The organism is candidate division WOR-3 bacterium (genome assembly GCA_039803925.1).
Lineage (GTDB): Bacteria > Hydrothermota > Hydrothermia > Hydrothermales > JAJRUZ01 > JBCNVI01.
The window spans coordinates 1-57,671 of the sequence record JBDRZL010000007.1; the positions used below are offsets into that span (position 1 = coordinate 1).

Sequence of the window (57,671 nt, forward strand, 5' to 3'; positions counted from 1 at the left end):
GAAATAATAGGGAAAAATGAAAAATTCTTAAAAGCTCTTGAACTTGCTAAAAAAGTTGCTGGAGAAGATGTAGCAGTTCTTTTAACAGGTGAGTCAGGAACAGGTAAAGAGGTTTTTGCAAGATTCATCCATTTAAACTCTAAAAGAAAAGAAGGACCCTTTATACCAATCAATTGTGCTGCAATTCCCAAGGAACTTCTTGAAAATGAGCTTTTTGGTTCTGAAAAAGGAGCATTTACTGGTTCATATAAAACAAAAATAGGAAAATTTGAACTTGCTGATGGAGGAACCTTATTTCTTGATGAAATTGCTGAAATGCCTCTTGAACTTCAACCAAAACTTTTAAGGGCAATTGAATATAAAGAAATTGAAAGACTCGGTGGATTAAAACCAATTAAAGTTAACACAAGAATAATTGCAGCAACTAACAGGAATCTAAAAGAACTTGTTGAAAAGGGTTTATTTAGAGAAGACCTTTATTATAGATTATCCGTATTTCCAATTCATCTTCCACCTTTAAGAGAAAGAAAAGAAGATATACTTTTAATATCTGAAAATTTCTTGAAAAAAATGGAAAGAAAATATGGAAAAAAACTAAAGCTAAATGAGGAAAGTAAAAAAATTTTAATTACCTATGATTTTCCTGGTAACATAAGAGAACTTGAAAATATACTGGAAAGAGCAGCAATTTTAACTGAAGATGGCATAATAAAAAAAGAACATTTGATGATTGAAAAAATTGAAGATAAAGAAAAAGAAATAAAAATTCAAAATTTAAAAGATATAATTGAAAAGGAAATTGAAAAAAAGGAAAAAGAAATAATTGAAAATACATTGAAAATTACAAAAGGGAATATTTCAAAGACAGCAGAAATTCTTGGTATTTCAAGAAAATCACTTTATGAAAAATTAAAGAAATATAAAATAAATTACTAATTAAAAAGAATCAGAGTAAAAAAAATAAAAGAAATAATTAAGAAAAAGAGTGTATAAGGAACCAATTCCTGCACTTTTACCCTTGTTATTCCCAAAATAGGTAAAGCCCAGAAGGGTTGAACCATATTTGTCCATTCATCACCATAAGCAATTGCCATTATAACCTTTGAAAAGGGAACACCAAGAATTTTTGCTGCCTCTATCATCACAGGACCCTGAACAGCCCACTGTCCTCCTCCTGAAGGAATAAATAAATTAACAATACCAGCTGAAATAAAGGTATAAAAAGGAAAATTTTCAGGAACAGAAAATGAAACAAAGAAAATGGAAAAAACATTTATAAGACCTGAATACTTCATCATACCCATAATTCCAGCATAAAAGGGGAACTGGATTATTATTCCTGTTGATGCTTTTACAGAATTAAAAGTGGCTTTTAAATAAGAATGGGGTGAAAAATGTAAAAAGAGTCCAGCAAAAAGAAATATAAAATTCAAAGTATTTAAATTTAAGGAAAATTCACCCTTTTTTATAATGTAAAAGATGTTAATTAAAAAGATTAAAAAGAAAAGTGCAGGGAAAATAAAAGAATTCTCAAGAATATTCAAAAAGAATGAAAAAGGCTTTTTCTCCTCTTCTTTTTCTTCAAGTTCAGGAATTTCGCATTCAATTTTAATTTTGGATAAAAGAAATATAAAAAGAGGTAAAAAAATAACAAAAAGGAACCAGAGCAAAATATTTTTTATGGAAAAGATAGTTTCAGAAATATTTATAACTCCTATTTTACTTTCAAGGAAGTGTCCCTTTGTAGCACAGGTTAATGGAGCACTGCCTGATAATCCTCCGTGCCAGACTAAAAGTCCTGTATAAGCAGAAGCACATAAAAGAGGATAATTTATATACTTATTTTTTTCTTTAAAGGATTTTCCTATTTCCTTTACAAGAAGTGCTGAAGCAATAAGGGATAAACCCCAGTTGAAAAAAGCAAGAATCATTGAAAAAATTGAAGTAAAAACAATAAAAAATTCTTGACTTAAATTTAAAGAGCTAATTTTTTTAATAATTCTTTTTAAAGGCGGTGATTCTGCTAAAGCACCCCCTGTAACAAGAATTAAAACCATTTGCATTGAAAAGGATAAAAGATCCCAAAAGGAATTCCCCCAGTAATAAACCATATCAATAATAGAATTCTCTGTAAGGAAAGACCCTAAAAGAATTGTAATAATTGTCAGAATCAAAACAAAAATGAAGGGGTCAGGGTAAAATTTTTCAAAAAATAAAAAATAATATTTAAAAAACTTCTTCATTTTTTTATAGCAATAAATCTTGTTTCAAATGGATAAAACCTGAAAATTTTTAAAATTTTTTTCAATATCAATTTTTTTGAAGGTATCATTTCTTCTTCAAAAATGAAATTTTTTTTATAAATCTTAAAACCTATTTTTTTTATTAATTTTTCAAGTTCAAAAAATTTAATAAAATTCAATTCTAAAAGAAAGCTTTCAAGAAAAGGAATATCTTCCCATCTCTTTTTTATTCTTTTTAAACCCCTTCTATAAAAAAAATTTTTTATTAAAAACTTTGATAAATTTTTAGGTAAAAAAGGTATTAAAGGAACTTTAAAATGGGGCTCAAAGGGGAAAAAATAGTTGGGAATTGAAAGATATAAAATACCACCCTTTTTCATTACTCTATTTACCTCTTTTAAAAAAATAAAATTATCTTTAATATGTTCAAGTGTATGGGTTAAGATAACGATATCAAATACTTCACTTTTGAAAGGAAGATTAAAACCGTTACCTACAAGAGGTTTTATATTACTTTCTGAAAGTTTCTTTTTTAAATTAACAACATAAACAAAATCATTTTCAATATCAAGGGAAAAAACCTTTGCTCCTTTTTCTTCAAGTAAAAAAGAATTGTGTCCAAAACCGCATCCTAAATCAAGAATTTTTTTATTTTTTAAAGAAAATTCCCTATCTAAAAAGTTAACAAAAAAAGTATAATCTATTCTCAAATCAGATTTTGATTTTAGATATTTCTCCTTTTCACCTTTTTCCCAGTTAGGTATTGAGAGTTTCATCCAGTCCTCATTTCTTTCAGTAATCTCTTTAATTTTCTGATAAATTTTTTCTTTTAGATAATCATTATTCATAAAGGAGCTCTGTAGAGGGGAAAGAAAAACTCATCTTTTATAGGTCCCATTTTTTTTCTTTCTTCAACAAGTTCATTATAAACTTTTTCATTATGAATTAAACCGTAAACATAGTATGGAAGATGCCAGTTTGAAAATCCTGATTTGAATAAAAAAAGTTCATCCTCTCCTTTCATTCCTCCACCAAGATGCATTATTTCAAAACCTTTTTCTTTCGCAAATTTAATTGCTTCATAAATAATAAGATGTGTTCCACCTAAATTTCTATAGTTATGATTAGAACCGGAAAGGAAATAGTGGAAAAATTTACCATAACCCAAAAATATTGAGGATGCTATAGGAATCCCTTTAAAAAAAGAAATAAATACAAAAGAATATTTAAAATTTTCTACTAATTCTCTTACAACCCACAAAGGGAAAAAATAAAAATCTCTTGCTTTCTTTCTTTTCATTGTTTCAATATAAAGAGTATGAAAAATTTTTATATCTCTTTCCTCTTTTGATATCTTTAATTCTACTTTTTCCCTGATTGCTTTTTTAATAATTGCCCTGTGCCCTTTTCTTATTCTCTTTTCCATTTCTTCAAACCTTTTTTTTAAATCAATAAAAACACTGAAAGTAACAAAATGGGTAATAAAATTCTCCTGAATCAATGATTTATCGAAAAAATAAGGGTGAAGTCTTCCAAATTCAGCCACAATTTTATTATCCAAAAGAAAAACTTTTAATTCCTTATAAAATTCTTTTGTAAGTAAATGCTTATCTTCTGATTCTACAAGCAAACCTCCACAACCATAGGGAGTTGATATATCAAAAAAATTTTTAGATTTTATTTTTCGCTTAATAAAAGGAGAAAAAACTTTTCCTTTATCATTTTCATAATAAAAAAACAAGGGCTCACCATCTTCGTATTTTGAGAAAATTTCAATATATTTTGGAGTGTAAAATATATCAGGCAAAGAAATGTTATGAAAATAATTTCCTTCAAAGATTTGAAGCATGTTAAGATTTTAACAGAAATTAATTTTTCTTATCAATTTTTAATTATATATCCCTATACTGAGGAAAGAGTGTGGGCATATCTTTAATATCCTTATATTTTATAAATTCAAATGTAAGTTCTTTGTAAATATCATGGAAATAAATTTTTTTTGAAATTATATAATCTTTTTCTTTTTTAGAAAAACCCCTTTTGAAATCCAATAAAGAGTCCGGCTTTCCTCTTCCTCCTCCAAGGGAAAAATATCTAAACTTTTTAAAATTTTCCTTTATAAAACACCAGAAAAGAAAGTGAGTAGAGCCTTTAGTTTTATAGCCTTCTTCACTTAACCCACCTAAAAAATAATGGGAAAAAATGTTATATTTTAAAAATAAACCAGAGGATAAAATATTTTTATCTTTAAAAATGAAATAAAAAGAAGAAAAATCTTTTGTGCTAATTTCTTTAAAAAATTCAAAAGGGAAAAAATGCCTTCTTTCTCCCTGTTTTACTTTTAAAGTATTTATATAAACATCATAAAAAATTTTTATATCTTCAATTTTATTTGATATTAAAAATTCAAAATTATTTTTTTCAGCAAACCTTATATTTCTTCTTACATTTTCATTAAAACTTTTAAAAATACTTTCAGTATCATTAAATTCAGAGAAATCCATGTATACTAAAGGAGATATTACTAAGAGATCATAATAATCACTTAAAGGAATATGATTTTCAATTAAAGGATGAAATCTAACAAATTCTGAAACAGTTTTTGTATCAGTAAAATAATCCCTTAGCTTCTTAAAAATTTTTCTAACATCACCTTTAAAAAGAGGACCACAAGCACCGTAAGGGGAAGTTATATCAGAATAATCCCTGTATTTATCAGGAACATAAGGTAAATTATTGAAAGGTCTTCTAATATAGGGGTAAAAAAATCTTAAAGATTCATCTTCATAATATATTGCCTCAACTCTTCCAGGTTCTATTATTGTATTTATCTCCAAAAAGTCATAAGTAAAAAAAATATCAGTATTTTCAAAATTTTTAAGAATATTCTCCCATTCCTCTTTTGTGTTAATTATCTTCATTCAATATTAAGTTTTTTGTTAAAAATTTCCTCTTTTGCGTAATTTTTAAAAAAATTTATTATAACCTTTTTAATTATCAAATCACCCCTTATTCTCTTAAAGGGTGAAGGAATAAATTTAGGTAATTTACCCTTTAAAATCTTTTCTATTGAGTCTTCAATTTCCTCTGATTTTAAAGCATTATAAATGTAACCTCCCCTTTCCCTTAATTCTGTTCTTCTCCCTACAGTAATAACAGGAATTTTAAATAGACATGCTTCATAAAGGGCACTTGATGAGTTTCCTATCATGAATTTTGCATTTTTCATTAAAGAAATAAATTCTCTATAGGGTAAATTATCAATTAAAATAAAATTTCCTCTCTGAGCTTCACTAAAAAGAAAATTTCTCATTTCTCTTCCTCCTGGATCATTGTTTGGAGAAATAGCTACAAAGGGTAAGCTAAATTTAAAAAGGGCTTTAAGGATAATCTCAAGTTCCTCTAAGGATTTTTCCTTTTCAAAAGGAAAGGGATGATGGATTAAAAGAGCATATTCTTTTTCTTTAAATAAATTATATTTATTTTTTAAAATTTTATAATCAGGAATCTCTTTAAAATCAAGAGAATAAATTCCAAGATTTCCCACTACGAAAATTCTTCTTTTATCCTCCCCCATTTTAATTAGATTTTTTTTACTATTTTTAGTAGCAGGAAAATGAATGTGAGCAAGTTTTGAAATACAGTGTCTTATATATGTATCAGGCAACATAAAAGAAGTATTATCTCCACCATGGATATGGGCAAGGGGAATCATTAAAAAATTTGCCGAAAGAGCAGCAGAAAGAACTTCAATCCTATCTCCTAAAACAAAAACTATGTCAGGTTTTAAAATTTTAAATACATGAGTAAACTGGATAATTCCGTTTCCAAGAGAGATAGGAAAAGCCTCATCAAGATCAGAATCCAAATGGAAGGGAACCTCATAATCTATATTAAAACCATCATTAATTATATCATTTTTTGTTAAACCAAAAAAAGGAGAAAGATGAGAACCTGTAATTACAAGTTTAAAATCAAACTCCGGCGAAATTTTAAAAGTTTTTAAAACAGGGTATAAAAGTCCGTATTCAGCCCTTGAACCTGTTATAAAAACTGTTTTTATTTTTTTCATCTTTTTTATTATAATTAAAACTTAAAAAATTATTAAAAACAATTTTATAACATAAGGAGGAAAAAATGGAAAAACTTTCCACAAAAGAATACCAGACAGTCTCTTATATATCAGGTCCTCTCTTATTTCTTGAAGGGGCGAAAGATTTTTCCTATGCAGCACTTGTAGAAATAATAATGCCAGATGGAACTAAAAGAAAGGGACAGGTTCTTGAAGTATCCGAAAAATATGCTGTAATTCAGGTTCTTGAAGGGACACTTGGACTTGATGTGGCTTCAACTAAGGTAAGATTTCTGGAAGATCAGGTTCATATAGGTGTCTCAAAAGAACTTATAGGAAGGATTTTTAATGGAAGAGGTGAACCCATAGATGGACTTCCTGCACCAACTCCTGAGAAGAGATTACCAATAGTAGGTGCTGCTATAAACCCAATTGCAAGGGATAAACCTTCTGACTTTATTCAGACTGGAATTTCTGCAATTGATGGATTCAATACTTTAGTGAGAGGACAAAAATTACCAATCTTTTCAGGAGCAGGACTCCCTGCAAATGAAATAGCTGCAATGATAATGAAGTATGCTAAAGTAAGAGGAGAAGGTGAGGAATTCTTAATAATTTTTGCAGCAATGGGTTTAACTTCAAGGGAGTATGCTTACTTTATGAAGGAATTTAAGGAAAGTGGAGCACTTGGTAGAATAGTTGCTTTTGTCAATCTTGCTGATGACCCTGCTGTAGAAAGACTTTTAACTCCAAGATTTGCTCTTACAGTTGCAGAATACTTTGCCTTTGAACTTGATTATCATGTTCTTGTAATTCTATCTGATATGACAAATTACTGCGAAGCTTTAAGAGAAATTGGAGCAGCAAGAGAAGAAGTACCGGGAAGAAGAGGTTACCCAGGCTATATGTATACAGACCTTGCAACCATGTATGAAAGAACAGGAAGAATAAGGGGTAAAAAGGGTTCAATAACTCAGATACCAATTTTAACAATGCCAGATGATGATATCACTCATCCAATTCCAGACCTTACAGGTTATATTACAGAAGGTCAGATTGTGTTGTCAAGGGAGCTTCACAGAAAGGGAATATTCCCTCCAATTGATATTTTAATGAGTTTATCAAGGCTTATGAACTTGGGTATTGGTGAAGGAAAAACTAAAAGCTATCACAGGGAGTGGAAAGACCAGCTTTATGCCTGTTATGCAAGGGGAAGAGATTTAAGAAGGCTTGTTGCTATTATTGGAGAGGATGCTTTAAGTGACATTGATAAAAAATATTTAAAACTTGCTGATGAATTTGAAAATGTTATGTTGAATCAAAGAGATAAAGAAAGGTCAATTGAGGAAACTTTTGAAATAGGATGGAATTTAATGGGAATGTTACCCAAAACAGAACTCTCTAAAATTAAAAGAAAATATCTTGAGGAATTTTATAAACAATGGATACCACAACAGGCAAAAGAAGCCTATTAAAAGGTATTGAAAAAGATGAAATCTGGGGACCAGTTTTTAAAATGGTCGCCCAGCAGGTAGAAAAAGCTTTTCATATTGGTAATTTGAACGAAAAATATTTTGAAACAATTCTTGAACCTGAAAGAGTTTTAAGAGTCTCTATACCTGTTGTAATGGATAACGGAGAAATTAAATGTTTTGCAGGCTACAGAGTCCAGCATTCAACAGCAAGGGGACCTGCAAAGGGTGGTATAAGGTATCATCCTGATGTGACCCTTGATGAAATAGCAGCTCTTTCAGCCTGGATGAGTTTTAAAAATGCACTTGTTAATATACCCTTCGGGGGTGGTAAAGGAGGAATAAAAGTTAACCCTTCAAAACTTTCTCATGGAGAATTAATAAGATTAACAAGGAGATACACATCAGGAATTTTACCATTAATAGGACCATATAGAGATGTCCCTGCCCCTGATGTTAATACAAATGATATGATAATGGATGTTATTATGGATACTTATTCTATGTTTCAGGGTTTTACAACACCAAGTATAGTAACAGGAAAATCTGTTTCTCTTGGAGGTTCTGTTGGAAGAAGGGAAGCTACAGGTAAAGGAGTTTTTTTTGTTACAAGGGAATTTTTGAAAATAAAAAATAAGGATTTGGAAAAACAAAAAATTGCTGTTCAGGGTTTTGGAAATGTAGGTTCTGTTTTAGCTTTATCCTTTTATGATGCTGGTGCAAAGGTTTGTGCTGTAACTGATGTTTCAGGAGGTCTTTTTAATAAAAATGGATTAAACATTCCAAAAATTTTGAAATTAATACAAGAAAAAAAATTCTTAAAGGAAATAAAAGGTGAAGGTGATTTTATAGAAAACAAAGATCTCTTTGAGCTGGATGTAGATATACTTGTTCCTGCTGCTCTTGAAAGACAGATAACTGAAAAAAATGCTGAAAAAATAAAAGCTTTTTTAATAGTTGAGGGTGCAAATGGACCTACTACTCCTGAGGCAGAGAAAATTTTACTTGATAAAGGAATTTATATAATTCCTGATATTCTCGCTAATGCAGGTGGTGTTATTGTTTCCTATTTTGAATGGGTTCAGGATTTACAGTATTATTTCTGGAAAGAAAAAGAAATTTTTGAAAAACTTGAAGAAATTTTAATAAATGCTTTAAAAGAGGTTATCAATAAATCTGAAGAATTAAAAACTGATTTAAGAACTTCAGCTCTTATAATAGGTTTATCAAGAATAATAGATGCAATAGAAAGGAGGGGAATTTTCCCATAAAAAAAGTAAGTGTCTTAATACCAGGTTATAACGAAGCAGAAAATATTGATGATTTAATAAAAGAGATTGATGATTTTATAAATAAATTTAACTTAAAAGACTGGGAGTTTATATATATAGATGATGGATCTACTGATAACACAAGAGAAAAAATAAAACCTTACCTAAAGGAAAAAAATTATCTAAAATTTGTTTCCTATAGAAGAAATATGGGGAAAACTTATGCTTTGCAGAAAGGAATGGAGGTGGCAGAAGGTGAAATATTTATAATTTTTGATGCTGACCTTCAGTTTACTTTTGAAGATGCTAAAAGGCTCCTTGATAAAATTGAAGAAGGATTTGATATAGTTTGTGGTAAAAAAACAGGAAAATATAATAAAAAAATTGTTTCTTTTTTCTATAATAATTTAACGAGACTTCTTTTCAATGTTCCTGCCACTGATATGAACTCTATTAAAGCAATAAGAAGAAAAGTCTTAGAAGAAGTTCCTTTAAGAAAGGACTGGCACCGTTATATTGTAGTCTGGGGATGGGAATATGGATTTTCTGTTACTGAAATTCAAGTCACTTTAAGACCAAGAAGGTACGGAAAGAGTAAATACAGGGGTTTAAAGAGAATTTTAATAGGCTTTCTTGATCTTATTGCTGTAAAAATTCAAATTTCCTTTATGAGAAAACCAATGTTACTTTTTGGTACTCTTGGAATTTTTTCTTTTATTACAGGACTAATAGGTGCTATAATTGGAATTTATTTTAAATATTATCTTCATAAAAAAGTAAGACTTATTTCAGTAATTTTCCTTTTAGCCCTTTTCACACTTTTAAGTCTTTCCCTTTTTGTAGTAGGTTTCTTAGGTGAAGCTATTGCAGGAATTTATGATAGGCTTGATAAGTTAGAAAGAAAAAAATGAGAATTCTTATAACAGGTGCAGGAGGTTTTATAGGAAGTCATCTTGTCGAACACTTAAGCAACAGATTTAAAATTATTGCCTTTTTAAGATATAATTCTCAGGGTGATATTCAAAATCTTAAGTTTTTAAATAAGGAAAATTTTAAAAATATAGAAATTGTTTTTGGTGATTTAAGGGCAAGGGAGGAAATTGAAAAATTTATTAAAAAAGTAAACCTTTTGATAAATCTTGCAGCAAATATATCTGTTAAAAGGTCCTTTGAAAATCCTGAGGAAGTTTTTTTTAACAATACTTTAATAACTTTTAATATTTTAAATGCTTTGAAAAAAAATAAAATTCCCCTGATTCATTTTTCCACCTCAGAAGTATACGGAAATCCAGAAAAGTTACCAGTTAAAGAAAAAGATAGTAAAAATGCCTTATCACCTTATGCTGCCTCAAAAATTGCCTGTGATGAGCTTGTAAAGTCAATATGTAATTATGAAAATATTCCCTTTTTAATTTTAAGACCTTTTAATAGTTATGGACCAAGACAATCAATAAGATCCCTTATTCCATGGATAATATATGAAATACTAAATTCAAAAGTAATAAAAATTGGAAATTTAAACACAAAAAGGGATTTTCTTTATGTTAAGGATCTTGCTAAAATAATTGAAAAATTGATTGAAAAGGAATATTTTAAAGGTGAAGAAGTAAATATATGTTCAGGAAAATCTTATTCTGTCAGGGAAATAATTAAGCTTTTGTTTGAAATATCAGGAGTAGAAAAGAAAATAAAAGAATTAGATATAAGAAAAAGACCTTTTAAAAATGAAATTCTGGAATTGAGAGGGGATAATAGTAAAATAAGTAAAATACTGGGTGAAATTAAATTGACAAATTTCAAGGAAGGGCTTAAGGAGACTTTTGAATTTTATAAAAAAACTGGATTTGAATCTCCTTCAAATTTCAGTTTACTTTGAAAATTTTAATATTAAGATTTTCCTCAGGTGGAGATTTAATCCTTTTAACAGGAATTATAGATAAACTTTTAAAGAAAAACATTGAGGTTTTTTTAGTAATAAAGAAAAAGTTTAAAAATATTTTTGATGGCTTTGAAAATTTAAAAATTTTAGAACTGGAAAAGGAAAAAGAAATTTTAAAGCAAAGTTTCGACTATGCTGTTGATTTACAGAAGAACTTAAAGAGTTTCTTTTTAATGAAAAAAATAAAAGCGAAAAAAAAATTATATGCAAATAAAAGAAGTTTAAGAAGAAGATTATATTTATTTTTCAGGTTTCCTTTAAAAGAAAAATCCTTTATAAAAATATTCTCTGAACCATTTGAAAAAATTTTTAATGAAGATTTTTATGTTAGACCCATATTGAAAGGGGAAAAAGAGTTTAAAGGATTGCCGGAAAAATATATTTTAATTGCTCCTTTTTCATCTAAAGGAAAAAAAAACTTAAAAGATAAAACTTTAAAAAAAATACTTGAAATTAAAAGTAAGGAAAATTTTTGTGTTATTGTAGGTGATGAAAAAAGTAAAAAAGAAAATTTACCTTTCATAAATGATAAAATCATTGATTTAAGGGGCAAAACTGATTTAAATGAATTGTTTTATATAGTGAAGAATTCTTCTTTTGTTATAACAGTTGACTCAATGGTTTCACATATAGCAAGTGCTTATAAAAAAAGTGGTGTAGTTTTTTTCGGACCCACTACTTTTCTTTACGGATTCAAACCCTTTGGAGATGAATTAAAAGTAATTTTTAATAAAACTTTCTGCTCACCCTGCTCTCTACATGGTGAAGGAATATGTTTATTTAATAAAAGATGTTATAATTTAAAGATTTTTAATAATTTTATTTTTTAAAAAAAGAGGGGGGATCTCCCCCCTCTCATTCTTCTTTTACAGATTTATAATCAGAATTTAAATATTCCTCCTAAAGTAAAGCCCAATCTTGTTACAAAATCATTTTTACCCATTAAAGATATTCCGTATGGAAGGTATTCGTCAACAACTGCTCCTTTGATAAAGAAAGAAAACGGCATAGCAGGAGGAGTTATTGTAACATAAGGTATCAAAGAAAAATGATTTCCATCAGTATCCGGAATTTCCTCACCTTCTTTTTTTTGAGTTGTTCTCATTCTGTAAATTAACTCAAGTCCAGCTTCACCAATTGCAAATTTATATCCACCCTTTGCAAAAAAGGCAAAATAGTCACCATTATCTATTTTAACTGTCTGAAAACCAGGCTGTGGAAAAGGAACAAATATTTTTGTCTCACCTTCAAGTGTGAGGAAATAATATATACCTGCAGAAAGTGAAAACATTGGATTTGGTAAAGTGCCGCTTAAATTGATCATAATAGCATTCTGTTCATCTGTATTTGGAATCTTATTGGTACCCATTTCAGGTCCCAAATCCATAAGAAAACCGAGCTTTGCCTTAAAGAACAGACCTTTAGCACCAAGGAAGAGCACTAAATTCTGAAGTGCAAAACCACTTGAAACTGAATTTCCCTGATCAGGTGAAATTTTATGCTGAGATAATCTTAAATCTCCACCTCCAAAAAGTGTTAGAGTAGGGAATTTGTAAAAATCATATGAGCCTCCAAGATAGATGTTCATTATACTGGCAGATCCCCCTATATCATGAGCGTTTCCGTCTTTATCGTATTCTTGGGAAGCACTTCCGTATCCGAGATTGAGCCACGCCTCTCCCCCTGCAAATAGGGGAAGTGCTATTATGAGGGCTATTAATTTTTTCATTTAATTACTCCTAAAAAATTTAAGGGATTTGAACCCACATTACTCGTTAACAGGTATCCTGTATTTTAACCCCAAACTTAAAAAACTTGTATTTTTCACACTGGTCAAAATGTTATTATAAGAAAAATTAAAATCAAGAAGCGAAATATAAAAACCTGTACCAATTCCAAAACCAATTTTTCTCTGTGATAAAACATCTTGTTTTAAGTTATAAATACCTGAACTTATTCTTAAATAAGGAGAAAAAGGGTTTTTAAAACTGAAAGGAACATATTCAAACCCAATATTAAAATCAAATAAATTAAATCCCTTATAATCTTTTTGTGGAATAAAATAAGAATAATCAGATGATAAAGATAAACATAAGATATGATAAATCCTCAATCTGTAAGATAATTCAATTCCAAAACCAGCATTTGATACTTTAGCAAATTCTTGGAGAGGAACATTGCCCTTTAGAAGACTTAGAGAAAACTCGTGAATAAAATTTGAGGCAAAAAGGAAAGAGCTTAAAATAAAAAATAAAAATTTTTTCATCATATTTTATTTTAATACAATAAAATTATTTTTTTCAAATTCAAGTAGAAGAAGACCTTTAAATAAAATGTAGAATAGCATAACAATATTGAATTTTTCTGGTTTAATAAGATTAAAAGGGGTATCTACTAAAAAATGTTCTTGCATTTTGCTTTTTCCATAAATATAAAGCAACCAAATTATCTAATGAATTTTAAAAAAGTAAAAAATATTAAAGTCATAACACTTATTTGTCCGACCCAGAATATAAAAATCCATTTTATTATGTTTGCGAAGCTCTTTAAAATTTCAACTCTTAATTTCCCTGTTTCTTCAGTTATCCTTTTATCAAGTTTTGCATTTTCTTCAGTTATCCTTTTATCAAGTCTTGCAATATCTTCGGACCTTAATTTGTTAATCTCTTCTGCAATTCTTTTATCAAGTTTTGCATTTTCTTCAGTTATCCTTTTATCGAGTTTTGCAATATCTTCGGCTCTTAATTTATTAATCTCCTCGGTCAATTTCTTTTCATATTTTTCAGTCTGTAAATCAATTAAATCAATTTTCAGTTTTTCATTAGAAGCATTTAAAAGTTCAATTAATGCATCAACGCCGTCTTCCCCAAGTTTTTCCCTTAATACTTTTGGAATAGTTATTATTTTCATAATTTAAATTATAAAGAAAAAATTCGAAAAACTCAAATAGCATTTAGAACACATAACAATATTGAATTTTTCTGGGTGAATAAGATTTTTAGGAGCGCCTTTCTAAAAAATTTTCTTGTATAGTAAACACTCCAACTTAACTTCAAAAAAATCTTTTGTGATTTTGCACTCTCTCCTCAGGATATTTAAAAAAAAAGAATAAGTTGGGTATGCCCTGAGAAATTTTCCTTTTAGAAAGGAGGTGATCCAGCCGCACGTTCCCGTACGGCTACCTTGTTACGACTTCGCCCCAGTCATCCCGCCTGCCTTCAGCTCTACATAAGTAGAGCCTTCAGGCATTCGGGACTTCCATGGCGTGACGGGCGGTGTGTACAAGGGGCGGGAACGTATTCACCGCCGTATTGCTGACCGGCGATTACTAGCGATTCCGGCTTCACGGGGTCGAGTTGCAGACCCCGATCCGAACTGGGGGCAGGTTTTGGGATTTGCTCCCCCTTGCGGGGTCGCTTCCCTCTGTCCTGCCCATTGTAGCGCGTGTGTAGCCCCGGACATAAAGGCCACACGGACTTGACGTCATCCCCACCTTCCTCCCCCTCGTCGGGGGCAGTCCCCTTAGAGTGCCCAGCCGGGACATGCCCGCTGTAGCAACTAAGGGCGAGGGTTGCGCTCGTTGCGGGACTTAACCCAACACCTCACGGCACGAGCTGACGACAGCCGTGCAGCACCTGTGCCGGCTTCCCCCAGAGGGGGATCTCCCTCTCTTTCGAAAGGGATACTACCGGCATGTCAAGCCCGGGTAAGGTTCTTCGGTTAGCAACGAATTGAACCACGCGCTCCACCGCTTGTGCGCCCCCCCGTCAATTCCTTTGAGTTTCACCCTTGCGAGCGTACTCCCCAGGCGGCGGGCTTAACGGTTTCCCTGCGCCACGGATTCCCTAAAGGGATCCCACGGCTAGCCCGCATCGTTTACAGCTGGGACTACGGGGGTATCTAATCCCCTTCGCTCCCCCAGCTTTCGGACCTCAGCGTCAGGGACACCCCAGGGAGCCGGCTTCCCCACTGGCGTTCCCCACGATATCCACGCATTTCACCGCTACACCGTGAGTTCCGCTCCCCTCTGGTGCCCTCTAGTCGGGTAGTTTCGGACGCAGCCCATCCGTTGAGCGGATGGATTACACATCCGACACACCCGACCGCCTACATCCCCTTTAAGCCCAGTGATTCCGGGCAACGCTTGCCCTCCCCGTATTACCGCGGCTGCTGGCACGAGGTTAGCCAGGGCTTCCTCTGGGAGTACCGTCATACCGAGAGGCTATTCGCCTCCCAGCACATCGTCCTCCCCAACAGGGGTTTACACCCCGAAGGGCTTCTTCCCCCACGCGGCGTCGCTGGGTCAGGGTTTCCCCCATTGCCCAATTTTCTAGCCTGCTGCCTCCCGTAGGAGTGGGGCCCGTGTCTCAGTGCCCCTCGGGCCGGCCACGCTCTCACGCCGGCTACCCGTCATAGGCTTGGTGGGCCATTACCCCACCAACTACCTGATGGGACGCGGCCCCCTCCCTGGGCAGGAGCATGTAAAACAGAGGCCCCCCTTTCATCTCAGAAGGATGCCCTCCTGAGACAATATAGCGGATTAGCCCAAGTTTCCCTGGGTTGTCCGCTTCCCAGGGGCAGGTTAGCCACGTGTTACTCCGCCGTCCGCCGCTGAGGGGGTTTCCCCCCTCCGCACGACTTGCATGGCTAAGACACGCCGCCAGCGTTAGCCCTGAGCCAGGATCAAACCCTCCATCAAAAAATGATTTTCAAATTTAAAACTTCCTCTCCTCAGGGCATACCCAACCCAATTTTCAAATACCAAATTTATATATATTATTATAACTCAAAAAATTTTTTTTTTCAAGTCCCCCTTTAACTAATCTGAAATAATTATAAAATAAAATTTTCACAATTTCAAATTCTCTCTTTCAAAATTTTAACAAAAATCTTCTCAGCAATATCTCTATCAACTGATATTACACTCTCATCCAGTTCTATCATAAATAAAGGCCTTTTCTTTAAAACCTTTAATATTACCCCTGGCATTAAACCTAAACTAACAAGCTTATGCAAAATTCTCCTATCATCAGTATCAATAGAAATAACTTTAACAAATTCTCCTTCCTCCACATAGGTTAAAGGTAAATGAATGGGTTTTATAGTATTAAATTTCTTTTCACCACAACATTTACCACGAGGTATAGGCTTTCCATGAGGACAAAACCTCGGATGCCCAAATAGAGAACAAATTCTATCCGCTATCTCTTCATTTAAAATGTGCTCCAAACGACAAGCAGCTTCACTGGAATAATTATTATTAACTTCCACAAGCTCATGAAAAAGCCACTCAGCAAGTCTTAATCTCCTTATAATATCAGAAGCTGCATGTTTCCCTCTCTCGGTAAAACCCCATTTTCCATTCTCTCTTCTTACAAGCCCCAGTTTCATTAACTCTTCATAATCTTTTTCCTCTATTTTATACTTTATAACAGGTTGAAATTCTTCTTCGCTCCAACTTTCCTCTTTTAACCACAAAAGTTTTAATGCTTCCTCTATTCTTATTTCCATTTTAATTTCCCCAAAATTTTACTTAAAAAATTCTCAATTTTAACATCAGAAAATATAAAATTTTCGTAAAAACAATAAGGACACCTTGCAAATTTACATGAATTTTTAAAAATATTATAGGGACATTTCAAACATACCCTATTTTCATAGTCTGGCACAAAAGTGTTTCCACACAAATCACATTTTACCTTTAAACCGGCCATTTTGCAAGAACCATCCTTACTAAAAAACCTGCTGTAATAGCATAAATTATAACAAAAACTGAAATATAAAAGGCTACTTTTAAACCCCTCTCCTTTACTATAACTAAAAAATTAGCTATACATGGCATAAAGAGGGTAATTGTAACTGTACTTACAATCACTTGAGTAGCACTTAATAGTCCTTTTTCTTTCAACATAAGAAATCCTGCTGCACCATAATCCCTTCTTAAAAAACCCATTATAAAACCAATTGCTGATTCTTTCGGTAAACCAAGAAGGCTTGTAACTACTGGTCTAAATAATTCTTCAAGAAAATTAAGTATATGAGATAAATCAAGCATAAAAAGAAGAAAAGTCCCTATAATGAAAATTGGAATTACCTCCTTTAAATACCACTCCACTCTTGCTATTGTTTTATAAAATATATTTCTTAAACTTGGAATCCTCAAGGGGGGGATTTCCATTATAAAAAATGATTTCTCTCCCCTTATCACCTGAGAAGAAAAAAAACCAACAATAATCATACTTATAAATATCGTAACTCCCCAGATTATAAGTGCTGAAAAAGATATACCAGACATCAAAGCAAATATTACTCCCATCTGAGCAGAACAGGGAACAGCAAGTGCAAGCAAAAGTGTAACAATAATTTTTTCCTTTTTTGTTTCAAGAGTTCTTGTTGTTATAGTTGCCATTGTGTCACAACCAAGTCCAAGAATTAAAGGTAAAATTGCTCTCCCAGAAAGACCTATTTTTTTAAAAAAATTATTCAACAAAAAAGCAAGCCTCGGGAAATATCCTGAATCCTCAAGTATTCCAAAAGCAATAAAAAAAGTTAAAACAACAGGGAAAATTATGGCAAAACCATAAGTCAAAGCCATCGTAAAAATTCCAAATTCTCCAACAAAAAGAGCTTTTATTAAAAAAGGAACAGGAAGTAAATTAAATAACTTTATAAGGAAGGGATTTATAATTTCCCCGAATAACTTGTTTTCAAGCAAATCCACAAGAAAACCTGCACCAAAAACACCAACAAATAAATGAAGTAAATATAAAGTTATCACAATGAATATAAATCCTCCTACGGGATGTATCATAAAATTATGGAGTAAATCGCTTACTATGTTTTTATAAATTACTTCTCCTTTCTTCATTACAAGAGAAACAATTTTTTCAATATTTTTATTTATATCAGAAATAATATAAAATTCAACAGGTTCATAAAGAGAATTTTCAAAATTTTCCCTTATCTTTAGCATATAATTATAATCCTCCTCCTTTAACTTACTCTTTAAAAGATTTTCAATATCCTCAAACCTTGCAAGAAAAAGATGAATAATTCCCTCTTTTTTTTCAATCATACCCTCAAGTTTTTTATCTATTTTTTTAAAAATCTCAGTGATTTTCTTATCAGGCTTAAAACTAAAATAAGGAACAGAAGCCTTTTCTAAATTTAAAAATAGTTCCCTTATACCTTTTCCATGGATTGCAACAGTTTTTACAACAGGTATTTTCAGTTCATTACTCAATTTCTTTTCATCTATCTCAATACCTCTTAACTTTGCTTCATCAGTCATATTTAAAACCAGAACTGTTTTAAACTTAAATAAAGAAACCTGATACAGAAGAACTAAGGCTCTTTTAAGATTTTTTGAATCCGCAACTAATATCACAATATCCGGATTTTCTTCAAGTAAAATCCTTAAAGTCACTCTTTCATCCTCTGTTCTTGGCATTAAACTTTGAACACCTGGTGAATCTATCACATAAACATCCTTATTACCCTTTAAAAAACCCCCTGAAATTTCAACAGTTGTACCTGGATAATTGGAAACAGTCACATACTTTCCTGTAAGATGATTGAATATCACAGATTTTCCAACATTAGGATTTCCAACAATAACTATTTTTTTTACAGCAGACTTAATAAGAGTATTAAAATGTCCATGCATAATTTAATTTACTATAAATTTTTAAAAAATTCAAATTTTATTTGCCTTTAAAAATCTTCAATAATAAATTATAGGCATACATATTTCCTGCTATTATATTTCCTGTTTTTAGATGGTTTCTTTCACCTTCCATATCACTTGTTTTTCCTCCTGCTTCTTCAACAATTAAAACCCCGGCAAAGATATCCCAAGGCAAAAGTCCAAATTCAAAAAAACCATCATATCTTCCGCATGCCACATAGGCAAGGTCCTGGGATGCTGAACCAGGTCTCCTTAAGTCATCTGAATTTTCAAAAACTTCTTTAAATTTTCTATAATACAAATCCCAGTATTCCCTCCTTCTGAATGGAAAACCTGTTCCTATTATAAATCCTTTTTTTTTCCTTGATACCTGTATCCTTTTTCCATTTAAATAGGCACCCTCATTTTTTATTGCATAGAAAAGCTCATTTAAAAGGGGAATATAGATGAGCCCTACAAAAGGCTCACTCTTTTTTACATATGCAATTGAAAAGGAAAAAAAAGGTAATTTCTGGATAAAATTTCTCGTTCCATCAAGGGGATCACATATAAACATTTCTTCAACATAATCCCCACCCATCTCTTCACCTATAAAAGGGATATTTTTAAATTTTTTTGAAAGAATTTTTTTAACTTCCTCTTCTACTTTAAAATCCACCTCAGAAACATAATCCCTTTCCATTTTTTCTTTATATTTCAAATTATTTTTCTTATATTCTCTTATAAGAATATCACCTGCTTTAAGGGCACATTTTTTGAATTCTTCAAGAATTTCCTCATAAATTTTTCTCATCTTAAAAATATTTTTTGGGCATTATTTTCTTGAGTTCTTTCAAAAGCTCTTTTATTTTCTGAGATTCATATTTAGGAAAAATAAGTATAATATCACCTGAATCAATAAAAGCAAGGTTTTCAATTTTATAAAATATAATTTTTTTTCCCTTTGAAAAAACTATATTATTTTTTGAATCCAGAAAAATTGGATTACCCTTAGAAGTATTACCCTCTTTATCCCTCGGTAAAACATTTTCAAAGGAAAGGAAAGAACCAAGGTCTTCCCACCCAAAATCTGCTGGAATAGAGCTCAATCTATTTGTTTTTTCTAAAACACCATAATCTATTGAAGTTTCAGGAATCATTTCAAAAAATTTTTTTACCTTTTTGTTTTCAAGATATTTCAAAAGGTCGTAAATTGAAGAATTTGCTTCTTTTAATATATTAAAAAAGCTCTCAGCCTTAAAGATAAAAATTCCTGAATTCCACATAAAATTTCCTCTTTTTAAATAATTTAAAGCCTTCTCCTTATCAGGTTTCTCATGGAATCTTAAAACTTCCCTTATTTCCAGGTTATCTTCTCTATAAAGAGAATTACCAAGCTCTATATAGCCATAACCTGTTTCAGGTCTATTAGGTTTTATTCCAAAAGTAAGAATAGAGTCTTTAACGTTTTTAAAGGCAAAATTTACTATCCTTTTAAAATTTTTTTCATCTTTTATTATATGGTCAGCAGGAAATATACCTATAACAGCATCCTTTGATTTTTTATATATATAAAAAGTGCTGTAAATACATGTAGCAAGGGTATTTCTTGGAAATGGTTCTTTTAAAATTTTAACACCCGGTAAATACTTTTTAGTGAGATTTGCAAGATAAGAAGGAACTATTACAATTATATTTTTTTCAGGAACTATTTTTTTTAATCTATTATAAGTAAGATTTATAAGTGGTTTATCAAGTATTTCAATAAAAGGTTTTGGCTTTTTTTCTCTTGAAAGTGGCCACAACCTTTCACCCTTTCCACCAGCCATAATTACCGCAAAGAAATTCTCCATTTAAAAACCCTCCTTTAAAATATAATCCCTAAATTTTTGTGCATCTTCCCACATATATATGTTATTAAACAAAACAAAAACTTCTCCCTTAACCCCTTTTATAATTTTTTTAATTTCTTCAAAATCCACCTCATTAAATTTGTATTTATACATTTTTCTTCCATGCAACCTTAAATAAATTGGGGAAGTCTCAACAATTACTTCCTGATGAAAAGGATCAACTGCCTGAAAAATTTTACATTCTTCAAATATTCTTTTAAGAGTATTTTTATTCCAATTTCCTCTTACTTCCCAGAAAAAAAGTAAACCACTTTTGTTTTTAAAAAAATTTTTAATATTTTTTACATTTTCTTCTGTTTCACTAAAAGAAGAAGGAGTTTGAAATACTATACCCTTTGCATTACAGATTTCAGCAAATCTTTCTATATCAAACCATGCTTTTTCCACTTCTTCTGTATTTTTGAAAAAACCATAATTTCCCCTTTCACCGTATTCTTTTTTTGACCTTTTGTAAGTAGGAGAAGAAGCTGGATGAGTGATATGCTGGGGTGCCTTTAAAAAAAGAGAAAAATCTTTTAAATTTTCTATTTTTTTTCTCAAATTTAAAGCCTTTTTCTCTACTGGTACAGTATAAAAGGTCTCCTGAATTTCACAGGTATTAAAAAAATCAAAATAGTTTTTCCTTGAGGGAGAAGCACATAACCCTATGTAAATCTTCATAAAAAATTAAGGTTTTTCTTCTTTAAAAACTCTACTTATAAAAAAACCAAGTAATAAACTTATTAAAAAGGCTGGAAAAAGTTCATAGAGGTATTTTGTCAATTTAAAAACATCCTTCCATAAGATAGTAACAAGAGGACCTGTTATAAGACATGATACTGCTCCAAATCTATTGAATTTTTTATCATAAAGGGAAAGAATTATTACTGGTGAAAAGGCAGCACCAAGTGCACTCCAAGCATATAAAACAAACCTGTAAATAAATCTGACCTCTATTAAAGCCAAGAAAATAGCAATTATAGAAAGAATAAGTATTAAAAATCTTGTTCCCCAAACAAGAAATTTTTGTCCTGGTCTTTTACCCTTAAAAGCAAGAAAAAGGTCATTTATTAAAGTTGTTGATGAATACATTAATTGAGAATCCGCAGTGGACATAATAGCAGCAGTTACAGCAGAAAGAATAATACCTGCAAGTACAGGATGTAAAAAGGAACTTGTAAATAAAGGCAAAATCCTTTCAGGATCTGAAGGGAGAGATAATTTACCCATCTCAACCAGAACTCTACCCGCTATCCCAAGTGTACAGGCACCAAAGTAAGATAAAATTGCCCAGGATATAGCAATGAAACCTGCCTTTTTACCTTCTTCTTCATCCTTCACTGTAAAATACCTTATGATTATATGGGGCATACCAGGATAACCAAAAGCAATTCCAATTGCCTCACCTATTAAAAAACCAAGAATAAAAAGAGAGAAATTTTGAGGTCCCCAGAGCTGTGTAAGTCCTATTTCAGATGCTTTCTTTAGAAATTCTAATGGGCCTCCCGAAAAAAATATTGCTATAACAGGAAAGATAACAAGGACAAAAACCATTAAAAGCCCTTGCAAAAGGTCAGTATAGGATACAGCTGCATAACCCCCCATAATAACATAAATTGCAATAATAAAAGCACCTATAAAAACACCAGTCCTGTAACTTGTAAGTCCCATTCCTTCCAGCTGTTTACCAGAACCTGTAAATTGTGCAACAACATAAGCAGTCATAAATAAGACAATAATAAGACTTGATAAAACCCTAAAAATGTGACTCTTATCCTTTAATTTATACTCAATATAATCGGAAATTGTAACACTTTTATATAGATCCGTTTCTCTTTTTAATTTTGAAATTATAAACAAAGCATTGAACCAGTAACCGAGAATTCCCCCAAGAGCAATCCAGTATGAACCAAAACCATGAACAAATCCGTAACCTGACAGACCTAAAATTAACCAGGCACTTTCAGCGGAAGCAGAAGCAGAAATTGCTGTAACCCATTTACCAAGATTTTTTCCTGCAACCACAAAATCTTCATAGGTTTTTGAATATTTTTTCTCTCCTATAAAACCAATTGTTATTAAGAGAATAAGATAAAATACAAAGGTTACCCAGATAACAAATTGAGAAGCATTCATTTTTTATCCCCTTTTATATATCTTAATACCGAATACCACATTAAAAAAGTTGGAATTATTATAAAAATTAAAAATAAAATTAAATCCCTTAACAATTTCATAAATATTTTATAAGAAAATTAAAGAATAATTTTCAAGTGTTTAAAAAACGCAGAATAATATCATCAAGAATCTTTTCTAATTCTTTCTCATTAACAGTCTCAATAAAAACTATATCTTTTTCATCTGGTTTCTCGTATTTTTCTTTTTGTTTTAAATAAATTTCCCATCTTCCATCAGAAACATCTCCTTTCCTCTTTGAAAGTCTTTCTTTTATTAAATCAGGTGGTGTTTCAATCCAAAGAATCAAAAGCTTAACATTTAATTTTTTTGAAATTTCCCTTAATTTATTTCTTTTATTCTTATCAAGAAAACTTGCATCAAGAATAACATTTTTAGATTCTCTTAAATATCTTTTAGTCCTTTTAAACATTTCCTTATAAACTTTCTCTGTCATTTCTTTACTATAAATTCCCTTTTCAAAATCTTCATAAACATGTTGATTTAAATTTATTCCGGAAATTTCTTTTCTGATAACATCTGATCTTAAAACTACGCAATCAATTTTTTTACTTATTATATTTGCAACAAAAGATTTTCCTGCCCCTGTAAAACCACTTACAGCTATAATAAAAGGTTTATTCTTTTTTAATTTGGATTTCTTTAATTTTTTTTCTTCTTTCATCTCTTATATTTTTCCTAAAAATTGCACCTTCAAGAATTTTTTGAATTTCATATTCAGGTAACTTTTTTAGATTTCCTTTTTCATCAAGATGAACAAAAACCATATAGGAACTAACCACATGTCTAAATTCTTTCTTTTCAGGATTCTCAGCAAAAACCTTTACAAAAATTTCTAAACTTGTTTTAAATACTGATGTTATATAAGCCTCCATATTTAAAATTTCTCCTAAATAAGCAGGGGCAAGAAAATCCATTTCATCAACAGATGCTGTAACACATATTCCCTTTGCATACTTTCTCGCAAGGATAGCAGCAAGCTCATCCATAACCATTAATACTTTTCCTCCGTAGGCTCTTTTTAAAAAAAGTGTATCCTCAGGAAAAATAACTCTGTGAGCAGTTATTGACCACTTAGTCTCTAAAGTGCTAAACTCTGGTGGATTATTTTTTAAGTCTAAAATTCTCTTTTTCCTTCTCTCTCTCCTTTCAATTGCCATTTTGTAAATTTTTTCTTCCTCTTCATTTTCAGGGTAAACTTTTCTATTAATTATTCTTTTATTACCCTCACTATCAAGTGCTACAAAAGATAGGTTTGATATACATGCAAGTTCTTCTTTGTCATATCTCCCTGAAAAAACATTAACACCTATCTCAATTGAAGTATTACCAACATATTCAACAAAAGATTCAAAAATTAAAATATCTCCAATTTTAACAGGTTTAATAAAATCAATTGAATCCATTGAGCCAATTACACAGGGACCTTTTGTAAATTTAGTAGCAAGAAGAATACCTGCATCAAGTATCCATCTCATCATATAACCACCATATAAACTTCCTATTGAATTAGCATGCTCAGGAAAAACTACCCTTATATACTCGGATTTTGTTTTACCAATAGGTACTTTTTCCAATTTAACCTATCTCTTCTAAATACCTTTTTAACTTCTCAAAAGGATTATCAGAATGGGTAATAGGTCTTCCAATAACTAAGAAATCAGCTCCCTTTTCCTTTGCCTCCCTTGGAGTAATTATCCTTTCCTGATCAAAAGAGAGATCCTCTTTTAGCCTAATTCCAGGAACAACTGTTAGAAATTCCTTACCACAAATTTTTTTAACAATTTCTATTTCCTCACCTGATACAACAACACCATCCAGACCAGCAGATTTTGAAAGCTTAGCAAGCCTCTCTATTTCTTCATCCATCGTCTTTCTCGCACCTGAAACATCCTTTAATGTTGCCTCTGACATACTTGTAAGTATTGTAACTCCTATAAGTAAGGGTCTTTTTCCTTCTTCAACTTCCCATAAAGTTTTACAAGCTGATTCAAGCATCTCAAAACCACCAAGGGTATGAAGAGTTATCATATCAACACCCAATTCACTTATTTCTTTTATTGCAAGAGAAACAACAGAAGGAATATCAAAGAGTTTAAGATCAAGAAAAACTTTTGCCCCTTTTTCCTTGAGCTCTTTCACAAATTTATTGCCTGCATTTATATAAAGGGGGTATCCAATTTTAAACCACCTTACAAGGGGAAAAAGTGCACTCACCCATTTTTCAGCAATATCTTTTTTATTTGTATTAAGAGCAATTATTATTTCTGTCAGGGTTTTTCCTCCCTTATTTTTCTTATTTGCATACAGCCTATTATTTTTTTTATATCATTAATTTTATGTCTTCTCATATAATCCTCTGTATCCTTTATTATTTTATTTATTATTCCAGGCTCCACAAAGAGCATACTTCCTATCTGACAGGCTCTTGCACCTGCCATTAAAAATTCAAGAGCAGATTTATAATCATAAATTCCACCAATACCTATGATTGGGATTTTCACCTCCTGATAAACTCTATAAACAATATAAAGTGCAATTGGATGAATACAAGGTCCAGAAAGGCCAGCAACTCCCCTTGGAATTACAAACTCTCTTCTTTCCACATCAATAGCCATCCCCATTATTGTATTAATGAGAGAGAGTCCATCTGCACCTTTTTTTTCGCACTCCTTTGCTATATCAATAATATTAACAAAATTAGGAGCAAGCTTTACAAAAACAGGACCAGCTTTAAATTTATTTTTTACAATTTCAACAATTCTTCCTGCACTTTTTTTGTTCTGCCCAAATTCCATACCACCTTTATCAACATTAGGACAGGATAAATTAAGCTCAATAGCATGAACACAGGCTCTATCCAACTCCTCTGCTAAAAATTCAAACTCCTCTTCTTTTTCACCAAAAACATTCACAATAACAGGAATATCAAGTTTTTTTAAAAGAGGCCATTTTTCATTTATAAATCTTTTTATACCCACATTTTCAAGTCCAATTGAATTAAGTAGGCCACAGGGTACTTCAGCAATTCTCTCAGGTGGATTTCCTGCTCTTTCCTTTATGCTTATTCCCTTCGTGACAATTGCTCCAAATTCCTTTATATTTACAGCCTCTGTATGGTAAATAAGTTCTGTTCCATAAGCAAATGTTCCAGAAGCAGGCATAAAGGGATTTTTTAACTTTAAACCTGCAAGATTAACTTCTAAATTCATATTTCTATTTCAGAAAGTTTAAATAATGGACCCTCTGTACAGGTTCTTAAATAATTATTAGAGCTTTTACTTTTAACAGCACATCCCATACATATTCCAAAACCGCAAGCCATAGTGCCTTCCATTGAAACATATGTTCTTTCAGGTGGTAAAAATTTAAAAGCCCTTAACATAGGAAGGGGACCACAGATAATAAACATTGATTTTTCTAAAATTATATATTTATCTTTTATAAGTTCCTTAACAAGATCCGTAACAAGCCCTTTGAAACCAAATGATCCATCCTCAGTGCTTATTAATACATTATCTGTAATTTCTTGAATCCTTGAGTACAGGTATTCATTCGGGGCTGTTTTTAATCCATAAATAATCTTAAAAGAACTCAAAGAATAATACTTTGCGTAAAACATAAGTGGTGCTATACCTGTTCCACCTCCAATTAGAATTATTTCAAGATCAGAGGGCGGGTCTAAAAAAGGCCTGCCAAGTGGCCCAATAAGATCTATTTTCCCTCTTTTTCTTTCATAAAGCAATTTTGAACCCGAACCTAAAACCTTTATTAAAAATTCAATGACATCATCCTCAACATTCCATACACTGTAAGGTCTTCTGATAAAAGGATAAAGAGAATTTTGAACTTTAATATTAACAAATTGACCTGGTTTTACCCTTTTTGCTATTTCATCTGCTGATATTATAAGTTGAAACATTCCATCGCCTAAATCTATATTGTTTAAAATCTCACCCTCAATTTTTTTCAAATAAATCTCTCGTGATAACATAATAAAAACTCCCTTTATATTTTTCTTCTAAAATCTTAAAAAATTCTTTAGCTTTCATTTCATCTTTTATAAAGTTTCTGTAAATAAATATAATAAGATATAAAACCCTCGGAATTTCTCTATCTTCTGAAAAATTTTTAACATACTCTTCAAAAAGTTTTAAAGCTTTTTTGTATAATCCAAGGTCAATATAATAGGACTCAGCAATTTTAAGAATTTCCTCTTTCAATTTATCCCCTTCTAATTCCTTTAACTTTTCTTCATTTTCAATCAAATTTAACCATACACCTGACTTTACACCGTAATTTGTTGAAGGAGAAAATTTCTTAATTTCAGACAATACATCTTTCAAAGGAATTAAGCTATCCTCTTCAAAGTAAATCTTGGCAAGTTCAAATCCAATTTCCTGTTTTTTAATATAATCTTCCCCCCTTAACATAAAATTTTTGAAAAGTCTCTTCAATTCAGAAATATTATTCTCTTTTATGTAAATTTCCTGAAGAATTTTTAATACCTCATAATTTTTATTTTCAGAATCAAAATTTTTTAAAATCTTTTTTGCTTTTTCAAAATCACCCTTTTCCTTGTATGCTTCAGCCAGTAAAATATATAAATCTCTATTTTTTTCCAGATCCTTAATAAAACGCATAGCTGAATCCACCATCCCTATCTTTAAAGCAGAACGAACATAAATAGGTATTGCTCTTTCCTTTAAAAAAGAATTAGATATTATCTTCCTTGAATAGTGAAGTGAAGAGTCATATTCTTCACTTATTTCAAAATATTTTGATTTATAAAAATAAAATTTAGGACTTTCTTTTTTTGGATAAAGAGAAAGAACAAAAAGAGAATTTTCAAGGTCTTTTTTTTGGAAAAGATAATTTAAAAGAGAATCACAAAACATATATGTAAAAAAACTTTTTGGAAAAAATCTTTGAAGTTCTTCATACTTTTTAATTGCATTTGATTTTTCATCTATTCTTATGTAAATCATACCTGAATAAAAAATAGCATCATCAAGAAATGGAGAATCAGGAAAATATTTTATAATTCTTAAAAACTTTTCAAGGGATTTATCATATAAAGTTTTAATCTCCTGAGTCAAGTTTTTTTTATTTTGAAAGAATCTTTTTTCTGCATCTCTGTAATATTTTTTGGCATTATAATATGTATTAAAATAACTCCTGAAAAAAGAACAAGAAGATAAAATCAAAAAAATAAAAATTAAATTCTTAAACAAATAATTATGTAGATCCAGACCCAAACCTTACTTTTCTGAACCTTGCAGGAGGAGAAGCATGACCTACATGCATAGATTGACCCGGTTCACCCTTTCCACAGGTTAAAAGTCCATAAAGAATTTGATCTTTCCCTATACCATCACAGGAATTCCAGAAATCTGGTGTTATACCATAATAAAGAGGGTCTCTCACAATTTCTCCAGTTAATTTCCCGTTTTTTATTCTGTAACCTATTTCACAGGCAAACTGGAAATTAAGCCTTTTTTCATCAATACTCCATGATTTATTAACATCAATTAAAAAACCATCTTTAATATCAGAAATAAGCTCTTCCAATGTTTTATCACCTGGTTCAAGGTTTATATTTGTCATCCTCACTATTGGAATCCTGTTCCAACTTGAAGCCCTTGCAGCACCAGAAGACTCTGAATTAATATGAATTGCAGTATCCCTTGATGAAAGATATCCTGAAAGAACACCTTCCTTAATTAAATAAATTTTTTTTGCCCTTGTCCCTTCATCATCAAAACCAAATGTGCCAAGTCCTTTCGGATAAGTAGCATCAGCAGTGATATTTACAATTGGAGAAGCATATTTAAATTTAAAAAGTTTATCAACTGTAGCAAAACTCGTTCCTGCATAAGAGGCTTCATAACCTAAAACTCTATCCAGTTCTGTAGCATGACCTACTGACTCATGAATTTGAAGAACCATCTGACCAGGCATAATTACAAGATCAAACTCCCCTTCAGGTGCTGGTGGAGCATTAAGTAATTTATCTGCTTCTTCTGCTATTTTGAAAGCATTTTCCTTAAAGTCTTTCTTATCTATGACCTCAAATCCTCCCTGTAAATAGTTACCACCGTGACTTTCTGGATAAGATCGAACCTGAAGAATTCCATCCTTAAAGGTATAGACTGAATAACCTCCTCCTGAATGATAAATTACCTGGTGTATATCGTGACCATCAGTGGAAACAAAATATTTCTCTTCTTTAAAAAATCTTAAAAGGCAGTTTCTCAAAACAGCATACTTAGAATTTTTTAATATCTCATCTATCTCAAATAAGAAATTTAATTTTTCATCAAGAGGAACCTTGAAGGGGTCAATTTCAACATAAGAAAAATAATTCCCTCTTGAAGGTTCTTCCCTTACCAGTTTATATCCAAAGGAATTATATTTACTGGAAGCATCACATAGTTTTTTTGCAAGTTTTACAGTTTCAAAAACTTTTTCTTTACTAAAATCATTTGAAGCTGCAAAACCCATTCCTCCATTATGGAAAATTCTTATTCCGTATCCTCTATCTTCATCCCTTGCAAAAATTTCAAGGTTTCCATTTCTTAAAGAAATGAATTCAGATTCCTTTTCAACAATCCTTATTTCTCCATAGGAAACTTTCAAAATTTCAAAAACATTTAAAGCCTCATTTATAATTTCTCTCATTTAAAAAATTTTTATGGAGCCGAGGGGACTTGAACCCCTGACCTTCGGAGTGCGATTCCGACGCTCTCCCACCTGAGCTACGGCCCCTTGTCTATTATTATAAGACAAAAACCTTAACTGAAAGTAAAATAAATTAAAAGAACTTCAAATAAAACCCTTAATCTTGCATCTCCAAGAATACCAGTTGAGAAAATTAAAGGAAATAAAATAATTATTAAAAGAAAACTATCTTTAAAATTTTTTAATAATTTTTTAAAAAATAAAAAAATAAGTAAAATATGGAAAAAAATTGAAAATAAGAGTATAAAAACTCCCTTTAGTTCTAAAAAAATTATTCTTTCTTTAAAAATTTTTTCTAAGCCTTTTAAAATTTCCCCCCTAAAAAATAAATTAAAAACTTCTTGTTGAACTCCTTTAGCGATATCTTCTCCTCTTATATAAACTATAAGAGATTTCAATGAAATAGGTGAAAAAAGTGTATTAAAAGAAAAAACAAAGTGGGAAATTAAAAATTCCGGAAAGGTTCTTTTAAGTTCCTTTAAAGAAATTTTTATCATCCCGTAATAAATATCTCCTTCCTTAAAATTTTCTCCCAGTTCCTTTAAAAGTTCATCACTCATCTTTTCCCTTGCTTCACTGAAAGGAATTTTATCTTTTAAAGAAACAGAAAAAGGAATATAATAGGTAAAGAAACTGACAGGAATAACACTTGAAAAACCTAAAAATCTCACATTTTTGTAAATGATTAAAACCCATATAAAGGAAATCATCAAAGGAAAAATTAATATAAAAAAAGCCCTTTTAAATTCCCTTATAATAAGAAAATACATAAATAAAAATAATGGCAACAAAAGGGCAACAGGTTTTATATAAGGGAGAAGAGAGAGAATTAAAAGAGAAAAAAGAAACAGGTTTTCCTTTAAAAAAATATAAAGAAAAAAAAGAAAAAAACCAAAGAAAAAATCAGCTGTTGGTAAAAGAGAATGAAAATTTAAATTCGGAGAAAGAATAAAAAAAATTGAAAATAAATAAAAACTTTTCTTTTTCATTTTTTTATAAGAAAAAAAAAGCAAAATTATAGAAAGAATAACATTGATAACAAAATTAGTTAAAGGAGATTTATTTAATTTATAAAAAATTGAAAGAAAAAAAGGAAAAAGAGGAGTTCTATAAGTCTCAAATTTTCCATTTCTTATAAAACCTTTTCCCTCACATAAGTTTAAGGCAAGCTCATGATACTCTTTTGCATCTGAAACTGATTCAAGAATTCTTCTTGGCTCGTTCAAACCTTCAAGAATGTAAAAAATTCTTGTTATTAAAAGAAAAAAAATTATAAGAAAAAGAGTAAATCTATAATTCAGGATAATTTTCTTTATTCTTAACACAGTATTTTAAAAAAGCCTCATATGTCCAGGGCATCTTTTCTTTGAAAATTTTTAAAATACATTTTGCATATTCCCTTATTTCATATTGAGCATGAATATCAAGTCTTAATCTCAAAAAATTCATCAAGCTCCTCGCATTAACTGTCCAGTAAAACTGCGTATAAGTTGAGAGAGGACATACAATCCTTGCAATTTCCCTTGCTACCCCTCTTTCAAGAAGTTCTCTATAAACTTCAAAGGATTTTTCAAAAATATCCTGCATCTTTTTCAATAGCTCCTTTTCCTCCCTAATATCACCAAATTCACTCATCTGCTTATCCTTTTTTGATTGAACCCTTAACTTTTCTGGTAAATAATATTCATCTTTGTATTCAGTATATCTACCTGAAATTTCATTATAGGAACCCCATCTATGCCTGAACCACTGTCTGGCAACAAATATTGGACACTTCACATGAAATTTAAAAACCGAATGCTCAAAAGGTGTCATATGCTCATTTTCCATTAAATAAAATAAAAGCTTTTTATCCTTTTCTTCTCCTTTTAAACCCGAACCATAAGAAACTCTCGCAGATTGAACAACAGAATTATCACCTCCCATAAATTCAACAAGGCGTAAGAAACCTTTATCAAGAACTTTAAATTCCATTTTTAAATAGTTATTTTGCTCTATTTATTACTTCTTTTTCAATTAAAAAGGCAAAAATATGGAGTATCAATTCATGAACTTCCTGTATCCTTGGAGTCGAATTGGAAGGAACATTAATTAATACATCGCAAATTTCATGAACCGGTGGATTTTTATCTCCTGTAAGATAAATTATCTTTATTCCCATCTCCTTTGCCTTTTTACAGGCTCTGTTAACATTCTCTGATTTTCCTGATGTTGATATTGCTATTAAAGAATCACCTTCTTTTCCTAAAGCATCTATCTGTCTTGAAAAAACATTTTCAAAACCTGTATCATTAGAAATCGCTGTAAGAGACGATGTATCAGTGGTTAGTGCAATTGCTGCAAGTCCCTTTCTTTTATCAACCCTATATTTTCCAACAAGTTCAGCGGCAAAGTGCTGGGCTTGAGCAGCTGAGCCTCCATTTCCACATATTAAAATCTTTCCGCCACTTAATAGAGATTGAGTTAAAATTTTTACTGCCTCATTTATTAAAGTGGCAGAGTTTAAAATCTTTTTTTTAATTTCAATTGATTCTTCAATTTCGGATAAAATAAGGTCTATCATTTTAAAAAAGTAACTTTTAAGGATTTGAACCTCTTAAAACAAAAACCTTAAAAATTTCTCCCATAGCTTCAGGATTAATCAAGTAATTTAACTGACTGATTAGTTTAAGTCTTTCTTTACTTTTAAGTTCTCTTTCATATTCAAAAATTTCTTCTAAATAATTTTTTAAAAAATTACACAATTTTTCAATTTTAATAATTTCAAAGCCTGAAAGTTCAAATTTCCTCTTTAAAAAATCAATATTTAAAGTCCTTGTTATATCTTTTTCACCAATTTTATCATAAAAATTATAAGAAACAGAATGTTTTTTAAAAGCCCTTGCGGTTCCTTTTCTTATTTTCATAATCTCATTCAAACTTTCTGCGTAATCTAAAAAAATTAAAAATGATTCTTTAATTTTATCTTTAAGTTCCTTTAAAAAAATTATAATATCATCTGAATATTCAAAAATAGAATTATCAGGTATTTTATCCATAAAGTAATTTAAAAAACTATCATCATACCTTTTAAGGATTTCTTTTTTATTTTCAAGGTCAACCATAATTTCAAATATTTTACCACTCATTTTAACAAGTCTTCTGAAAGGAAAAGCGTCTAAAACTTCTATAATTATTATGAAACCTTTAAAATTTTTTATTTCTTTTAAAGAATCAAGAAAAATTACCTCTTTTAAATTTTTAAGTCTCTCCCTTGCAATTCTTAAAAGATTTTCTGAGGGTTCATAAAAGAAATATTTAATTTTCCTCATAATTTTCAAAAAATTTTCACAGAATATTCCCTCACCACCACCTATTTCTAAAATATCGTAAGTATTAAGTTCTTTCCCTTTTTCTTCAATGAATTTTTTAAGGGATAGAATTAAGGGTAAGGAAAAATTTGAAGGGGTTATAAAATCACCCTTTTCACCTGTCAAAAATTCTTTTTTTGTATAGAAACCTTTTTCCCCATAAAGAGCTTCTTTCATAAAATCTTTAAAGGAAATTACCTTTCCCTTAATTCTCTCCATATAAAATCCTTTGCTCTTTTCAATTCAAAAGATGTGAAGGTAGAACCATGTCCAGGATAAAACCTTCCTTCAAGTTCAAATAAAATTTCAAGAGTTTTCTTCAAAATTTTTTTATCTTCAACAAATAAAGAGATTCTGGGTTTATTTAAAAAAGGGTTAGGACCAATAAGTGTGTCACCAATAAAGTAATTATTTTCTATTTTAAAAGTAACAGAACCATATGTATGTCCTGGTGTTTCAATTATATAAATACTATTCAAATCTTTTAAACTATCCCTTTCAAAGATTTCAAATTCGGCAAATCTTTTTAAAAAATTCAAGCTAAAATAAAGTATGTTTGAATAAAAAGTTCCCTTTGATGGTGGAAGATGAATTATTTTATTTTTTACAAATTCATAATCCCTCTCATGTATAAAAATTTTTGTTCCATTTTTTTGCAAAAAGCTTGCATTTCCAATGTGATCCCAGTGACCGTGTGTTATAAGTAAAAAGTCTAATTTTTCTTTAAGAGAATTTATTTTTCTTCTTTCAAAAGGTGAGCCTGAATCTATAAGTATTTTTTTTCCATTCAATTCTACTAAATAAAAAACAGAATAAAAGGAAGAAATTCTTTTAATTTTCAATTTAAAGATCTATAAATCTTTGATGATAAATTCTTAAAAGCCCCAGGTTTACAGATTTTCTCGCAAAGGTAATAAGGAACCCTTTAAATTTGGGAGGGTTCTTTGACAATATAACAACCTTTTCCTTGGTAAAAATATATAAAATTGTTCTATTATCTTTATTATAACTTTTAAAGAAATTAATAAGGTCTCTTCTATCCTGAGGGGAAATATTAAAGGAAACTTCCTCATAAATTGAATTACCATTTTCATCTGTCACAATAATTCCATTAACATCAGGATTTTTTAACATTTCTTTTAAATAAAAAAAACCTTTCTTACCTTTTGTTATTCCTTCCATTTGAGCTTTTTAACTATCCATCTTAATGTAACAAAATTTGTATTTTTCTTAAAAATAAGAAATTTCCATTTACCATATCCCTTGAAACCTACTTCTGGTAAATCCTTTTCAACAATTATTTCTCGAGGTTCCCCGATGCCCCATTTTTTAAAGTAAGCTTCAATAACTGTAACAAAGGGAAGAAGATCATCATTTTCTCTTATCTCTTCAAGCTCGTCAATACCTTTTAAAAAATCAAAAAGCTCTTCTTTTTCTTCAGCTAATTCAATTTCTTCTTTTCTTTCAATATCCTCTTTTTTTTCTATTTTAATTTTTTCTTCCTCAATTATTTGTTTATCTTTCTTTTCCCTTATTTCTCTCAGTTTTTCTTTTAAATATTTTACTTTTTCCTGATCCTTTTGAAGTTCTGCTATTTTTATCCAAAGGGAAAGAGCTCTTTCGGAAAAAGGGCTTGACCTTAAATAATCCTTTAAAAGAGTCTCAGCTTCAATAATTAAGTTATGTTCAATATACTCCTCAACAAGTTCAAGAAGTAGACTGGACCTTGGATCATAAAAAAGTTTTTCTTCTTTCATATTAAGAGTTTTCTCTTATCAATTTCTAAAAGTAAAGTCCTTAGAAGGGATAAAAGTCTATCAATTCTTTCCTTTAAGTCAGGAGTTGAATATTCATAAGCTTTTTCCCATGCTTTAAGTGCTCCCTGAAGGTCTCCAAATTTAACTCTTACAAAACCCATACCATAGTAGCCTAAGGGGTTATGTGGATCCCTCCTTATTACTTGATAATACTCCTGTGATGCAAGTCTATAATTTTTTAAAAGGAAATATAGATCAGCAAGAAGAAGATGAGCCATTATAAAATCAGGATAAAGGGAGAGAGCTTTACTCAAAAAAGCTTCAGCTTCTAAATATTTACCCTTTTTTATCATATCCCTTGCTTTTAAAAAAAGCTCTTCTGCCTCTCTTTTTGCTTTTTCTTCAATAGCTTTATCCACTTCCTTAAATTCTATAATACCTCTTTCATGTAATCTTATTATCTCTTTTGCTACTTCAATAGAAGACAATCTAAATTCCTCCATAATATCCTCAATTTTTCTTCTTCCATCCACAAGGGAAAGTATTTTCCATTCAAGAGGAGAAAGGTCAAGAGCGGAAGCACCCTCATTTAGCCATTTTTCAGATAAAACGGGAACAAGGGAATAGGATGGTATTTTTTTTGAAATTTCTTCCCATTCATCAAGTCTTCTTGAACTCTCAAGTAAAATATCTTGAATATCAAAAGAAAATGGATCTGGCAAAACTTCTCCTTCATCTTTTATTTCATCAAACCTAAATATTCCCTTTTTCCATGAAAGAATTTCAAACATTCTTGTTTCATTAGACATTCTTAAAATTTTTATAATTGGGGAAAGATCTTTAATTTTTTCATAGGCAATTTTTAAAATTTCTTTCTCATTAAATTTTAAATCTTCCTTTAAATCTTTCAAAAGACCTGACTGTTTTATTTTTGTATATAGGAAATCATCACCAACTATTGTTATAAGCTGTAAATTACCTCTCTTTAAAATAATCTCTGCAGAATTTTTTTCCTTTTTAAGTTCATTTATAGCTTTAATCTTACCTGTTTTTCTATTCATAGCAAGTATCTGCAAAAAATCAATAAGGGAAAGTTCTTCAAGTTTACCTTCAATTGGCATTAAATTCGCACCTCCTTTTCAAGCATTTTTAACCATTTTAATGCAAGTGCAGAATGTTCCTTTGCCTTTTTTGCAAGAGGTGAATTCTCGGAAAGCCTCACAACTTTAGTCCATTCTTCAATTGCTTTTGCATACTTTCCAATTAAAGCGTAGCATACACCGAAATAGAAATGCAATTCCTCTTTTAAAAAGAAATCCTTTTGCAAGGATTTAAAAATCTCTATAGCTTCTTTGTATTTACCCTTTGCTGTAAGTTCAATGGCAATTAGAAGATCAGCATATTTAGTAGCTCCCTCTTTCTTTAAAACCTCTATTTTATTTCTAAAATTTTCTTCATCCTTTAATTTTAAAGAACATCTCGCATATGCATAAAGTGCTTCCTTATTTTTACTATCTTCTTTAATGATTTTTTCATACTCTTTTCTTGCCTCCTCGTATCTTTCGAGTTTTTCAAGCAATTCACCAAACCACATTATTATCTTATTATCAGGTTTAGATTTTTTTAATACCTTGTTTAAAACTTCCAAGGCTTCATTCAATTCACCCTTTCTTTCCTTTATTTTTGCCTTTAAAAGTAAAACATCAATGTACTCTTTATCTTTCTTTAGAATCTTATCTAATTCTTCCTCTGCCCTATCATATCTTTTTGTTCTATAAAATACATGTGCAAGGTGCAATCTTATTCTATCATCCTCTTTTTCTTTAAGTAATTTAAAATAAAAATTCTCTGCATTTTCATAAAAACCAAGGTTTTCGTAAGCAAGGGCAAGTAAATAAAGAATCTCCTTATCCTCAGGATATTTTTTATTAAGGGGAAGTAAAAGCTTAAGGGCATTTTCAAAATCCCTATTCTTTAAAAGAATTTTAACTTTTTTTAACTCAAGAAACTTATCACCCTCAAATTCTTCAACCTCTTTAGAAGGGAAAATTCTTGATTCAACAGGTCTTGGGGAACCTTCAATAGCAAATAGATATTGGAATACATTTGCCTTTTCTTCTTCCTTAAAACTAACATCTTCACCGTTTATTTTTGAAAGTAAAAAGGCAGCATAAGAAAAATCAGGTTCTATTCTTAAAGCTTCTCTCAAAAGTTCTTTTGCTTTATATTTTTCTCCAATCTCATTAAGTATTTTTGCATAAAGAGTAAGATAAAATGGGTTCTCCTTTTCAATTTCATTAATCTCTTTAAGATACTGAAGGCTTTTTTCCAAATTATTCTCTTCAATTGCTATGAGAGATAAATTATAAAGTGGAACTATAAAACCTGGCTCAATTTCATAGGATCTCTGAAAATATTCTTTGGCTTTTTCTCTATTTTCATTTGCTATTATACAGGCTAAATTATTTAAAGCATAAGGATAATTCTTTATCCCTTCGAAAATTTTTCTTGCTTTTTCTGTATCTCCCCTTCTCGAAAGAGCTATTGCGTACATATTCCATGTATGAAAGTCCTTTTCTTTAATTTCTTCTATTAAAGAAATAGCCTTATCCCAGTTCTCTTCAAGTAGAAAGATTTCAGCCTCTATTTTCTTTAATTCGGGTCTTGTATCATCCATTTTCTTTAGTTCTTCAAGAATATTCTTTGCTTCCCTCAAGAAGAGTTTGTTTTTGTATGCTTCAAGAAGATTAAGTCTTGATTCAAAAGGATCTGCTTTTATCTCAATTATTCCTATGGATTCCTGTAATAATTCCTCAATAGATGGAGCTTCTTCATCTATACCAAGTGCTCCTTGAACTTTTGATATCCTGGGGTCAAGCTCTTTTGCCTTTATAGCTTCTTCTAAGGCTTCTTCTAAATATCCTTTTTCTCCAAGAGCGAAAGAAAGATAAAGATGAGCTTTTGCATTGTTTGGGTCTTTTTCAATTACTTCTCTTAGAACTTTTATTGCTGAGTCATAATTTCCCTGATTATATAAAACTTCTCCCAGATCAAGTTTAATATCTAAATCTTCTGGTAGAATTCTTTGAGCTCTTCTAATTGCTGCAATTGCCTCTGGAAATTTTCCCATTTTTTTGTAACATCTTATCACCCCTTTAATTGCTTCCTTATTTTTTGAATCTCTTAGCAAAACCTCTCTATACTCCCTCAAAGCATGTGAGTATTTTGCTAATTGGTAAAGGGTCTTTGCATATTCAAGCCTTGCGTTAATATCCTCAGGATTTTGTTCTACTTTCCTAAAATATTTATCAATAAGATCTTCTTTTTTCTTGGTTTTTTTTAAAATTATTTCAAGATTGATTCTTGCTATATTAAAATCTGGATCAATATCAAGAGCTTTTTTAAGCTCATTAATAGCTTCATCAAATAAGCCTCTGTTGAAATAAACTACCGCAAGGTTGTTATGAGCTGCTGGATCAAATGGATCAATCTTTGTAGCAAAAGACTTCAAAATTCTAATCTCTTCCTGAGTAGGAGATCTCATTCAAAAAAGGATTTTAATTTTTCCTGAATTATACCAATTGCGTGTTCATCAGGTAAAAAGAAAAATGCTATCTTTATTTCTAATCCATTTTCTATTTTCAAAATTGACTTTATGCATAAAGCAAAACCTCTTTCTGCCTCAATCTGAAGAAAAGCATCTGAAAGAATAGCCCTTATATTATCATTCTTTAAAAAGGGTACAGTAGGTAGGGCTAAAAGTCCAAGAAAATCTGATAAGGCTGTCATATATGCTCCTGTGATAATATTCCCCACTTCCTTTAAAGCAGATTCTTCCTGTTCATTAATTTCAGAAACCCTTTCTCTGATTAAAAGAGATAAAAGGGAAATAGCTTCTTCTTTTGAAAGTAAAAGGAGAGTAAGTCCGGTAAGATCTCCTAAAAAATAAAGAAGAATTCCAATAGCTTCTTCATCAGTCTTACCTGCAACTTTTTCAAAAACAGTTCCCATATCACCTATAAAAACCTCAGGTACACTCATCATTACCTTTCTGTTTATAAGACCAGAAAGTGCGGTGGCTGCATGACCGCAACCAATATTTGCTACTTCCCTCAAACCTTCAATACCAAAAATTCCTTCTTCTTCTTTCATTTTAATTCTCCATAAATTTTGAAGGGTCTATAATAATTGATGGGGTTCCATCCCACAAAATTGTTCCTCCTGAGATATAGGGTATTCTCATAATATAAATGTCAAGAGATTTTACTACTACATCCATCTGAGAAATAACTTTATCCACTATTAAAAGAGCCCTTTTTCTATCACTTTCTATCAAAAGAGCAGAAAACTTCTCTCCTTTTGAACCATTCAATTTTAATTTCTTAGACATCCAGATACATGGAAGAACTTCATCTCTTATTAACATGTAATCTCTGCCCATAATTTTCTTTATATCTCTCTCACTTCCTTCTATTATTTCTTGAATAAAAACAAGGGGTATAACAAATCTGTTACCTGATACATCAACAACCACACCTCTTGTTATAGCAATAGAAAGAGGTAATTTTAGTTTTATAGTGGTACCCTTCATATATTCACTTTCAATTTCCATAAAACCACCCATCCTTGTTATAAACTGTTTAACAACATCCAGTCCCACCCCTCTGCCAGAAATCATTGTAGTATCCTCTTTTGTTGAAAAACCAGGAATTGTAATAAGTTCAAAAACCTCTTTGTCAGTTAAAACCTTTGCCCTTTCCTCTGAAATTAAACCTTTTTCAATTGCCCTTTTAATAACCTTGTTTTTATCAACACCCTTTCCATCATCTTTTATATAAATTGTTACCGAGTTTTTTTCCCTTTCAAGTTTTATATAAATTATGCCTTTCCTACTTTTTCCAAATTTTAATCTTTCCTCAGGGAGCTCAATCCCGTGATCAAGAGAATTTCTAATTATATGAAGAAGCGGTTCTCTCATCTCCTCAAGTAAAGCTCTATCAAGTTCAATATCCCCCCCCTCTATTAAAAGTTCTGCTTCTTTTCTCATTTCTTTTGCTTTATCTCTTACAAATCTTTTAAATCTCTCAAGAATATGAAAAGCAGGAATTAGTCTTATTGACATAACATCATCCTGAAGATAGGAAATAAGTCTTTCAAGATTTTCCATATTGTCCTGTATTTCCCTATCTTCTATTTGTCTTAATTTTGAAAACAACCTTTCCTTAGCAATAACTATTTCTCCCAACCTATCCATTATTGTATCAAGTTTCTCCGATTTAACTTTGATTTCTTCAAGAGGCTTAATTTCAAATTCTTTTTCCTCTGGTATTATTTCCTTTTTTTCTTCAATAAAATAATGCTCCACATCTTCAAAACTCTCAACCACCTCCACAATTTCTTCTTTCTCCCTTTCAGTCTCAAGTGTTATCTTAAGTAAATTACTAACATTTTCTTTTATTATTTCATCTTCACTTGGTTCTGAAAAAACTACATTAAATTTCTCCTTAAATTCCCTTAAAATAACAAACATTCTTGCAGCAATAAGAGGGGTTTGAGGATCAATGTATATTTCTATTTCATAAAACTTTTTTGATATATCTTTCTCTTTTACAGATTTTAACTCATCAAAACTAAAAGATCCCCTTCCCTCAAGCATCATCTTTAAAGCATCCAATGCTTTAAAGAGAAAATCAAAATCCAAATCTTTCTTTTTGCCTTTTCTTAGCTCATCAAATTCATCCTCAAGTCTGTGACAAAAATTTTCTACATCCTTTTTCTCAACTGCTGCTGCCATTCCCTTCAAAGTATGTGCAAGTCTAAAAATCTCATTTAATATCTTTTCTGAAGCAGGTTTTTTTTCAAGCTCAAGTATATTTTTCTCTAAGTTTGTTAATATCTCCTCTGCCTCACTTTTAAAAAGTTCAAGATATTTTTTTTCTATCATTTTGACTTTATAACTCTTTCAACAGCTTCAAGGACCCTAGCAGGCTGGAAAGGTTTTACTATGTAGTCCTTAGCTCCAGCTTGAATAGCTTCAAGAACAAGGGGTTGTTGTCCCATAGCAGATACCATTATTATTTTTGCATGAGGATCAAAAGATATTATTTCTCTAACTGCGTCTATTCCACTTTTATCAGGCATGACTATATCCATTGTCACAATATCAGGTTTAAGTTCCCTATAAAGTCTTACAGCCTCTTCACCATTTGAAGCCTCTCCACATATTTCATAACCACCCTTTTTTAATATATCTGCAAGAAGTTTCCTCATGAATTGTGCATCATCTACTATTAATACTCTCGGATTCATCAAGTTTTCCCCTATTTAAAATGGATTTGAACCTCACCGGGAATCTTTTTTGGATCTATTATTAAAAATTTTCTCTTCTCAACAACAGCTTGACCTTTTAAAAGGGACCTATCTATATCTTTTTTTATATTTTCTGGAATTTCACCCATTTTAATCTCTTCACATTCAAAAACTCCAAGGATTGTATCTACCTCACAGGCATAAATTCTCTTTAGCTCAGGAGAAAGTATAATAAAAAACTTTTCTTTACCTTCTCCATTTTCTTCAATGTTCATTCTTTTTTTTAAATCAAAAAGAGGTACAACATTGCCCCTTAAGTTAAAAATTCCTTTAAAATGAGGGGGAGAAAGTGGAACAGGAACAACTGGTTTTGGTTCTGAAATCTCAAGAACATTTTCCATAAGAAAAGAAAATTCCTTTTCAGAAATCCTAAAAGCAATTATTTGTTTTTTTTCCATTAATGAATTATAAAATCAATCAGCTTGTTTTTTCCACCATTCCGAAACCCATTGAAGTTTTTTCTCCCAGTCCAGAATCCATTATAAATCTTAAAACCTGAATATTACCCCTTAAATTCAAAGTAGCCATATACCCTTTAACTTTTATGTTTTTGATGGAGTAAAGCTTTGACTTATACGATTCACACATTATTTCTATATCATAATCTGAAAGCCTTTCCCCTGTAAAACATTCAAATTTATTTTTTATTATTTCTTTTAATTTATGGTAAAAATGCTCGGTTTCAGGAGAAAGATAAATTGAAAAACTTTTATCCCCCTCTTTTTTGCTCTGAGAAACAACAAGAGGAGAAAGTGTTTTAGCTTTTAATTCATTCTTAATTTCGCTTATTTCAAATATCTTTGTTTTTAAAACAGGAAGATTATAGCAAATGAGCTTCAAAAAGCCTTCTTTTTTTAAAACACTTTCAAGAATTTCAATAAAAACTGAATCTGGTGAAGAAAGTATAAAAGTTAAAGGACCTATCATTAATATATAATCCTTTTCAAAAGAAATTTTTTGAGGGAAAAGAGGAGAAAAGGAAAAAAGTTTAAAATTTTTATTCTTATAACTCCATCCTTTTGAATGAATATTGTATGAAAATTTTAAACTATATTTACTTAAAAGATAATAGATAGAAGAAGCAAGGAAATAATTATATGACCAAGGGATCTTGTATTCTTTATCTTCACCAACCAGAAGCTTCAGCCTCAAATTCTCTCTTTTATACGCCCCCGGCAGGACTTGAACCCGCAACCACCGGATTAGAAATCCGATGCTCTATCCAGTTGAGCTACGGGGGCAGTATATTTATAAATTATAAAATTTTACAAATTAAATTTCAATTTTTTAACCTTGACAAATTAACGATTTTTATTTATAATAATTAAAAAGGTTCTAATCCTATAAAAATTAAAAATAAGATATGCCAACTTTTGTATGGAAAGGAAGAACTCCTGAAGGAAGGGCAGTTGAAGGAGAGATGTCAGCAGAATCCCAGCAGGAAGTAATTTCAGCTTTAAGAAAAAGAAATATCATACCAATTTCTGTAAATATTAAAGAAAAAAAGAAATTACCCTCTCTTGAAGACCTTTTTCCATCAAAAATAAAAGTTGATGAAATGGCTATGTTTACAAAACAGTTTGCAACAATGCTGGAAGCTGGTCTCCCTTTAATGGATGCTCTAAACACTCTTTATATTCAGACTAAAAATAGAACCCTTAAAAAAACAATAGGAAAAATTGCAGAAGACCTTGAAGGTGGTTATACTCTTGCAGATTCTATGAGAAAACATAAAAAAGTCTTCTCTGACCTCTATGTTAATATGGTAGAAGCAGGAGAAAAAGGTGGTGCTTTAGGTGAGATACTCATACGTCTTGCTGAATACCTTGAAAAAACTGCTGATTTGCAGAGAAAAATTAAAGGTGCAATGGTTTACCCTGTTATAGTTTTAGTTGTAGCCATTGCAGCAACAGTAGCCCTACTTGTATTTGTTATTCCAACCTTTGCTAATCTTTATGAAGGCTTTGGTGCAGAACTTCCTTTTCTCACAAAGATGGTTATTGGGCTTTCCAATTTTGTTAAAAAATTTATTTTATTAATTATTTTATTTATTGTTGCAATTGTTGTGGGATTAAGAATGTGGTATGGAACAGATCCAGGAAAGGAAGTTATAGATAGAGTTATGTTAAAATTTCCTATAATCGGTAACCTTATTCACAAACAGGCACTTTCAAGATTTTCAAGAACCCTTTCCACACTTTTAAGAAGTGGTGTTCCTTTAATAGACTCAATGGACATAACATCCAAAACAACTGGAAACAGAGTTGTCCAGCATGCCCTGGAAAGAGCAAGAAATTCAATAAGAGAAGGATCAACAATTTCTTCACCCTTACAAAAATCAGGAGTATTTCCTCCACTTGTTGTCCAGATGGTACACATAGGAGAGCAATCCGGAAATTTGGACGAAATGTTATTAAAAGTATCTGAGTTCTATGATAAAGAAGTGGATGCAGCTGTGGATGCTCTTACATCAGCGCTTGAACCTCTAATTATGGTGGTACTTGGAGGGGTTGTTGGAACCATGGTTATAGCCATGTATTTACCTATATTCAAACTTATACCAACTTTAATGCAAAGCCTTTCTAAATAAGAAAAGAGAAAATAAAAGAGATTGATAACAAAAAAATATGATTATCTTTTAAGATTAGGTTTATTAACAAGACCTTTTATTGTATTTTTTTCTCTTTTTATAAGCTACTATTTTTTAAGAGAAATTTTTGAAATATCAATTTTGCCTTTTATCTTTATATTTTTATCTTCAGTAGTTCTTTCTCTTCTTTTTTATTATTCATCAAAAAAAGGAATAAAATCACCAATTATTTATCTTCTTGCTGATACTTTTCTCATAATAGGAATAATGCATTTTACAGGAGGTCCTGAAAGTGTATTTTCAATTCTTTTCTTTCTTGTAATAATAACTTCATCTCTTTATTTTGAAAAAGAAAAATACTTTTATTTTTCAGTATTTTTACTTCTTTTATACAACTTATTTTTATTTTTATGGACCAAAGGAATAATAAAAAATCCTTTTGAGCTTGAATTTAAAACTGAAGAAATTTTATTAAGAGGTTATATCACAACATTATCCTTACTTATAGCCTCTTTATTATCTTACATTCTCTCTGAAAGAGCAAGAAGGGGAGAAAAGGAAGCTGAAAAGACTGATATCCTTGCAAGAGAAATACTTAGAAACCTTGGAGAAATTGTAATAGTTAAAAATGAAAAAGGAGAAACAATTTTCAAAAACTCAGAAATTCCTGATCTTTTTTTAAATAATAAAAATATAAAAGAATTTAGCTATGACGGGAAACAGTATTCTTTGAATTATTCATCTTTTGATTTATTTAAAGAAAAATTTGAAATTTATGTCTTAAGGGATATTACAAAGGAAAGAGAAATGGAACAAATTTTAAAGCAGAAAGAGAAAGAAAAATTTTTAACAGAACTTTCCCATGGACTTGCTCATGAAATAAGAAATCCTCTTGCTGCAATTCAGGGAGCCATAACAACACTTTTAAAAGTAAAAGATGAAGATAAGAAGAAGCGTCTTATTGAACTTATTAAGAATGAAATTGAAAGACTTGATTTAATCATTAAAACCTTTCAAAATTATGCAAAAATTAAAAAAATAAAAAAGGAAAAAATATATTTAAAGAGTTTTATAAAAAGCTTAGCTTCAGAATTCGGAATAGAAAATATAGAATTTAAAAATGAGAAAGAGTACATTGAGGCAGAACCCTATTTAACTCAAATAGCTATCCAGAACCTCATAAGAAATGCTATTGAGGCTGTAAATGGAAATAGGGAAAAGGTAAAAGTTAAATTAATAGAAAATAAAATAATTATAGAAGATAAAGGGGAGGGAATACCTGAAGAGGAACTGGAAAAAGTTAAATATCCATTTTATACAACAAAACCAGGGGGTCTTGGAATGGGTTTACCTCTTACTGAAAGAATCTGTGAATTACATGGTTTTAAACTTATTCTTAAAAGTGAAAAAGGTAAAGGTACAGAGGCAATAATTGAACTTGTATGAAAAGGAAGATTCTTGTTATAGATGATGAGAAATCAATTTTAGAGTGGATAAAAATTGCCCTGGAAGATAAATATGAAGTTTTAACTACAACCAATCCAGAACTGGCTTTGAATAAAATAAAAGAGGAAAAACCTGGACTTATTATAACAGATATTAAAATGCCAGGAATTTCAGGATTTGAAATTTTAGAAGAAGCAAAAAAAATTAATTTTAATATACCAGTTATAATGATAACTGCCTATGCATCCCTTGAATCCGTTATTGAAGCCTTCAGAAAAGGAGCTTCAGATTATCTCATAAAACCTTTCTCAGAAGAAGAACTAATTTATAGGATTGAAAAATACTTACCTTTCATAAAAGAAGATAAAGAATTTATCGCAGTTGATGAAAAAACACTTGAAGTAAAAAAACTCGCCTTAAAGGCTTCCTATTCTGATGTTCCTGTTTTTTTATATGGTGAAAGTGGAGTAGGAAAAGAAGTAGTGGCAAGATTCATTCATAAAAATTCAAATAGAAAAGATAAAAATTTCGTAGCAGTAAACTGTGCAGCCCTACCTTCTGAACTCCTTGAATCAGAACTTTTCGGGTATAAAAAGGGAGCATTTACCGGTGCATTTAAAGATAAAAAAGGACTTTTAGAAATAGCTGATGGTGGTACTATTTTTCTTGATGAAATTTCAGAAATGCCTTTAAATCTTCAAAGCAAATTATTGAGGGTAATAGAAACAAAAGAAATAATACCAATAGGGTCTCTTGAATCAAAAAAAATAGATATAAAAATCATAAGCGCTACAAATAAAGAACCGAAAGAGGCAATTAAAGAAGGTAAATTAAGGGAAGATTTATATTACAGATTATCAACCTTTCCTATATACATTCCGCCTCTAAGAGAAAGGAAAAATGATATACCAGCTTTAACTCAATACTTTCTTAAAAACTTATCAAGGAAAATGAAAAAAGAATTTGTCCTTGATGATGAGGTACTTAAGATTTTAATGGAATATGAGTGGAGGGGAAATGTGAGGGAATTGGAAAATGTTATTGAAAGAGCCTGTATTATATGCGATGGTTTTATTATTAAAAAAGAACATTTACCCTTTGAAATTGTTGAAAAATCTGAAACTCAAAGAAGTTTAAAAGAACTTGAAGAAAAAATGATACTTAAAACCCTTGAAGAATTTAACGGAAATGTTAAGAAAGCAGCTCAAAAGCTTGGGTTGCATCCCTCAACTATATATAGAAAATTAAAAAAATTAAATAAGAAAAATGGAGAATAACGAGAAATTAGCAAAAATATTTAACAGGATGGCTGATGCTCTTGAATTCTTAGGTGAGATTCCCTTTAAAATTCAGGCTTACAGAAAAGCTGCAAGAACTCTTGAGAATCTTGATAAGGATATATCAGAAATAGATGACTTTCAGAAACTACCAGGAATAGGAGAAGGTATAGCAAAAAAAATAAAGGAATTTCTTGAAACTGGCAAAATAAGTAAAGCTGAAGAAATTTTTTCAAAAATACCTGAAGGAATTCTGGATCTAATGCAGATACCCAATCTTGGTCCAAAAACCTTAGCTCTTTTAAATAAGGAATTTGGTGTTAGGAATTTGGAAACTTTAAAACAAGCCCTTGTTAACCCAAGAATAAAAACCCTCTTCGGAATGGGTGAAAAAAAGGTAGAAAATATTAAAAAAGGAATAGAACTTTTCTTAAAGAGTAAAGAGAGATATCTTCTGGGAGAAGTTTACCCGATAGTAAATTCCCTTGTTAGTTTCCTAAAAGAAAATAAAAATGCTCTTATGGTAATACCTGCCGGTTCTTTTAGAAGATTCAAGGAAACAGTGGGAGATGTTGATATCCTTGTGACAACAAAAACTGAAGTTGATCTATCTGAATATATTACCCAATTCCCTAAAATTGAAAAAATCTACGCTATGGGACCTACAAAAACCTCCTTTGTTTTAAAAAATGGGCTGCAGGTGGATATAAGGGTTATTCCATCAGAATCAATGGGTGCTGCAATGCAATATTTTACAGGCTCAAAACAGCACAATATCCATTTAAGAACCATAGCAAAAAACCTCGGATTAAAAATAAGTGAATACGGAGTATTTAAAGGAGATAAGTTTATAGCAGGAAGAACAGAGGAAGAAGTTTATGGAACTTTGAAAATGCAGTGGATTCCACCTGAAATAAGGGAAGATGAGGGTGAAATTGAGCTTGCCTTAAAAGGTGAAATTCCTGAACTTATCGAATTCAGTGATATTAAAGGTGATCTCCACATTCATTCTGATTACTCTGATGGTCAATCTAAAATTTTTGAAATAAAAGAGGAAGCGAAGAAAAGGGGTTATAAGTATGTAGCAATATGTGACCACAGTCAGTCAGCAAAATATGCAAAGGGTTTAAATATTGAAAGACTGATGAAAAAAAAGGAAGAAATTAAAAAATTGAATGAGAAAGGTGATTATCCTTATTTGGTATTTGGGGCAGAAGTGGATATATTACCTGATGGGAAACTTGATTATCCTGATGAAGTTTTAAAAGAGATAGATTATGTAGTTGTATCTATACACACTGGTTTTAAAAAAGATAATACAGAAAGAATAATTAAAGCTTTTGAAAATCCTTATGTTCATGCATTTTCCCATCCAACAGGAAGACTTATAGGCTCAAGGGAACCTTATGAAGCTAACTGGGATGAAGTTTTCAAAAAGGCAGGTGAAAAGAATATATGGATGGAGATAAACTCTTATTATGAGAGACTTGATCTTTCTCCTCCTTTGATAAAAAAAGCAAAAAAATATGGAATAAAATTTGTTATTGGGACAGATGCCCATCACTATAACCAGATGTGGATGATTGAGCTCGGTGTAGGAACAGCAAGAAGGGGTTGGCTTACTGCTCAGGATGTTATCAATACAAGAGATTTAGAAGAATTACTTGAATTGTTAAAAGCAAAAAAACTTAATAAGAATTATTTAAAAATTCAATAAAACTTTTTATACCTTTAAAAACCTCAAAAAGTTTATCATAATTTAAAGTATCTGGTAAATCAAATTCTGAGTGATAAAAGGGATTTCTTAAAAAGGCAGTATCAGTTATTAAAAGTGCCTTAATATTTCTTTTCCAGAAGGGATAATGGTCAGAAAAATTCATGTCAGGAATTATTGGAGGGAAAGCAAGATACTCTACATTTAGTTCTGTTTTCTCTTTAAAAATTTTGACAATTTTATTCATATAATTCCTTGATTTTAAATTACTGACAATGCCTATAAAATTTGCTTTATCAGGATAAAAGAAATTCAAAGGAAAGGGATACCTTTGAGAATTTTTTTCCTCAGAGTAATAACCTACTGATTCAAGAGATAACATAAGTTCAACCTTTTCTTTATTTTTAATAATTTCTTTAACATAAACTTCTGATCCCATAAGGGGGGAATTAAAAAAAGGTGGTTCCTCATTGGGGAAAAATAAAAACCTTATATCCTTTTTAAATTCTATCTGTGAAAAATATTTTATTATTTCAATTAAAACAGAAACAGCACTTGCATTATCATCAGCACCTTTTGAACCATATACACTATCATAATGTGCACCTATTATAAAAATTTTGTTAGAAAGAACATTTTTTTTAACTTCAATAATAAAAACATCACAACCATAGGATTTATAATTAATTTCCCTTATATCAAAATTTAAATTTTTGATGTTTTCTATAATGTAATCTTTAGCTTTTATATAATTTTTATATTTAAAAACATTTCTCTCCCCGATTTCACCTGCAAGAACTTCTACATGTTTTTTTAAAATTTCCTTTAGATTAATGTTTTTTCAAATATTTCAAAGAAATCTCTTTCTTCAATTTTTTCAGGGAAAAATTTTGGAAATTTTCCTGAAAGAAAATTGTATTCTTTCCAGAATAATTCAAAATCACTTTTTTCTATTCCATAATTTTTAAAATTTCTTGGCAAATTTATTTCCTTATAAAACTTATCCATATAATCAATTATTTCATCAAAATCCGGATTTTCTTTTTCCATTATAAAAGAAAAAAGTTCCTTTATATTATCTTTTCTTTTTTTAAAACTATAACTTAACCATGGAATCAAAAGTATGGCGAGACCTGCTGGATGAGGAACATTGTCATAAAAACCGGATACAATATGCTCAAGCCAGTGCATTTCATGAAAACCACCTATTCCCCTTGTTGCTACTCCTGAAAGAGCAAGACTTGCTAAAAGATGCATATTCTCCCTTGCTTTAATATCTTCAGGATTTTTTATTAATGTTTTTATAGATTCAATTACCTTTTTAATGTAAAATTTTGCAACCCCCTTTATAAGGACGCCTTCTTCTTTTGAGGTAACAAAGGGCTCTAAGATGTGAGTTATTATATCAATTGAACAAAGAGCAAGATAATCTTTATCAAGAGTTTTAGATAAAATTGGGTCAACAATTGAAAATTTCGGAAATATTTTTTCATCAAAAATTCCCCATTTTCTTTTTTCATCAATATTTGTAATAATTGCTGAAGAATTAATTTCTGAACCAGTAGCCGGAGTTGTTGGAATAAGACATACAGGGAGTGTTTCATTTTCCGGACTTTTTTGAAGCATTGTATAATCCCATATTTTACCTTCGTTTGTGGCAATTATAGAAATTGCCTTAACCGCATCCATGACACTTCCCCCTCCAAAACCCAAAAGAGCATTTATTTTATTTTCTCTTACAATTAACCTCGTTTCTTCAATTTCATAAGTTTTGGGATTTGGAGATATTTTATCATAATGAATAAATTCTATTTTAAAAGATTTACAAATTTCTTTTATTTTATCAAGAAATCCATACCTTCTTGCGAAATTTCTTCCTGTTACAATTAAAATTCTATTTCCAAGTAAAGGTAAAACTTCTACTAATTTTTTTTCTAAAATACCTGTTCCAAAACTGTATTTTACAGGTAAAAAAATATTAAAGGACTTCAAACTATTCTACAGTTACACTTTTAGCAAGATTTCTTGGTTTATCAACATCACAGCCGCGTAAAAGAGCTACATGATAGGCAAAAAGCTGAAGGGGAATTATGGCAATAAGAGGTTGAAGCAAATAGATGGTATCTGGAATTGGTATAAAATCCTTTGATAATTCCTTTAGAAAATTATCACCAAATGTTCCTATAGATATAATTGGCGCTTCCCTTGCTTTAACTTCCTCTATATTTGAAATCATTTTATCATAAAGTTCATTTTTGGGAGAAATGGCAACAACCGGAAAATCTTTATCTAAAAGGGCTATTGGACCGTGTTTCATTTCACCAGCAGCATAACCTGTAGCATGTATATATGAAATTTCTTTTAATTTCAAAGCACCTTCAAGAGCAGTGGGATAAAGCAATCCTCTACCAAGAAACATCATATTTCTAACACTATAAAACTTCTTTGCCAGTTCTGAAATCTCGTCTTCCCTACCAAGAATAAATCTCATCTTATCAGGAATTTTTTTTAGTTCATTTATTATTTCTTTAAATTCCTTTTTATCAACTGTCCCTTTTAAAAGCCCAATTTCAAGAGTTATTGCAAGAAGATAAAAAAGCTCTGAAGTGTAAGCTTTTGTGGAAGCAACCCCAATTTCAGGACCTGCATTCAAATAAACTCTGAAATCTGATTCTCTATCTATTGTGCTGTTTTTAACATTTACAAGGGATAATACTGGAATTGAAAGCTCTTTAGCTTTTCTGAGACCTGCAAGAGTATCTGCAGTCTCTCCTGATTGAGAAATACTTATACAGATTGCATTTTTATTGGAAACAGGCTCTTTATATCTGAATTCAGAAGAAAGTTCACACTCGGTAAAGGAGTTGACAAAACCTTGAAATAGGTGTTTGCCATAAAGTCCTGCATGATAACTTGTTCCAGCTGCCTGGATTATTATGTGATCAGCCTTTAAAAGAGCATTTTTAGCACCATTTGATAAAACAGAAATATTATCATTTTCATCTATAACCCTCATCAGATTTTCTTCAATAACTCTTGGTTGTTCGTGAATTTCCTTAAGCATATAATGAGGGTATCCTCTTTTCTCAATCATATCCTCTCTCCACTCCACATAAGTAGCTCTCCTTTTTTTCCTTTCACCACTAAAATCGTAAAATTCTACCTTATCCTCTTTCAAAATAACTATCTCACCATCTCCCATTGTAACTATCCTTCTTGTATGAGACAAAATTGCAGGTATATCTGAAGCAATCATATTTTCGTTTTTACCAATACCGACTATTAAAGGGGAACCCATTCTCACCCCTATAATCTTGTCAGGATGAAATTTGTTTATAATAGCAAGAGCAAAGGAACCTTTAAGTTTATTAACTGTTTTTAAAACACTTTCCAAGAGATTCCCCTCATAATATTCTTCAAGAAGATGAGCTATAACTTCGGTATCAGTATCAGATGTAAATCTATGTTTTTTTTCAAGTTTCTTCTTTAACTCTCTAAAATTTTCAATTATTCCATTATGAACAACTGCAAAAATTCTCTTACAATCTACATGGGGATGAGCATTTTCATCTGTTGGCTTTCCATGGGTTGCCCATCTCGTGTGTCCTATAGCTATTTTGGAGGGAATAGGTAAACCATTTAAAAGTTTCGAAAGCTCACTTATTCTACCTGCTTTTTTTCTTATAAATAACTCTCCATTTATTATACTTGCAAAACCTGCTGAATCATAACCCCTATATTCTAATTTTTCTAAACCTACTATAATTACACTATCTACATCTTTATTACCAATATATCCAACAATTCCACACATTTATTGAATTTTCTCTCTCTTTAATTCATACTTCACTGTTATAGGAACACCATAGGCAGTTATCTCCACAATTACCTCTTTATCTCTTATATCCTTCACATAACCATTCCTTACAGCATCTCCCTGCCTTATTGTATAACTTCTTCCATCAGGAGCTTCAAAAAGGGCAACATTACCTTTTGGTCCTTTCATTATTCCAACTAACTTAAGATTAGAAAGATCAACAACTTCTTCTTGAGTTCTTTTATAACCTTTACCTACAAGAGAAAGGAAAGGATCCCTTCTGTTTCCAGGATCATAGTTATATCCCTTGGGCAAAAGTTCCTCTTTTAACTTAACTGTATCTATTTCTTGGCCAAGAATAAAACCAGGCTTAGGAGATTCCTTTGCAACATCCACCTTTCCTCTTTTTTCCTTTTTGCAACTAACTGCAAATATAATTAGAAAAATTAAAAGAATACCCTTTTTCATCTTCTACCTCCTTTTAGGTCTTACAGGCTTAGTTTCAGTAGGTGCTACAGCCCCCCCAATTGTAGAAACAGTATAAAATTTAGCAACAAAAGAAGCCTCACAACTTCTATCCTGAGATTTGGATTGATTTATCTTTATTCCTTCAACTGTTACAAGCCTTGATAAAGTGGAAAGTTCAGAAATAAAATTTACAAGATTATGAAAATTAGAAATCACTTCAAGAGAATAAGGAAGTTCTGTATATTCACCCTTAGAAACAGGGGGATTCCTTGAAAGTTTCACAATTTTTACATCATTTTGAGTTCCCCTCTGTTGAAGCAGAGTTATAACTTCTTCCGGTTTTTCTTCTGGAGGTAAAAGTTTAAGTGCCTTTTCCCATAAATACTGAAGTTTTTTAATTTCAATCTCCAACTCCGGGAGCCTTGCCGCAGCTATACGAGCTGTTTGAAGTTCTTTTGAAATTTTTGAATATTTAGCTTCAAGATTTTTAATCTGTGCCTTCATTTTGTTATAGAAAAGAAAATGATAAATTAAGAATACTATAACTCCAATACCAGCTGTAATTATAAAATATCTTAATTTATTATTCATTATTTTACCTCCTCTTCCGTAGTTAAACCAACAGAAACATTAACAGGTATTTGCATGGTGAAAGTTAAATACTCCGTTTCTTCTTCTTTTTTCACATCAATCCTTTCCAGTATCACATTTTCACCAAATAGTGGAGAAGATTTTATATTCTGGATAAAATCTGCAATAAATAGGTTAGAAAAAGAAGCTCCTTCAATCTTTATTAAATTTCCTGTGTGGGAAAAGGAAATAATCCATACATATTGAGGAAGAGCTTTTGAAAATTCATCAAGAATCATAACCTCAGTGTTTATACTTGAAAGTAGCCTCTTAGCTATATTTACTTTATTTTCAAAATCTCTTTTTTTTGTTTCCAGTTCATTAACCTTCTTTTGAACCTCCCTCAGAGCAACAAGTTCGGTGCTATCCCTTTTTATTTGACTTTTTAAACCGGAAATTTTAACCCTTGAAGCAGAAAAAGAAAAGAATGCCCATAGAACAGAAATTGTGAGTATAAGAGTTCCCGCAATTTCGTATATTCCTATAGGAGGTAGTGTTATTTTAAATTTTCTTTCTACTTTTTCTTCTGATGGTAATAAATTTATTTTAATCATAGTATCCCCCTTAAAGATAAACCCAAAGATGGAGCAAATATAGATCCAATTACCTCTTTGGAGGCCAATTCAAGAAAAGATTCAGGAAGATCTATTCTTTCAAAAGGGTTTAATCTTTCAACTTTTACTCCAAGGGCCTCTGATAGGTTTTGAGTAAATTCAGGAATTAAAGTGCCACCTCCTGATACATAAATCACATCAGGTGCCTCTTTTTTCTCTATGTAAGCAAAAGTTCTTCTTATTTCTTCTGCAATGCTTGTAACGTAATCTCTATAAACCTCAAAAGTAACTGCAGAGGATGTTTCTTTTTCACCTTTTATTATTAAGAGGCTATCTGAATATGAAAGATCAAGCCTTTCCTGCATTAAATTTATAAGATTTCTTACACTTACTCTTATATCCCTGATCAAGTAAGGACCAGTATTTGCAAAATAAAATACAGTGGAAAAACTCTTTCCAATATGTAGTATCCCCTTTATATCACTACTTTTTGCAACTTCAGGATAATTGAACTCAAATAAATTATAAAGTGCTAAAACACTAACATCCAGAATTTTGGGTGTAAAACCTGCAGATTTTAAAACATGAACATAATCCGTAATGGCTTCGTTCCTGGCTGCAACTAACAAGACTTCAATTTCGGTTTCACTCACTTCAGGATTTACAATATCTCCATCCACTGATATTTCCGTTGGATCAACACCAAAGTACTGTTCTGCCTGCCATTTTATTTGCTCTTTTATTTCTTCTGGAGGCAATTTATCCATTTTTATCCTTTTTATATTAATTGCCCTTGGATTGGGAATAAATGTAGCGACATTTTTAATAGCAGGCTTTTTTTCCTGAATATATCTCTGTAAAACATCAATAACAGTGTCTCTTTCAATTATTTCACCTTCTGCTACTACCTCCTCAGGCAAGTCAGCTTTCCAGATTTCCTTTACTTTAACATTTTCTTTTGAACCTTCAAGGAGGGATATCCTCACTCCAGAGGAACCCACATCAATACCAAGTAGACCTCTTTTTTTACCGAGCATAAAAAATATTTATTTTTAAAGAATTGAACTTTTTGTTCATTTTTTCATTATAATATAAAATATAAAAAAAGTCAATAAAAAAGAGGACTAAAAATGATAGAACTTTTGCTTTTAATTATAATTATATGGGTTTTTCTTTACCTCATATATAGATTTGCCTTTAAAGTAGTATTAACAGAAAAACGAGGTGAAATTATTCCTGTTAGAAAAATTGAAATAACCCCAAAACTTATTCTCATTGTTTTGTCCCTTTTTATTCTACTTTATATAATTTCCAGTTTTAGAGAAGTTCCTATAGGACATGCACTTTTAACCTTCAATATTTTTACAAAAAAATATGGAATAAAAACTGAAGGACTGCAGTTTGTTCCAAGATTTTTTTATAAAACTCACCTTTATAATATAAGAAGGCAGGAATATACAATGACAGCAAGAAAAGGGGAAGGTGAAAAAAAGGATATAGATGACTCTCTATGGTCACCTACAAAAGAAGGGCTTGAGGTAGGACTTGACCTTACATGCTGGTTTAGAATACCTGTAGAAAATGTCATAAAAATACATAGAGAAATCGGATCTGACTATAACGAAAAAGTAATTAGGCCTTCAATAAGATCAGAGGTAAGGCATATTATTTCCTCCCACTCAGTAACAGAAATTTATTCTTCGAAAAGAGAAGAAATTCAAAAGGAAATTGAAAAAAAGATTAAGGAAAGACTTGAAAAGGATGGATTTCTAATTGAAGCAGTTATTTTAAGGGATGTTCATTTTACACCGGATTTTGCAAAGGCAATTGAGGAGAAACAGATAGCCCAGCAGGAAGCAGAAAGAATGGAATATATTCTTGAAAAGGAGAAAAAGGAAGCAGAAAGAAAAAAAATTGAAGCAAAAGGTAAAGCAGATGCTATAAGAATTATAAGTGAAGAACTTAAGAAAAACCCGATGTATATAAATTATCTTTATGTAGATAAACTTTCTGATAAGGTCAAAGTAGTTATATCAGATAAGGGGACAATTTTGAATTTGCAATCTCTGGATGAAAAATAAAATTTTAGATCTGCCGGGGACACCTTTAAAAATAATAATAAAAAATAATAAATTCTTAACCTTTTATATTGAGCATAAAGGCAACAAAGCCCTTGTTTATTCACCTTATGGAAATTTTCTTCTTGAGAAAAAAATAAAAGAAAATCTAAAAGAAGAAAGAGAAGATAATTCAAGGATTATTTCCCCTATGTCAGGGAAAATAGTAAAAGTATTTAAAAGAGAAAAGGAAAAAGTAAATATAGATGAGCCCCTTTGCATAATAGAAGCAATGAAAATGCAAAATGAGATAAGATCAAAAAAAGAGGGAATAATTATAAAATCTTTCGCAGAAGAAGAAAAAATTATTAAAAAAGGCGAACTGATTTTTATTATTGAATGAAGGATAAAAAATATTATACAAAAGAGGATCTTTCCGAATATAACTTTTTAGAAGGAGATTTAGAGCCAGGTAAATATCCTTTCACAAGAGCTATATATAAGGAAATGTATACACAAAAACTCTGGACAATGAGACAGTATACAGGTTTTGGAACTCCTGAAGAAACAAACGAAAGGTTTAAAAAGATGATAAAGGAGGGGCAAACAGGGCTTTCTTTGGCTTTTGACTTACCTACTCAATTGGGTTTTGATCCAGACCATGAGCTTTCAAGGGGAGAAGTAGGAAGAGTTGGGGTATCTGTATGGAGTTCAGAATCAATGGAGAGAGTTTTAAAGGATATAGAAATTGATAAAATTTCTCTTTCTATGACAATTAATGCAACCGCAGGAATTCTTTTAGCTTTTTACCTTACAATTGCAGATAAAAGAAAAGTTCCCTGGGATAAATTAAGGGGTACAATTCAAAATGATATTTTAAAGGAATTTGCAGCAAGAGGAAATTACATTTATCCTGTTAAGGAATCTCTAAAACTTTCCCTTGATGTTATGGAGTTTTCTCTTAAAAATGTTTTCAATTTTTATCCTGTTTCAGTGAGTGGTTACCATTACAGAGAAAAGGGAGCAAATGCCATACAGGAAATAGCTTTTACTATTTCTGATGCAATTGAATATGTAAAAGGTCTTGCTGAAAGAGGTATTGAGCCTGAAATTATTGGTAAAAGAATAACATTTTTCTTTTCTGCCCATAGTAATTTTTTTGAAGAAATTGCAAAATTCAGAGCAGCAAGAAGGGTATGGGCTCAAATAATGAAAGAAAGGTTCAAAGTAAAAGATGAAAAAGCGATGCATTTAAGATTTCACACACAAACAGCAGGTTCAACACTTCAGGCTCAAGACCCTCTTTTAAACATAATAAGGGTTTCTTACCAGGCTTTATCAGCGGTCTTAGGAGGAACTCAGAGTTTACATACAAATAGTTTTGATGAAGCATTATCCCTTCCAACAGAGGAATCAGCTCTTATGGCTCTAAGAACACAACAGATTCTTGCTTATGAAACAGGAATTCCGGAAATAACAGATCCTCTTGGAGGTTCCTATTATGTGGAAAGTTTAACAAGAAAAATTGAAGAAGAAACTTTTAAATTACTAAATGAAATAGAAGAAAAGGGAGGAGCAGCTGAGTGTATAGAAAAAGGATTATTTCAGAAGTGGATAGAAGAAAATGCTTATAAAGAACAAAAAGAAATCGAAGAAGGAACTAAAAAAATTGTAGGTGTTAATATTTTAAAAAAGGAAAAGGAAGAAAAAATTAAAATATTTAGGATAAAAAGCAAGGGGGAAAGGGAAGAAATAAAAAGAATAAGGGAATTTAAGAAAAAAAGAGATAAAAGTAAAGTAGAAGAGGCTCTTTTTGCTTTGAGGGAAGGTGCTTTAAGGGGAGAAAACCTTATGAATTATATCATTAATTGTGTTAAGGCAAAATGCACACTTGGTGAAATCTCTTATGAGCTGGAAAAAATCTGGAAGAGGGTCTGAATCCCTTTTAAAAAACAATTTAAAAATGAAAGAAAAAAAATTTGAAACAATCTGTGTTCATAATAAAAAAATCAATTATAAATTAAGAGATATATCAGTTCCCATACATCTTTCCTCAACCTTTTATTTTGAATCTGCTGAAGAAGGAGGAAAGCTTTTTGAGGGGGAAAAAGAAGGTTTTATTTACACTCGTCTTTCAAATCCAACAATAA

57 protein-coding genes, 2 tRNA genes and 1 rRNA gene (1 of these 60 running past the window's edge) are annotated in these 57,671 nt (G+C 30.8%); 14 read left to right on the forward strand and 46 right to left on the reverse strand.

The genetic code is table 11. The features are described 5' to 3' along the window. Positions 1-936: sigma-54 dependent transcriptional regulator (locus tag ABIN17_04295; protein ID MEO0284279.1), on the forward strand; the 936-nt coding region annotated here is incomplete at its 5' end. On the opposite strand, the gene ABIN17_04300 is transcribed toward ABIN17_04295, so the two are convergent. From ABIN17_04300 to neuC, 5 genes are read right to left on the reverse strand one after another with little or no spacing between them, the layout of a single operon-like run. Beyond that, the gene (locus tag ABIN17_04300; GenBank protein ID MEO0284280.1) at positions 933-2,243 is read right to left on the reverse strand and encodes a TIGR00366 family protein; all 1,311 of its coding nucleotides are present in this window, start codon (positions 2,241-2,243) and stop codon (positions 933-935) included. The two genes, ABIN17_04295 and ABIN17_04300, sit on opposite strands and share 4 nt — an antisense overlap. Further along, a complete protein-coding gene (locus tag ABIN17_04305) occupies positions 2,240-3,091 on the reverse strand; it encodes a class I SAM-dependent methyltransferase (GenBank protein ID MEO0284281.1) in 852 nt (283 codons plus the stop codon). Before ABIN17_04305 ends, ABIN17_04300 begins: the two co-directional genes overlap by 4 nt. Then, complete coding sequence (locus ABIN17_04310; protein MEO0284282.1) at positions 3,088-4,092, reverse strand: GNAT family N-acetyltransferase; 1,005 nt, start codon at positions 4,090-4,092, stop codon at positions 3,088-3,090. The genes ABIN17_04305 and ABIN17_04310 overlap by 4 nt, the downstream gene beginning before the upstream one ends. A gap of 43 nt (positions 4,093-4,135) precedes the next feature. Further along, positions 4,136-5,164, reverse strand: coding sequence for a hypothetical protein (locus ABIN17_04315; GenBank protein ID MEO0284283.1), 1,029 nt, complete (start codon positions 5,162-5,164; stop codon positions 4,136-4,138). Then, positions 5,161-6,315, reverse strand: a complete 1,155-nt coding sequence (neuC, locus tag ABIN17_04320) for a UDP-N-acetylglucosamine 2-epimerase (protein ID MEO0284284.1) — start codon at positions 6,313-6,315, stop codon at positions 5,161-5,163. Before neuC ends, ABIN17_04315 begins: the two co-directional genes overlap by 4 nt. Before the next feature lie 65 nt (positions 6,316-6,380). On the opposite strand from neuC, the gene ABIN17_04325 reads away from it, so the two are divergent. The 5 genes from ABIN17_04325 to ABIN17_04345 are packed head-to-tail and all read left to right on the forward strand — an operon-like array spanning position 6,381 to position 11,827. Beyond that, positions 6,381-7,790, forward strand: coding sequence for a V-type ATP synthase subunit B (locus ABIN17_04325; GenBank protein ID MEO0284285.1), 1,410 nt, complete (start codon positions 6,381-6,383; stop codon positions 7,788-7,790). Beyond that, positions 7,757-9,058, forward strand: coding sequence for a Glu/Leu/Phe/Val dehydrogenase (locus tag ABIN17_04330; GenBank protein ID MEO0284286.1), 1,302 nt, complete (start codon positions 7,757-7,759; stop codon positions 9,056-9,058). Before ABIN17_04325 ends, ABIN17_04330 begins: the two co-directional genes overlap by 34 nt. 17 nt (positions 9,059-9,075) lie before the next feature. Beyond that, positions 9,076-9,969 carry a glycosyltransferase family 2 protein gene (locus ABIN17_04335; protein MEO0284287.1) on the forward strand — a complete coding sequence of 298 codons (894 nt, stop codon included), beginning with the start codon at positions 9,076-9,078 and terminating at the stop codon, positions 9,967-9,969. Next, positions 9,966-10,934, forward strand: coding sequence for a GDP-mannose 4,6-dehydratase (locus tag ABIN17_04340; GenBank protein MEO0284288.1), 969 nt, complete (start codon positions 9,966-9,968; stop codon positions 10,932-10,934). The genes ABIN17_04335 and ABIN17_04340 overlap by 4 nt, the downstream gene beginning before the upstream one ends. Then, positions 10,931-11,827, forward strand: a complete 897-nt coding sequence (locus ABIN17_04345; GenBank protein ID MEO0284289.1) for a glycosyltransferase family 9 protein — start codon at positions 10,931-10,933, stop codon at positions 11,825-11,827. The genes ABIN17_04340 and ABIN17_04345 overlap by 4 nt, the downstream gene beginning before the upstream one ends. Positions 11,828-11,877: 50 nt before the next feature. Here the strand turns inward: ABIN17_04345 and ABIN17_04350 are convergent, their stop codons facing one another. The 34 genes from ABIN17_04350 to ABIN17_04515 all read right to left on the reverse strand — a co-directional run bounded on the left by ABIN17_04350 (position 11,878) and on the right by ABIN17_04515 (position 42,209). Further along, positions 11,878-12,726, reverse strand: a complete 849-nt coding sequence (locus ABIN17_04350; protein ID MEO0284290.1) for a hypothetical protein — start codon at positions 12,724-12,726, stop codon at positions 11,878-11,880. 39 nt (positions 12,727-12,765) lie between these two features. Beyond that, positions 12,766-13,263, reverse strand: coding sequence for a hypothetical protein (locus ABIN17_04355; GenBank protein ID MEO0284291.1), 498 nt, complete (start codon positions 13,261-13,263; stop codon positions 12,766-12,768). A gap of 6 nt (positions 13,264-13,269) precedes the next feature. Continuing rightward, entirely contained in the window at positions 13,270-13,410 is a 141-nt protein-coding gene (locus ABIN17_04360) for a hypothetical protein (protein MEO0284292.1), read from the reverse strand. Positions 13,411-13,442: 32 nt separating this feature from the next. Next, positions 13,443-13,907, reverse strand: a complete 465-nt coding sequence (locus tag ABIN17_04365) for a hypothetical protein (GenBank protein MEO0284293.1) — start codon at positions 13,905-13,907, stop codon at positions 13,443-13,445. Positions 13,908-14,141: 234 nt separating this feature from the next. Next, positions 14,142-15,696 (reverse strand): 16S ribosomal RNA (locus ABIN17_04370). A gap of 158 nt (positions 15,697-15,854) precedes the next feature. Next, the gene (locus tag ABIN17_04375; protein ID MEO0284294.1) at positions 15,855-16,508 is read right to left on the reverse strand and encodes a metal-dependent transcriptional regulator; all 654 of its coding nucleotides are present in this window, start codon (positions 16,506-16,508) and stop codon (positions 15,855-15,857) included. Between the two features lie 190 nt (positions 16,509-16,698). Continuing rightward, positions 16,699-18,663, reverse strand: coding sequence for a ferrous iron transport protein B (gene feoB / locus ABIN17_04380; protein ID MEO0284295.1), 1,965 nt, complete (start codon positions 18,661-18,663; stop codon positions 16,699-16,701). Between the two features lie 37 nt (positions 18,664-18,700). Beyond that, a complete protein-coding gene (locus ABIN17_04385; protein MEO0284296.1) occupies positions 18,701-19,477 on the reverse strand; it encodes an inositol monophosphatase family protein in 777 nt (258 codons plus the stop codon). Position 19,478: 1 nt separating this feature from the next. Then, complete coding sequence (locus ABIN17_04390; protein ID MEO0284297.1) at positions 19,479-20,516, reverse strand: sugar phosphate nucleotidyltransferase; 1,038 nt, start codon at positions 20,514-20,516, stop codon at positions 19,479-19,481. After that, positions 20,517-21,236: a DUF72 domain-containing protein gene (locus ABIN17_04395; protein ID MEO0284298.1), complete on the reverse strand. Its 720-nt coding sequence runs from the start codon at positions 21,234-21,236 to the stop codon at positions 20,517-20,519. Positions 21,237-21,242: 6 nt separating this feature from the next. Further along, on the reverse strand, positions 21,243-22,691 hold the full coding sequence (locus tag ABIN17_04400) for a sodium/proline symporter (GenBank protein ID MEO0284299.1): 1,449 nt from the start codon (positions 22,689-22,691) through the stop codon (positions 21,243-21,245). Positions 22,692-22,824: 133 nt separating this feature from the next. Beyond that, the gene (locus ABIN17_04405) at positions 22,825-23,415 is read right to left on the reverse strand and encodes an AAA family ATPase (GenBank protein ID MEO0284300.1); all 591 of its coding nucleotides are present in this window, start codon (positions 23,413-23,415) and stop codon (positions 22,825-22,827) included. Further along, positions 23,369-24,328 carry an acyl-CoA thioesterase gene (locus ABIN17_04410; protein ID MEO0284301.1) on the reverse strand — a complete coding sequence of 320 codons (960 nt, stop codon included), beginning with the start codon at positions 24,326-24,328 and terminating at the stop codon, positions 23,369-23,371. The genes ABIN17_04405 and ABIN17_04410 overlap by 47 nt, the downstream gene beginning before the upstream one ends. A 1-nt stretch (position 24,329) precedes the next feature. After that, positions 24,330-25,061 carry an orotidine-5'-phosphate decarboxylase gene (pyrF, locus tag ABIN17_04415; protein MEO0284302.1) on the reverse strand — a complete coding sequence of 244 codons (732 nt, stop codon included), beginning with the start codon at positions 25,059-25,061 and terminating at the stop codon, positions 24,330-24,332. Then, entirely contained in the window at positions 25,022-25,963 is a 942-nt protein-coding gene (locus ABIN17_04420; protein MEO0284303.1) for a dihydroorotate dehydrogenase, read from the reverse strand. The genes pyrF and ABIN17_04420 overlap by 40 nt, the downstream gene beginning before the upstream one ends. Next, on the reverse strand, positions 25,960-26,724 hold the full coding sequence (locus ABIN17_04425) for a hypothetical protein (GenBank protein ID MEO0284304.1): 765 nt from the start codon (positions 26,722-26,724) through the stop codon (positions 25,960-25,962). Before ABIN17_04425 ends, ABIN17_04420 begins: the two co-directional genes overlap by 4 nt. Next, entirely contained in the window at positions 26,711-28,009 is a 1,299-nt protein-coding gene (locus tag ABIN17_04430) for a tetratricopeptide repeat protein (GenBank protein MEO0284305.1), read from the reverse strand. The genes ABIN17_04425 and ABIN17_04430 overlap by 14 nt, the downstream gene beginning before the upstream one ends. Next, complete coding sequence (locus ABIN17_04435) at positions 27,990-29,432, reverse strand: TldD/PmbA family protein (GenBank protein MEO0284306.1); 1,443 nt, start codon at positions 29,430-29,432, stop codon at positions 27,990-27,992. Before ABIN17_04435 ends, ABIN17_04430 begins: the two co-directional genes overlap by 20 nt. Positions 29,433-29,446: 14 nt before the next feature. Next, a tRNA-Ala gene (locus ABIN17_04440) sits at positions 29,447-29,519 on the reverse strand. A 26-nt stretch (positions 29,520-29,545) separates the two neighbouring features. Then, on the reverse strand, positions 29,546-30,817 hold the full coding sequence (locus ABIN17_04445) for a hypothetical protein (GenBank protein ID MEO0284307.1): 1,272 nt from the start codon (positions 30,815-30,817) through the stop codon (positions 29,546-29,548). Next, on the reverse strand, positions 30,783-31,466 hold the full coding sequence (thyX, locus tag ABIN17_04450; protein MEO0284308.1) for an FAD-dependent thymidylate synthase: 684 nt from the start codon (positions 31,464-31,466) through the stop codon (positions 30,783-30,785). Before thyX ends, ABIN17_04445 begins: the two co-directional genes overlap by 35 nt. Positions 31,467-31,476: 10 nt before the next feature. After that, entirely contained in the window at positions 31,477-32,055 is a 579-nt protein-coding gene (locus ABIN17_04455; protein ID MEO0284309.1) for an SIS domain-containing protein, read from the reverse strand. Positions 32,056-32,071: 16 nt separating this feature from the next. Further along, positions 32,072-33,061: an SAM-dependent methyltransferase gene (locus ABIN17_04460; protein MEO0284310.1), complete on the reverse strand. Its 990-nt coding sequence runs from the start codon at positions 33,059-33,061 to the stop codon at positions 32,072-32,074. Then, the gene (locus tag ABIN17_04465) at positions 33,037-33,684 is read right to left on the reverse strand and encodes an MBL fold metallo-hydrolase (GenBank protein ID MEO0284311.1); all 648 of its coding nucleotides are present in this window, start codon (positions 33,682-33,684) and stop codon (positions 33,037-33,039) included. Before ABIN17_04465 ends, ABIN17_04460 begins: the two co-directional genes overlap by 25 nt. Position 33,685: 1 nt before the next feature. Then, on the reverse strand, positions 33,686-34,024 hold the full coding sequence (locus ABIN17_04470; protein MEO0284312.1) for a hypothetical protein: 339 nt from the start codon (positions 34,022-34,024) through the stop codon (positions 33,686-33,688). Beyond that, the gene (locus ABIN17_04475) at positions 34,012-34,599 is read right to left on the reverse strand and encodes a hypothetical protein (protein MEO0284313.1); all 588 of its coding nucleotides are present in this window, start codon (positions 34,597-34,599) and stop codon (positions 34,012-34,014) included. Before ABIN17_04475 ends, ABIN17_04470 begins: the two co-directional genes overlap by 13 nt. Beyond that, positions 34,596-35,720, reverse strand: a complete 1,125-nt coding sequence (locus ABIN17_04480; protein ID MEO0284314.1) for a DUF4388 domain-containing protein — start codon at positions 35,718-35,720, stop codon at positions 34,596-34,598. Before ABIN17_04480 ends, ABIN17_04475 begins: the two co-directional genes overlap by 4 nt. Further along, positions 35,720-38,143, reverse strand: a complete 2,424-nt coding sequence (locus ABIN17_04485; protein MEO0284315.1) for a tetratricopeptide repeat protein — start codon at positions 38,141-38,143, stop codon at positions 35,720-35,722. The genes ABIN17_04480 and ABIN17_04485 overlap by 1 nt, the downstream gene beginning before the upstream one ends. Next, positions 38,140-38,751 (reverse strand): chemotaxis protein CheC, encoded by a 612-nt coding sequence (locus ABIN17_04490; GenBank protein ID MEO0284316.1) that lies wholly within the window; start codon positions 38,749-38,751, stop codon positions 38,140-38,142. The genes ABIN17_04485 and ABIN17_04490 overlap by 4 nt, the downstream gene beginning before the upstream one ends. Before the next feature lies 1 nt (position 38,752). Next, a complete protein-coding gene (locus tag ABIN17_04495) occupies positions 38,753-40,543 on the reverse strand; it encodes a chemotaxis protein CheA (protein ID MEO0284317.1) in 1,791 nt (596 codons plus the stop codon). After that, the gene (locus ABIN17_04500) at positions 40,540-40,908 is read right to left on the reverse strand and encodes a response regulator (GenBank protein MEO0284318.1); all 369 of its coding nucleotides are present in this window, start codon (positions 40,906-40,908) and stop codon (positions 40,540-40,542) included. The genes ABIN17_04495 and ABIN17_04500 overlap by 4 nt, the downstream gene beginning before the upstream one ends. An 11-nt stretch (positions 40,909-40,919) precedes the next feature. Then, positions 40,920-41,366, reverse strand: coding sequence for a chemotaxis protein CheW (locus ABIN17_04505; protein ID MEO0284319.1), 447 nt, complete (start codon positions 41,364-41,366; stop codon positions 40,920-40,922). 19 nt (positions 41,367-41,385) lie between these two features. After that, positions 41,386-42,120 carry a CRISPR-associated endoribonuclease Cas6 gene (cas6, locus tag ABIN17_04510; protein ID MEO0284320.1) on the reverse strand — a complete coding sequence of 245 codons (735 nt, stop codon included), beginning with the start codon at positions 42,118-42,120 and terminating at the stop codon, positions 41,386-41,388. A 15-nt stretch (positions 42,121-42,135) separates the two neighbouring features. Further along, positions 42,136-42,209 (reverse strand) — tRNA-Arg (locus tag ABIN17_04515). Positions 42,210-42,331: 122 nt separating this feature from the next. Between ABIN17_04515 and ABIN17_04520 the strand changes: the two genes are divergently transcribed. Genes ABIN17_04520 through polX form a run of 4 tightly spaced genes read left to right on the forward strand, consistent with a single transcriptional unit; the run spans position 42,332 to position 47,998 of the window. Then, on the forward strand, positions 42,332-43,558 hold the full coding sequence (locus tag ABIN17_04520; GenBank protein MEO0284321.1) for a type II secretion system F family protein: 1,227 nt from the start codon (positions 42,332-42,334) through the stop codon (positions 43,556-43,558). A 21-nt stretch (positions 43,559-43,579) separates the two neighbouring features. Next, positions 43,580-45,004, forward strand: a complete 1,425-nt coding sequence (locus tag ABIN17_04525) for a HAMP domain-containing sensor histidine kinase (protein MEO0284322.1) — start codon at positions 43,580-43,582, stop codon at positions 45,002-45,004. Beyond that, a complete protein-coding gene (locus ABIN17_04530; protein ID MEO0284323.1) occupies positions 45,001-46,281 on the forward strand; it encodes a sigma-54 dependent transcriptional regulator in 1,281 nt (426 codons plus the stop codon). The genes ABIN17_04525 and ABIN17_04530 overlap by 4 nt, the downstream gene beginning before the upstream one ends. After that, positions 46,271-47,998 carry a DNA polymerase/3'-5' exonuclease PolX gene (polX, locus tag ABIN17_04535; GenBank protein MEO0284324.1) on the forward strand — a complete coding sequence of 576 codons (1,728 nt, stop codon included), beginning with the start codon at positions 46,271-46,273 and terminating at the stop codon, positions 47,996-47,998. Before ABIN17_04530 ends, polX begins: the two co-directional genes overlap by 11 nt. Here the strand turns inward: polX and ABIN17_04540 are convergent. From ABIN17_04540 to pilM, 7 genes are read right to left on the reverse strand one after another with little or no spacing between them, the layout of a single operon-like run. Then, complete coding sequence (locus ABIN17_04540) at positions 47,970-48,830, reverse strand: M28 family peptidase (GenBank protein ID MEO0284325.1); 861 nt, start codon at positions 48,828-48,830, stop codon at positions 47,970-47,972. The two genes, polX and ABIN17_04540, sit on opposite strands and share 29 nt — an antisense overlap. Next, complete coding sequence (locus ABIN17_04545; protein ID MEO0284326.1) at positions 48,821-49,987, reverse strand: iron-containing alcohol dehydrogenase; 1,167 nt, start codon at positions 49,985-49,987, stop codon at positions 48,821-48,823. The genes ABIN17_04540 and ABIN17_04545 overlap by 10 nt, the downstream gene beginning before the upstream one ends. Position 49,988: 1 nt before the next feature. Beyond that, the gene (gene glmS / locus ABIN17_04550) at positions 49,989-51,809 is read right to left on the reverse strand and encodes a glutamine--fructose-6-phosphate transaminase (isomerizing) (GenBank protein ID MEO0284327.1); all 1,821 of its coding nucleotides are present in this window, start codon (positions 51,807-51,809) and stop codon (positions 49,989-49,991) included. Beyond that, positions 51,810-52,280, reverse strand: coding sequence for a pilus assembly protein PilP (locus ABIN17_04555; GenBank protein ID MEO0284328.1), 471 nt, complete (start codon positions 52,278-52,280; stop codon positions 51,810-51,812). It lies immediately after the preceding gene. Between the two features lie 3 nt (positions 52,281-52,283). Continuing rightward, positions 52,284-52,871 carry a type 4a pilus biogenesis protein PilO gene (gene pilO / locus ABIN17_04560; GenBank protein ID MEO0284329.1) on the reverse strand — a complete coding sequence of 196 codons (588 nt, stop codon included), beginning with the start codon at positions 52,869-52,871 and terminating at the stop codon, positions 52,284-52,286. Continuing rightward, positions 52,871-53,464: a PilN domain-containing protein gene (locus ABIN17_04565; GenBank protein MEO0284330.1), complete on the reverse strand. Its 594-nt coding sequence runs from the start codon at positions 53,462-53,464 to the stop codon at positions 52,871-52,873. Before ABIN17_04565 ends, pilO begins: the two co-directional genes overlap by 1 nt. Continuing rightward, the gene (gene pilM, locus ABIN17_04570) at positions 53,461-54,501 is read right to left on the reverse strand and encodes a type IV pilus assembly protein PilM (protein ID MEO0284331.1); all 1,041 of its coding nucleotides are present in this window, start codon (positions 54,499-54,501) and stop codon (positions 53,461-53,463) included. Before pilM ends, ABIN17_04565 begins: the two co-directional genes overlap by 4 nt. Positions 54,502-54,594: 93 nt before the next feature. Here pilM and ABIN17_04575 point away from each other — a divergent pair, with 93 nt between their 5' ends. The 4 genes in view from ABIN17_04575 to ABIN17_04590 are tightly spaced (at most 25 nt apart) and all read left to right on the forward strand, a layout consistent with a single transcriptional unit that may run on beyond the window. Then, positions 54,595-55,545 (forward strand): prohibitin family protein, encoded by a 951-nt coding sequence (locus ABIN17_04575; GenBank protein ID MEO0284332.1) that lies wholly within the window; start codon positions 54,595-54,597, stop codon positions 55,543-55,545. Further along, complete coding sequence (locus ABIN17_04580; protein MEO0284333.1) at positions 55,535-55,924, forward strand: acetyl-CoA carboxylase biotin carboxyl carrier protein subunit; 390 nt, start codon at positions 55,535-55,537, stop codon at positions 55,922-55,924. Before ABIN17_04575 ends, ABIN17_04580 begins: the two co-directional genes overlap by 11 nt. After that, on the forward strand, positions 55,921-57,459 hold the full coding sequence (locus ABIN17_04585) for a methylmalonyl-CoA mutase family protein (protein MEO0284334.1): 1,539 nt from the start codon (positions 55,921-55,923) through the stop codon (positions 57,457-57,459). Before ABIN17_04580 ends, ABIN17_04585 begins: the two co-directional genes overlap by 4 nt. 25 nt (positions 57,460-57,484) lie before the next feature. Continuing rightward, positions 57,485-57,671: the 5' end (the start) of an aminotransferase class I/II-fold pyridoxal phosphate-dependent enzyme gene (locus ABIN17_04590; protein MEO0284335.1), read on the forward strand. The gene runs 995 nt beyond the window's last position; 187 of the gene's 1,182 nt are visible here — the first part of the coding sequence; the start codon lies at positions 57,485-57,487; the stop codon falls past the right edge of the window.

Coding starts and splice junctions, on each gene's coding strand:
- ABIN17_04300 (MEO0284280.1), bottom strand. CDS start 2,243: ATGAAGAAGTTTTTTAAATATTATTTTTTATTTTTTGAAAAATTTTAC.
- ABIN17_04305 (MEO0284281.1), bottom strand. CDS start 3,091: ATGAATAATGATTATCTAAAAGAAAAAATTTATCAGAAAATTAAAGAG.
- ABIN17_04310 (MEO0284282.1), bottom strand. CDS start 4,092: ATGCTTCAAATCTTTGAAGGAAATTATTTTCATAACATTTCTTTGCCT.
- ABIN17_04315 (MEO0284283.1), bottom strand. CDS start 5,164: ATGAAGATAATTAACACAAAAGAGGAATGGGAGAATATTCTTAAAAAT.
- neuC (MEO0284284.1), bottom strand. CDS start 6,315: ATGAAAAAAATAAAAACAGTTTTTATAACAGGTTCAAGGGCTGAATAC.
- ABIN17_04325 (MEO0284285.1), top strand. CDS start 6,381: ATGGAAAAACTTTCCACAAAAGAATACCAGACAGTCTCTTATATATCA.
- ABIN17_04330 (MEO0284286.1), top strand. CDS start 7,757: ATGGATACCACAACAGGCAAAAGAAGCCTATTAAAAGGTATTGAAAAA.
- ABIN17_04340 (MEO0284288.1), top strand. CDS start 9,966: ATGAGAATTCTTATAACAGGTGCAGGAGGTTTTATAGGAAGTCATCTT.
- ABIN17_04350 (MEO0284290.1), bottom strand. CDS start 12,726: ATGAAAAAATTAATAGCCCTCATAATAGCACTTCCCCTATTTGCAGGG.
- ABIN17_04355 (MEO0284291.1), bottom strand. CDS start 13,263: ATGAAAAAATTTTTATTTTTTATTTTAAGCTCTTTCCTTTTTGCCTCA.
- ABIN17_04360 (MEO0284292.1), bottom strand. CDS start 13,410: ATGCAAGAACATTTTTTAGTAGATACCCCTTTTAATCTTATTAAACCA.
- ABIN17_04365 (MEO0284293.1), bottom strand. CDS start 13,907: ATGAAAATAATAACTATTCCAAAAGTATTAAGGGAAAAACTTGGGGAA.
- ABIN17_04375 (MEO0284294.1), bottom strand. CDS start 16,508: ATGGAAATAAGAATAGAGGAAGCATTAAAACTTTTGTGGTTAAAAGAG.
- feoB (MEO0284295.1), bottom strand. CDS start 18,663: ATGCATGGACATTTTAATACTCTTATTAAGTCTGCTGTAAAAAAAATA.
- ABIN17_04385 (MEO0284296.1), bottom strand. CDS start 19,477: ATGAGAAAAATTTATGAGGAAATTCTTGAAGAATTCAAAAAATGTGCC.
- ABIN17_04390 (MEO0284297.1), bottom strand. CDS start 20,516: ATGGAGAATTTCTTTGCGGTAATTATGGCTGGTGGAAAGGGTGAAAGG.
- ABIN17_04395 (MEO0284298.1), bottom strand. CDS start 21,236: ATGAAGATTTACATAGGGTTATGTGCTTCTCCCTCAAGGAAAAACTAT.
- ABIN17_04400 (MEO0284299.1), bottom strand. CDS start 22,691: ATGAATGCTTCTCAATTTGTTATCTGGGTAACCTTTGTATTTTATCTT.
- ABIN17_04405 (MEO0284300.1), bottom strand. CDS start 23,415: ATGAAAGAAGAAAAAAAATTAAAGAAATCCAAATTAAAAAAGAATAAA.
- ABIN17_04420 (MEO0284303.1), bottom strand. CDS start 25,963: ATGAATTTAGAAGTTAATCTTGCAGGTTTAAAGTTAAAAAATCCCTTT.
- ABIN17_04435 (MEO0284306.1), bottom strand. CDS start 29,432: ATGAGAGAAATTATAAATGAGGCTTTAAATGTTTTTGAAATTTTGAAA.
- thyX (MEO0284308.1), bottom strand. CDS start 31,466: ATGGAATTTAAAGTTCTTGATAAAGGTTTCTTACGCCTTGTTGAATTT.
- ABIN17_04455 (MEO0284309.1), bottom strand. CDS start 32,055: ATGATAGACCTTATTTTATCCGAAATTGAAGAATCAATTGAAATTAAA.
- ABIN17_04460 (MEO0284310.1), bottom strand. CDS start 33,061: ATGGAGAGAATTAAGGGAAAGGTAATTTCCTTTAAAGATTTTATGAAA.
- ABIN17_04470 (MEO0284312.1), bottom strand. CDS start 34,024: ATGGAAGGAATAACAAAAGGTAAGAAAGGTTTTTTTTATTTAAAAGAA.
- ABIN17_04475 (MEO0284313.1), bottom strand. CDS start 34,599: ATGAAAGAAGAAAAACTTTTTTATGATCCAAGGTCCAGTCTACTTCTT.
- ABIN17_04480 (MEO0284314.1), bottom strand. CDS start 35,720: ATGCCAATTGAAGGTAAACTTGAAGAACTTTCCCTTATTGATTTTTTG.
- ABIN17_04485 (MEO0284315.1), bottom strand. CDS start 38,143: ATGAGATCTCCTACTCAGGAAGAGATTAGAATTTTGAAGTCTTTTGCT.
- ABIN17_04490 (MEO0284316.1), bottom strand. CDS start 38,751: ATGAAAGAAGAAGAAGGAATTTTTGGTATTGAAGGTTTGAGGGAAGTA.
- ABIN17_04495 (MEO0284317.1), bottom strand. CDS start 40,543: ATGATAGAAAAAAAATATCTTGAACTTTTTAAAAGTGAGGCAGAGGAG.
- ABIN17_04500 (MEO0284318.1), bottom strand. CDS start 40,908: ATGAATCCGAGAGTATTAATAGTAGATGATGCACAATTCATGAGGAAA.
- ABIN17_04505 (MEO0284319.1), bottom strand. CDS start 41,366: ATGGAAAAAAAACAAATAATTGCTTTTAGGATTTCTGAAAAGGAATTT.
- ABIN17_04520 (MEO0284321.1), top strand. CDS start 42,332: ATGCCAACTTTTGTATGGAAAGGAAGAACTCCTGAAGGAAGGGCAGTT.
- ABIN17_04530 (MEO0284323.1), top strand. CDS start 45,001: ATGAAAAGGAAGATTCTTGTTATAGATGATGAGAAATCAATTTTAGAG.
- polX (MEO0284324.1), top strand. CDS start 46,271: ATGGAGAATAACGAGAAATTAGCAAAAATATTTAACAGGATGGCTGAT.
- glmS (MEO0284327.1), bottom strand. CDS start 51,809: ATGTGTGGAATTGTTGGATATATTGGTAATAAAGATGTAGATAGTGTA.
- ABIN17_04555 (MEO0284328.1), bottom strand. CDS start 52,280: ATGAAAAAGGGTATTCTTTTAATTTTTCTAATTATATTTGCAGTTAGT.
- pilO (MEO0284329.1), bottom strand. CDS start 52,871: ATGAATAATAAATTAAGATATTTTATAATTACAGCTGGTATTGGAGTT.
- ABIN17_04565 (MEO0284330.1), bottom strand. CDS start 53,464: ATGATTAAAATAAATTTATTACCATCAGAAGAAAAAGTAGAAAGAAAA.
- pilM (MEO0284331.1), bottom strand. CDS start 54,501: ATGCTCGGTAAAAAAAGAGGTCTACTTGGTATTGATGTGGGTTCCTCT.
- ABIN17_04575 (MEO0284332.1), top strand. CDS start 54,595: ATGATAGAACTTTTGCTTTTAATTATAATTATATGGGTTTTTCTTTAC.
- ABIN17_04580 (MEO0284333.1), top strand. CDS start 55,535: ATGAAAAATAAAATTTTAGATCTGCCGGGGACACCTTTAAAAATAATA.
- ABIN17_04585 (MEO0284334.1), top strand. CDS start 55,921: ATGAAGGATAAAAAATATTATACAAAAGAGGATCTTTCCGAATATAAC.